At 68.0% G+C, this 57,671-nt stretch carries 35 protein-coding genes and 3 pseudogenes (1 of these 38 running past the window's edge); 25 read left to right on the plus strand and 13 right to left on the minus strand.

The genetic code is table 11. The features are described 5' to 3' along the window. The coding region (locus DFP89_RS20360; RefSeq protein ID WP_181870352.1) for a hypothetical protein at window positions 1-463 on the plus strand (463 nt) is incomplete at its 5' end. 82 nt (window positions 464-545) lie between these two features. Here the strand turns inward: DFP89_RS20360 and DFP89_RS14560 are convergent. The 4 genes and pseudogenes from DFP89_RS14560 to DFP89_RS14575 form a co-directional block, all read right to left on the minus strand. Then, window positions 546-2,129 carry a Mob protein gene (locus DFP89_RS14560; RefSeq protein WP_114350126.1) on the minus strand — a complete coding sequence of 528 codons (1,584 nt, stop codon included), beginning with the start codon at window positions 2,127-2,129 and terminating at the stop codon, window positions 546-548. A gap of 301 nt (window positions 2,130-2,430) precedes the next feature. Further along, entirely contained in the window at window positions 2,431-3,231 is an 801-nt protein-coding gene (locus DFP89_RS20550; RefSeq protein ID WP_114350127.1) for a tyrosine-type recombinase/integrase, read from the minus strand. Beyond that, window positions 3,207-3,614, minus strand: a complete 408-nt coding sequence (locus DFP89_RS21190) for a transposase (RefSeq protein WP_220269843.1) — start codon at window positions 3,612-3,614, stop codon at window positions 3,207-3,209. The genes DFP89_RS20550 and DFP89_RS21190 overlap by 25 nt, the downstream gene beginning before the upstream one ends. Before the next feature lie 325 nt (window positions 3,615-3,939). Next, a pseudogene (locus DFP89_RS14575) lies at window positions 3,940-4,443 on the minus strand (transposase); the annotation flags it as partial. A gap of 88 nt (window positions 4,444-4,531) precedes the next feature. Here DFP89_RS14575 and DFP89_RS14580 point away from each other — a divergent pair. The 3 genes and pseudogenes from DFP89_RS14580 to DFP89_RS14590 form a co-directional block, all read left to right on the plus strand. Then, window positions 4,532-4,756 (plus strand): annotated as a pseudogene (locus DFP89_RS14580) (transposase); the annotation flags it as partial. Between the two features lie 112 nt (window positions 4,757-4,868). Beyond that, complete coding sequence (locus DFP89_RS14585) at window positions 4,869-5,903, plus strand: IS110 family RNA-guided transposase (protein ID WP_114350129.1); 1,035 nt, start codon at window positions 4,869-4,871, stop codon at window positions 5,901-5,903. 527 nt (window positions 5,904-6,430) lie between these two features. Then, window positions 6,431-7,303: a helix-turn-helix domain-containing protein gene (locus tag DFP89_RS14590; protein WP_114350130.1), complete on the plus strand. Its 873-nt coding sequence runs from the start codon at window positions 6,431-6,433 to the stop codon at window positions 7,301-7,303. Between the two features lie 30 nt (window positions 7,304-7,333). Here DFP89_RS14590 and DFP89_RS20370 read toward each other — a convergent pair whose 3' ends face one another. The 4 genes from DFP89_RS20370 to DFP89_RS14610 all read right to left on the minus strand — a co-directional run bounded on the left by DFP89_RS20370 (window position 7,334) and on the right by DFP89_RS14610 (window position 10,620). After that, window positions 7,334-9,172, minus strand: coding sequence for an LPD7 domain-containing protein (locus DFP89_RS20370; protein WP_181870353.1), 1,839 nt, complete (start codon window positions 9,170-9,172; stop codon window positions 7,334-7,336). Continuing rightward, a complete protein-coding gene (locus DFP89_RS20375; RefSeq protein WP_181870354.1) occupies window positions 9,172-9,552 on the minus strand; it encodes a plasmid mobilization protein in 381 nt (126 codons plus the stop codon). Before DFP89_RS20375 ends, DFP89_RS20370 begins: the two co-directional genes overlap by 1 nt. A 284-nt stretch (window positions 9,553-9,836) precedes the next feature. Next, window positions 9,837-10,106 (minus strand): hypothetical protein, encoded by a 270-nt coding sequence (locus DFP89_RS14605; RefSeq protein ID WP_080621558.1) that lies wholly within the window; start codon window positions 10,104-10,106, stop codon window positions 9,837-9,839. 70 nt (window positions 10,107-10,176) lie between these two features. Next, window positions 10,177-10,620, minus strand: a complete 444-nt coding sequence (locus DFP89_RS14610; RefSeq protein ID WP_114350134.1) for a SphA family protein — start codon at window positions 10,618-10,620, stop codon at window positions 10,177-10,179. Between the two features lie 512 nt (window positions 10,621-11,132). On the opposite strand from DFP89_RS14610, the pseudogene DFP89_RS20560 reads away from it, so the two are divergent. The 4 genes and pseudogenes from DFP89_RS20560 to DFP89_RS14630 all read left to right on the plus strand — a co-directional run. Beyond that, a pseudogene (locus DFP89_RS20560) lies at window positions 11,133-11,276 on the plus strand (type IV secretion system protein); the annotation flags it as partial. 189 nt (window positions 11,277-11,465) lie between these two features. Then, window positions 11,466-13,460, plus strand: a complete 1,995-nt coding sequence (locus tag DFP89_RS14620; RefSeq protein ID WP_220269844.1) for an AAA family ATPase — start codon at window positions 11,466-11,468, stop codon at window positions 13,458-13,460. 31 nt (window positions 13,461-13,491) lie between these two features. Then, window positions 13,492-14,493, plus strand: coding sequence for a helix-turn-helix transcriptional regulator (locus DFP89_RS14625; RefSeq protein WP_181870356.1), 1,002 nt, complete (start codon window positions 13,492-13,494; stop codon window positions 14,491-14,493). A gap of 9 nt (window positions 14,494-14,502) precedes the next feature. After that, the gene (locus tag DFP89_RS14630; RefSeq protein WP_114350138.1) at window positions 14,503-14,700 is read left to right on the plus strand and encodes a hypothetical protein; all 198 of its coding nucleotides are present in this window, start codon (window positions 14,503-14,505) and stop codon (window positions 14,698-14,700) included. Window positions 14,701-14,705: 5 nt separating this feature from the next. Here DFP89_RS14630 and DFP89_RS14635 read toward each other — a convergent pair whose 3' ends face one another. The 5 genes from DFP89_RS14635 to DFP89_RS14655 are packed head-to-tail and all read right to left on the minus strand — an operon-like array spanning window position 14,706 to window position 26,059. After that, window positions 14,706-17,852, minus strand: coding sequence for a UvrD-helicase domain-containing protein (locus DFP89_RS14635; protein ID WP_114350139.1), 3,147 nt, complete (start codon window positions 17,850-17,852; stop codon window positions 14,706-14,708). Next, window positions 17,849-20,506 carry a PD-(D/E)XK nuclease family protein gene (locus DFP89_RS14640; protein ID WP_114350140.1) on the minus strand — a complete coding sequence of 886 codons (2,658 nt, stop codon included), beginning with the start codon at window positions 20,504-20,506 and terminating at the stop codon, window positions 17,849-17,851. Before DFP89_RS14640 ends, DFP89_RS14635 begins: the two co-directional genes overlap by 4 nt. After that, window positions 20,503-23,061, minus strand: a complete 2,559-nt coding sequence (locus DFP89_RS14645; protein ID WP_220269845.1) for a helicase-related protein — start codon at window positions 23,059-23,061, stop codon at window positions 20,503-20,505. The genes DFP89_RS14640 and DFP89_RS14645 overlap by 4 nt, the downstream gene beginning before the upstream one ends. A 2-nt stretch (window positions 23,062-23,063) precedes the next feature. After that, on the minus strand, window positions 23,064-24,842 hold the full coding sequence (locus DFP89_RS14650) for a phospholipase D-like domain-containing protein (protein ID WP_220269846.1): 1,779 nt from the start codon (window positions 24,840-24,842) through the stop codon (window positions 23,064-23,066). Then, entirely contained in the window at window positions 24,842-26,059 is a 1,218-nt protein-coding gene (locus DFP89_RS14655; protein ID WP_114350141.1) for a hypothetical protein, read from the minus strand. Before DFP89_RS14655 ends, DFP89_RS14650 begins: the two co-directional genes overlap by 1 nt. A 302-nt stretch (window positions 26,060-26,361) precedes the next feature. Here DFP89_RS14655 and DFP89_RS20830 point away from each other — a divergent pair, with 302 nt between their 5' ends. From DFP89_RS20830 to DFP89_RS14745, 17 genes are all read left to right on the plus strand, one after another. Further along, window positions 26,362-27,039: a thermonuclease family protein gene (locus DFP89_RS20830; RefSeq protein WP_147273317.1), complete on the plus strand. Its 678-nt coding sequence runs from the start codon at window positions 26,362-26,364 to the stop codon at window positions 27,037-27,039. A gap of 315 nt (window positions 27,040-27,354) precedes the next feature. Beyond that, entirely contained in the window at window positions 27,355-29,313 is a 1,959-nt protein-coding gene (locus DFP89_RS14670) for a hypothetical protein (protein WP_147273318.1), read from the plus strand. 14 nt (window positions 29,314-29,327) lie between these two features. Beyond that, entirely contained in the window at window positions 29,328-30,545 is a 1,218-nt protein-coding gene (locus DFP89_RS20570; protein WP_245948769.1) for an AAA family ATPase, read from the plus strand. 10 nt (window positions 30,546-30,555) lie between these two features. Next, a complete protein-coding gene (locus DFP89_RS14680; RefSeq protein ID WP_181870357.1) occupies window positions 30,556-31,581 on the plus strand; it encodes a DUF58 domain-containing protein in 1,026 nt (341 codons plus the stop codon). Continuing rightward, a complete protein-coding gene (locus DFP89_RS14685) occupies window positions 31,578-33,191 on the plus strand; it encodes a hypothetical protein (protein WP_114350144.1) in 1,614 nt (537 codons plus the stop codon). The genes DFP89_RS14680 and DFP89_RS14685 overlap by 4 nt, the downstream gene beginning before the upstream one ends. After that, window positions 33,188-35,740, plus strand: a complete 2,553-nt coding sequence (locus tag DFP89_RS14690; RefSeq protein ID WP_114350145.1) for a VWA domain-containing protein — start codon at window positions 33,188-33,190, stop codon at window positions 35,738-35,740. Before DFP89_RS14685 ends, DFP89_RS14690 begins: the two co-directional genes overlap by 4 nt. Continuing rightward, entirely contained in the window at window positions 35,737-36,522 is a 786-nt protein-coding gene (locus DFP89_RS14695) for a hypothetical protein (RefSeq protein WP_114350146.1), read from the plus strand. Before DFP89_RS14690 ends, DFP89_RS14695 begins: the two co-directional genes overlap by 4 nt. Before the next feature lie 19 nt (window positions 36,523-36,541). Beyond that, a complete protein-coding gene (locus DFP89_RS14700; RefSeq protein WP_114350147.1) occupies window positions 36,542-37,597 on the plus strand; it encodes an AAA family ATPase in 1,056 nt (351 codons plus the stop codon). After that, a complete protein-coding gene (locus DFP89_RS14705) occupies window positions 37,594-39,147 on the plus strand; it encodes a hypothetical protein (protein ID WP_114350148.1) in 1,554 nt (517 codons plus the stop codon). Before DFP89_RS14700 ends, DFP89_RS14705 begins: the two co-directional genes overlap by 4 nt. After that, window positions 39,131-41,221, plus strand: coding sequence for a hypothetical protein (locus tag DFP89_RS14710; protein WP_114350149.1), 2,091 nt, complete (start codon window positions 39,131-39,133; stop codon window positions 41,219-41,221). The genes DFP89_RS14705 and DFP89_RS14710 overlap by 17 nt, the downstream gene beginning before the upstream one ends. Then, complete coding sequence (locus tag DFP89_RS14715; RefSeq protein ID WP_114350150.1) at window positions 41,221-41,682, plus strand: hypothetical protein; 462 nt, start codon at window positions 41,221-41,223, stop codon at window positions 41,680-41,682. Before DFP89_RS14710 ends, DFP89_RS14715 begins: the two co-directional genes overlap by 1 nt. After that, complete coding sequence (locus DFP89_RS14720; RefSeq protein WP_114350151.1) at window positions 41,679-42,785, plus strand: hypothetical protein; 1,107 nt, start codon at window positions 41,679-41,681, stop codon at window positions 42,783-42,785. Before DFP89_RS14715 ends, DFP89_RS14720 begins: the two co-directional genes overlap by 4 nt. Next, complete coding sequence (locus DFP89_RS14725) at window positions 42,782-50,998, plus strand: peptidoglycan-binding domain-containing protein (RefSeq protein WP_114350152.1); 8,217 nt, start codon at window positions 42,782-42,784, stop codon at window positions 50,996-50,998. The genes DFP89_RS14720 and DFP89_RS14725 overlap by 4 nt, the downstream gene beginning before the upstream one ends. Next, complete coding sequence (locus DFP89_RS14730; protein WP_114350153.1) at window positions 50,995-52,674, plus strand: hypothetical protein; 1,680 nt, start codon at window positions 50,995-50,997, stop codon at window positions 52,672-52,674. Before DFP89_RS14725 ends, DFP89_RS14730 begins: the two co-directional genes overlap by 4 nt. Window positions 52,675-52,710: 36 nt before the next feature. Then, on the plus strand, window positions 52,711-55,146 hold the full coding sequence (locus tag DFP89_RS14735; protein ID WP_245948771.1) for a tellurite resistance TerB family protein: 2,436 nt from the start codon (window positions 52,711-52,713) through the stop codon (window positions 55,144-55,146). Further along, window positions 55,146-56,450, plus strand: a complete 1,305-nt coding sequence (locus DFP89_RS14740; protein WP_114350154.1) for an ATP-binding protein — start codon at window positions 55,146-55,148, stop codon at window positions 56,448-56,450. The genes DFP89_RS14735 and DFP89_RS14740 overlap by 1 nt, the downstream gene beginning before the upstream one ends. 12 nt (window positions 56,451-56,462) lie before the next feature. Further along, window positions 56,463-57,671: the 5' portion of a DEAD/DEAH box helicase gene (locus DFP89_RS14745; protein WP_114350155.1), read on the plus strand. Its footprint extends 954 nt past the window's final position; 1,209 of the gene's 2,163 nt are visible here — the first part of the coding sequence; its start codon is at window positions 56,463-56,465; its stop codon lies off the right edge, out of view.

Below are 57,671 nucleotides of genomic sequence, written 5' to 3' on the forward strand. Positions count from 1 at the left end.
TTACGGCAGCGGCAGCGGTGCGGTCGACACCCGTGGCCTTGGCCCGGGCCTTGCCTGCTATACCCCCGAGGCGCTGGACCGCTGCGCCGTGCTGATCTTCGAGCCCAAGGACGGTGGCCATGTCCTGGCCGGCGCTTACGGCGTCATCGAACAACCCGCCGCCACCAGCGCGGAAGCCGCCGTCACGACATTCCTCGGCGATGCCGCAACCGCCTTCGACGGCCTCACCACCATCGCCGATTACGACCGCGAGGACATCCGCCAGGCCCGCAAAGCCCCGATCATTGGCGGTCGCGGCGTCCCGACCTTCGCCGCAGGCGCAGGCCAGCCCCTGACCGCCAACCCGCCCTATGACCCCCTGAAAAACACCACCGGCATCGAGCCCATCCGCCGGGAAATCGCGCTTTACGCCGTCGAAGGTGCCGAAGGCAGGACGCCCGTGGTGTATGTCATGGGAGAGTGAGGGGGCTTACTCACCACAGAATCAAAGACGCAGACACTCAACTGTCGGGCAGAACTGCGCTGCACAGCGAGCCGATCATGCCCTAGAGTCCCGGTGACTGGCTATCGTTATCGGCCCCGCGTCCAAAGCGCATTGCGTCAATGCCCTGTTGGACGCGGTTGATCACGTTGATGAACCGTCCCACGAGTTTCTGTATCGGGCTGCGCTGCTCAGGGGCGATGTTGCGCATACCGTGCAAGAATGCGGGCATGCGCTGGAAATTCAGCTTTCCGCCGTCGACCGTGGTCTCGCCGGATTCGACGGCGGTGAGCACCTCATCCATGGCTTCGACGGCGTCGTCGAACTCTTTACGCTGGTTCTTGAGGGCAATCGCCGTCTGGACCAGTTCATGTTCCTTTTTCTTCAAGGCAGCAGCTTGGCCCGCAAGCTGCTGCTCTTTCTCGTGCTGCGCTGCCGCTATCTCAGACCTTTCCCGTTCCACATCCTGCCGTGCCACCTTTACCTTTTTCCGGATCATATCTTCTCTGCGGGCGAGTTCCGTCTGATCGGCGATCAGACGCTCCTCTCGCGCCTGCAGGGATTCTTGCCTGATCTTCTGCTGGTGGTGGATCTGCGACAACTCGGCCTGTTGTCTTTCCAGGCCTTTACGTTGCTCCAACAACTGCTCCTTTGTCCGCTCGGACTCGGCAAGGGTCTCGGCGATGTGCTTTGCCTGGGCCTTATCGGCGGCATAGGCCTTGGTCGATTTTCGCGCGAGGTGTGGCCCGACGCGCAGCAGGCTGCAATACTTTCCGACGGCTTCGTAATAGCGATCCTGAAAGGCTTTCATCTCGTCGTTGAACGCGCGCTGGACGCCGGATTTTCCCCGCAGCTGGCGAGCAGCTTTGATGTGCTCGGTGTTTGCGGTTTCCCATTGCGAGATGCGGTCGGTATTTTCAGCGTCGATCGGCAGGCAGGACTCTTCCCATGCGACAACGGCTTCTGCATGGCGCGCATCGCGCTTGGCCTGGGTCTGGCGGTTTTTGCTGGGGCGTTCTTTTCTCGGTTTCAAGGGACGCGGGATCAGTTCCGGTTTTGGCAGCGGGGCGATGACATCGCTGTCGTTGCAATCGCGCCAGCGGGCGGCTGCGCATTTGCCGACATGAAGTTTGTTGGCGTCCAGCTTTGGATCGGGCGTGTTGATGGCGAGAATGTGGATATGCACATGGCTTTCGTCCAGATGCAGGACAACCGTCCAGTCGATGCCGTCTGGCATACGGGCCGTGAAATCCCTGACGATACGTGCGGCCCAATCGGCAATCTGATATTTGTTGTCCGGATCAGCCCTCATTTCCTGCGGCGTCATCGGATGCGAATGGATCTCGGTATAGAGGGTGGCTGCATCGGCACGCAGTCTGCGCGTATAGGTCTTTCCGTTCGCGCTTGTCACGGTTTCGCGGATCCCGGCGAGAAGGGCGGCGCGTTTTTCCCGCAGATCGGCCAGGGAGATCGAGCCAGCATACATCAGCTGTATTGCTTCTTGCGGGTTCTCGACATGCTGTGAAAAGTGCCCCTCCCGCGCGGCTTCACCCAGAACCTGTTCGGCGCTGTTGAACTGGTCCGGGGCGCCTTTGACGGCTTTGGGTTGCTCTGCGTAGGTCTCGATATGGACGAACTGAAAGGCCATGATTGGGGTCCCTGGTTTGGATCATGGCCATCCAGCTATCGCGCATCCGCGAAAAAACCTAAGGCCCTAACGGCCTCGAATTACGGAAATATGTCGGCGCCATTCCGGCGGGTGCCGAATGCGGGCGGCAGATCGCTGCAAATGGCGGTCCGTCAGGTGCTGCGAACGGCGGGATCAGAGGGCCGCATCGCAGCAGGAAGAAGAGGATCGCACGCGGAAGTTTGGAGGGGTAATTCAGCGCCTTCGGCCTACCCATAGTGACAGACTATAGGTAGCTAAAGCTACCTCGGTGGTCTGCCCCTTACGCCGGGGAGGCGCTCCGTCGCCCAAGGGGCAACTGCGCGGACGGGCAAGGCCCATCCTTGCGGGTCTTGCGGGCCACGGCCCGCACAGCTTCAACGGCCCGAACATCTGCCGCGAGATCACGCACGGGCAGCGGGGGCAGTTGACGAAGGGCTGCCAGCTTGGCGGCCAGCGGGGTCGTCTCGCTATAGCGCTCGGCGGTGATCGAGTCGCCCGCATGGCCCAGAATGTCCTTGCGCACCTGTTCGCGCAAGCCCTCGATCCGGCCCAGCTGCGTCGCGACATAGTGCCGGAAGCTGTGCAGCACCTTGCCCTCGGGATTGCCCGAGATCTGGCGCTGGATCAGCAGCCGGAAGCGGTAGTCCAGCGGGTCGCCGAACTTGGTGCCGGACTTTGGCCGCTGATCGGGGAACAGATCGCCACGCGGTCCCTTCAGCGCGAGGCGGGCGTGCTCCATCAGCCCGAGCGCGACCAGTTGCGGATGCAGCGGCAGGGTGCGCTCCGACACCAGGTTCTTCAGACCCCGGTTCGGGTTCGGCCGGAAATGAATCACCGGGATGCCGTCGATGACCTCGAGATCCCCGGCCTTCAGGCCCGCAATCTCGGCCCGGCGCGCGCCGGTCAAGGCCGCAATCATCGGCACCCAGAACAGCCCGTCGCGGATCAGGTTCGGGCCCGGCTCCTGCCAATGGCGTTTGCTTTTCCAGCGGTTTCGATCGCGGGCAGATGCCCGAGGCTGGCGATTTGATAGCCCGTATTCGGCCAGCACTTCCTTCAGTTCGGTGCCGTCCGTGGGCATCTTGCGCCCCTTCTCGATGCCGTCAAAGCCGATCTGGCGGCAATCGGACAGGCAATCGGCCAGCGTGATATGCGCGCCGATGCTTTGGTCGTCGTCATTGGACCAGGCGATGGGGTTGGTGCCGCTTTCTTCAGGATGTCACGCTCCGCACGAAGACGCGCGACCTCTTTCTTCAGGGCTGCAATCTCGGCCAGATCGGCCCGCATCTGCCCATTGCCGAGAAACGCTGCAGCAGGAGCCGTCGTCAGCTCGCGCATCCAGCGGCGCAACACGCTCTCCGCCAGATCAAGATCACGGGCCGCTTGCGCCACCGCGACGGCCCGCTCGGTCACCAGCCTGACAGCCTCGATCTTGAACTCACGCGTAAACTTCCGTCTCGTCATTTGCGGTCTCCAGCTCCTTGGAAACGATCTTATCTTCGTGTCCTCGAAACAGGCAGCAGACCAGTGAAAGTGCCTCTCGCTAGCGAACCGCCGCCCTGCGCCCCCCCGCATACGTTCAGGGCCGGGGAGGAACCAGAGGAGGGGGCGGTCGTCAATGACCGGCGTGCGCGCCAGCGGCAGTGCCGTAATCAAATCGGTGCATGAAGTTCTGGAAGATGGCGTCTGTCTTTTGTGACAGCGCATCGTCGTCATACTTGGAAGCCGGCAGTCCCGTCCGGTCATCGTAAAGCAGATCGTAGATCTCTTGGCGAAGCCCGTCACGGGTATCCTCCTCGGCCAGGTCGCGGGTGGACCACGCGTCCCAATCGACCTTCACCTTGCGCCAGGCGCGGCTCACCACATCCTTGCTCACCGCCCCCTCGAACAGTCCGAAGAGCGCCCGCTTGACGCGCCGGGTATTGGTGCCGGCCAGGTAGACCGCCGCGATCAGGGCCTCGGCCTTCTTTGTCAGCCGCCTGTAGCGGGGCAGTGCCTTCGAGCGCCATTCGGTGATCTTGCCGGCCTCGTTCTCGATCCGGGCACGAGGAACCCGCACCGTCTCAGTGCCGAATGTGCCGGTCAGCTGCCGATCGCGATGCCCGTGGCGGTAGCCCTTGGCCCGCTCGTTGCCGCGGCCGTAACGAAGCCGTCCAAGAAAGTCGGCCAGTTCCTCTTCGAACATGGCCTCAATGGTGGCACGGACATTTGCCCGAAGGCGATCCTCGATCGGATCATACGCCCCTGCGTCGGGCAGTAGCGAAAAGGATGAGCTGTCGGAATTCTGCTTCATGGCGTGATCTCCCTGGCGGTTGCCGCCGCCGGTTGGGTGGGTGTCAGTTCACCCGGAGATTACGCCGCCGTCCAATTTCCACCACTTCCGAGACACGACCAAAGACAGGGGGATAAAGGTCTGCATCCCCGGTCGAAAGTCCCGCAGGAAGGCCGTCAAATACGACAAGCGGCGCTACAAACGGCGCAACCGCATCGAGATCATGTTCGGCCGTCTGAAGGATTGGCGGCGCGTCGCCACCCGATACGACCGCTGCCCGGAAACCTTCTTCTCCGCGATCATGCTCGCCGCAACCGTCTTGTTCTGGCTGTGAAATTCAATGAGATGCCGTAACGGGGCCTGCGCCACGATCTGCCCGTTACCGTTGCCAAACCCAGGGCAAGCTGGCGCCATTCCCGTATCGGACTCATCGGGAGGACTTCGGGATGAAGCTGTTTGTCGGACTGGACGTATCGCTGGAGAAGACCGCGATTTGCGTGATCAGCGAGCATGGGAAGATCGTGAGGGAGGCGCAGGCGGCAAGCGAACCGGAAGCGCTGACGCGGTGGATAAAGGAGTTGGACGAGACCATCGCCGCCGTCGGCCTTGAGGCTGGCCCCCTGTCGCAATGGCTGTATCGCGGGCTGACCGAGGCGGGTCTCGACGTCGTGCTGATGGAAACCCGGCAGGTGAAAGGCGCTCTGAAGGCCATGCCGATCAAGACCGATCGGCGGGATGCTGAGGGGATAGCACGCCTCCTGCACCTCGGCTGGTTCCGGCCGGTCCACTGTAAATCCGTTTCGGCACAGGAGGTTCGTGCTGTGCTGGGCGCCCGCAAGGCGGTTCAGCAGGGCATGATCGCCTTGGAGATGTCGCTGCGAGGGCTCCTGCGAAACTTCGGCCTGAAGGTCGGTGCGATCTCCCGCGGCCGGTTCGAGGCCCGTATCCGGGAACTCGCGACGGGCAATCCCATGCTCGTGGCCGCCACTGAGCCTTTGCTTCGGGCGCGTGCCGCCTTGCGACAGGAACTGGCCGGCCTAGAAAGGCGGGTCCGTCAACTCGCGCAAGACGACCCTGTCTGTCATCGGTTGATGTCAATGCCAGGGATCGGCGCGGTCGTGGCACTGACATTCCGCTCGGCGGTGGATGACCCCGCCCGGTTCACTTCCTCGAAGAAGGTCGGGCCATGGGTCGGCCTGACACCCTCGCGCAATCAGTCCGGTGAGCGGGACGTGTCGGGCGGGATCACCAAGGCGGGCGACGTGAACCTGCGCCGGGCCTTGTGCCAGGCAGCGACCGTTATGATGCACCGCGGGCGGGCGACTTGGCTGAGGGCATGGGCGGCACAGGTTGCTCGTCGTCGGGGCCGGAGGCGTGCGATGGTTGCGCTGGCGCGGCGGATCGGCGTGATCCTGCATCGGATGTGGCGTGATGGCACCGTATTCTGGATTGAGCCATCGGTCACCTCCCATGCGGCGTAAACCTCTGAAGCTTTATCTGTTGCCTGCCTGACCGCAGGCCTTCGAGGTCCCCCAGGGACGCGGTTCCGACGATGTCGTGGTCTAGACTGTTGCCGGCCGACAAGCTCGAGCACGCCAATGAGATGGGCACGTCGGAATTGCATCGAACCAGCATCATGTTGGCAGCCACGCGCTGACCACGGACCGAAGCATGCACCCGGGGTGATCACAACCAAAGGCCGCATCCGCAGAATGGCGACGAAAGTCATCTTGCTATCGCCGCCCTTAGGCGTCCGGGACCGTCTGTCGAAAACTCCTTGACCCAGACAGCCCCGTTACCGAAGTCTGGACCCTAGGCATTGTATCGATCCCTATGGAGGCCAACGAACGGCGGCCACCACAGGTTTCTGCGGCAACTATGCCGCACTGCCGCGAGTCCGCTCCCCGCCCTTCTCGACATTTCTTGTCTGGTGCCCCTACTCGATCTATCGCAGATGATGTCAAGTATCCTTTCTTTTTTATCCTAAGGAATAGCAACGATCCTTGACATGAAACTTCTCCGCGCGACGCGCCGTGCCCGCAGCCTGACGCAGGCCGATGTCGCCTCCATGGCGCAGATCAGCCTTCCGACGCTGCGGGCGCTCGAGCGGGGAGAAGGGGGTGTCCACGCCCTTGTCGCGGTGATGGCGGTGCTGGGCTTGCGCTGGGGCTGGGCGCCCGATCGCACGCAAGCGGCGGCGATGCTTGCCGCGCGGCGGCGCGCTAAGGGCCTGAGCCAGGCGGAGCTTGCCGTCCGCATCGGGGTCAGCCGGCCGACGGTCATCGCGCTCGAGCGGGATCTGGGCGCGACCGTCGCGACCGTTGTGAAAGCGGCGAAGCTGCTTGGGATGGGGTCGGTGGTGCGCGGTCCCGCCTTCCGTCGGGGCGGGCTGGTGCCGGCCACGAACGCGCCAGCGCAGGATCTGGTCATGACGCCGCCGGAGCTTGCGGCGGCGGTCATCGGGCATTTCGCCGACCGGATGACGGGCAGCGTTCTTGATCCGGCGCGGGGGCAGGGGGCGTTCCACGATGGCTTCCCGGCCCATCTCGATCGGCACTGGTGCGAGATCGGCGAGGGCCGGGACTTCTTCGACTGGCAGCAGCCGGTGGATTGGGTGATGACCAACCCGCCCTGGTCGCGGCTGCGGGAGTTCACCCGCCATGCGATGCGCATCGCGCCAAACATCGTCTGGCTTGCGCCGCTGACGAACCTGACCACCAAGGCACGGCTGCGCGATCTCGACAAGGCGGGGTTCGGCATCGCCGAGCTGGTGCGGATCGATACGCCGCAGGGCTGGCCGCAGAGCGGGTTCCAACTGGTCGCGGCACATCTGCGCCGGGGTCACGCCGGCAGTTGGACGGTGTCGCGGCAGGGGGCATAGCCGGACAGCACGCCAGAACGCCCCCGGCGCTCATGGCCCTGACATGCTGGCCTCCAGGTCATCCGGGTCGGGATGATCCTCGGCCTCGACATCGCGGAAGAGGCCAGACAGGCCTTCATCGGCATCGGCATCGGCATCGGCATCGGCATCGGCATCGGCATCGGCATCGGCATCGGCATCGGCATCGGCATCGGCATCGGCATCGGCATCGTGTCTGCCGGATAACATGGCCAACGTCCTCAACAGGAGCGTGTCGTGGTCCATGGGTTCCTCGAACCACGGGGTTGCCGGATTGCCCTTTCTGCCGGGTACGGCATCGCGAGCATCCGGAGTTTGTGCGCATTCCGGAGCTTCAGGTGAACAGGCGCTCCCCTCCGGAATCTCCGCTAGATCCCGCGCCGCGCGCAGCTGCGCGAGTTCATCCTGCACGATCTTGTCCATCCCTGCATCCCGGCCGGCAATCTCGAGACCCTCCGCGAAGGCCACGCGTGTCACCTCGCGCAGGAAGGCCGCGTCGCCCCGTGCCGAGATGCCGGACCACCGCTTCAGCCGCGCCTGGGCGATGATCAGGCGAATGGTGTCGTGACTGCGGCTGCGGGCCTTCAGCCGATCCTCAAGATCCTCGATCGAGGATCCGTCCTGCAGCCACATCCGGCCCGTGCGATAATCGACGAAGCGCAGCTTGGCGATCAGGTCCTCGGGCAGGCGGGTCTCGTCGAAACTCGGACGCCGGGCCTTGGCGCGGATGCCAGTCGGACTGTCCGGCGCGGGCGGCGCCCAGGCGCAGGTCAGGCCTTCGATGTCATCTGGCGCTTCGGGCTCGGGCTCCGGAGCCTGCTCCGGCCAGCCAAGCCGGTCGCGATGATGCGCGGCGCGGAGTGCCCGCAGCCGCGCGAGCGCATCGGCCGCGCCGCGCATGTCGCGCCGCTCGGGCGCCAACCCGCCGGCAGTCCAGCCGCAGTCGTCCAGCCAGGCCGGCGAGGTGAAGCGCTGGTCGAAGAGATCGCCGCGCAGCCGGATCGCCCTGGCGTATCGGGCGGGGGCGTCCGGCGGTTCGCTGCGGTCGCGGGACAGCAGGCATTCGACCGAGATGTAATCACGGCCTTTGCGCTTGATGCGGTGGCCTTGTCCCTCCAGCCAGGTCAGCACATCGTCGCGGCTGGCGATGCCGCCCAGATCGATCTCGGTGCCGATCTCGATGGCCAGCTCCTGGCGGATGTCGAATGTCGGGTTGCCCTCGATATCACGCGCCGGGGTGCTGATCACCGAGCCGGGCAGCTTCAGGTCGCGGTGGCGTTCGGGGGCCTGCGGATCGGCCCAGCCATGGCGGTGGTTCCAGCTGTCGCGGAAGGCCTCCCACATGGCAATGCCGATCTTTTCCGGCGGCTTGGGGTTGATCGCCCTGAGCCGGCCCCGGCTGTCCATCACCGCGCGGGCAAACAGGAAGTTCAGCTCCAGCCGCCGCTTGTCGGTATGCGCGACCCAGAGCACCTCGGGGCGACGGTCCTCGGGGATGCCGGCAAAGGCCAGGTCCTCGAAATCGCGCATCAGCGCCTCGGTCATGCCGCGCAGGGCCGGATCGCCCTGGGTCCAGGCCGCGATGTCGATGTCGCCCGTGTCGAAGGCGATCACACCCGAGGCATAACGGTGCTGGAAGGGCAGGGCGGCGCAGGTCTGGCTGACCAGCCAGGCCTCTCTCGACAGAGGGATCGGAAGGGTAGCGCGCGGCGTCGGGACCTTGGGGCCGCCGGCGGCCCGGGGCTTCAGCACCACCTTGCCGAGCAGATAGGCGATGGCGCGGCGGGCATCGGGGTCGGCCTCCTGGCCCTTGCCGGCGGCGCCGGTGTGCTTGAGGAACTTGATCAGCATCAGCGCGCCTCCAGCCGGGCTGGTGCGGCGAAGATCCGGCGCAGGTCAGCGCGGAACTCCGCCACCGCAGCGGCCAGGCGGGCGGCATCGGCATCGCCGCGCCGGCTGTTGGCATGGCGGGCGAGCTGGTTGAGATTGTTGCCGATGCGGGCCAGCTGCGCGTTGGTCTCCTGGGCAGCCGCCTGGTCCGCGCCCGAGACAAGAGGCGCCCCCTCGATCAGCGCGCGGATCAGCGCGCCCTTGGACAGGCCTGCGGCCTTTGCCCTTTGGGTCAGAATGGCGCGGGTCGCAGGCGGCAGGCGCACGCCGAACTTCGGGCTGGTGCCCTGGCCCTTGGGGGCATTCCTGCGCCTGGTAGCGTTGGCATCGGTTTGGGTCATGGAAGGTCTCCTTCCGCCCCGAGCATCGCCAATCGCCTGTAAATACCAAGACATAGTTGCTGTGCGAGATCGGCCAAATCGGCAGCGCAGCCAGCGCCGGGACCCCCGGATCAGCCTTTCCGTGCCGTGGCGCGGACCAGAGGGTTCGAAGGGAGAGCATCTCCCTCGCAAGGGTTCGGAGGGCCGCAAACATCGTTTGTGGGCACACCGAGGAGCCTTGCTAAGGGGAGAGGGTGAGTCGTGAATCAGAGCCAGGAAACTTGAAGCGCCAGATTCCGCGGGAATCACTTTCGATGGGCAGGGCGGGGCGCCGGTTGCGGCCAGCCGGACTTTTCCGTTGGTGACGCAACTGTCGTCGCTGGCCATGTTGTTCCATTTGCCTTGCCGCCCGCCTTGAGCATGGCCTGGAACATCAGGTCGAAGTTGACGGCCGGCATGCCCCAGATGACGGCCTCGGCGGCGCGGCGGTGGATCACCTCGGATTGCAGGTCCGCAGGCGAACCATCCTGGGCCTGCGCCGTGCCGATACAAAGAAACCCGAAGAGGGCGAACAATGCAGCTCTCATCTTCCTTTTCCCTTGAGTGCTTTCGTCGAGCCTTGCTGATCCATCGCGTGCTCTGCGCTCAGAACGAACCCGAAACCGACAGATAGACGGCATTGCCTTTGGGGCGGTTCTTGACCCCGAACTCGGGCGCCCAGCTCAGCGCGATATTGATGGGCCGTTCCTTGGGCCCGGCCTCGTAGGTGATGATGGGGCCGATGGCATAGGACCGGCCCTTGAAGCCGTCGAGACGATCGGCAAGGCCGCCTTCGTCGTCCTCGAGCTGATAAAGGACAGACCCGAAAATGCCTGCGGAGAAGCGCTCATTGAAGTGCTTGAACACCAAGGCGTCTAAATGGGTCATCGTGCCGCTGTGGTAATCGGTGTCTGGGTTCTCGGTGTTGAAGTCGATCCCGGCATTGACCGAGAAATCCAGGCCCCGGGCAGGATCGAAATAGGTGTAGGACACGTTGGGCGAGAAGGTCCAGTAGTTCATCCCGGTGTTGTCGACGGTGCCGACCTGCAAGGTTCATGCTTCGCGACCTACTACCGGGAGTTCCTCCTTTTCAAGCGCGATCCTCTGGCGGGTCGAATGTATCGCGCCCTACTTGAAGAGGATCCGTTCGAGATATCGACGTGGCTGCATCAGAGACAACATGTTTCAGCGGTTAATATCGCTGCCGAGCTGGATGGCGTAGATGCGTCGGACGTACTTGATTTGGATGAATTCTTCGACGCGGAGATAGCCAGAAAAATATCAGCCGCTATGTGGAAGAGGGCAAGCTGATTCAAGCTCACTTTGATGAGAAGGGGAAACTCAAGGCAAAAACGCAATCAGTGGCGGTTCGCCTGGATCTTCCGTCCATCTTCGGGTGGCAAGAAGAGGTGCTAAGCTCGGCACCGGTCCTGAAGATGATCTTCGCCATAGACTATCCCGAAAGAGTAACCGCTGCCAAGTCGCGGCTTGCAGCGAGAAAGATGCGCGAACAGCGGGCGGTTGACGAACGGGCGCGACGGAGCTTCAGGAGGCAGTAGGCCACCTGGATGCCGGGCTTCGTGCTGATACCGTTCGGCCTATTCGGCAAGACCGCCTTCATGGCCGAGCGCGTGCTGGGCAACGTCATCTCGTCGGGGATCAAAGTTCTCGTGCTAGGGGCTGTCCTACCGCGAGGCCCCCGCTTGGTCACCAGCATGGCGGGCCCTGTTTTGAACTCGCGTCTGAACTTCCGGCCACTATCTGCAATTTCCAGTGACCGTGTCTTCGTGCCCACAAAACCGGCGGAATCTTATTCCCCATCCCTGCACCCCACCAGACCCGTCCTGATCCGACGCATAGCCACCTTATACATTGCCTCATTGCAAGAGGTGACCATGCACGAGATCAACTATCCCGACCTGTTCTGGCCCGCGCTCGACCGGCTGATCGCCGGCACTGCGGCCACGTCCCGCATGGCGCGTGAAGTGTCGCGTTTTCTGAACCGTGAGGATGACATCGCCTGGCCTTTCGAGACCGAAAAGTCCGAGCCGCCGACAGCCGCCGCATGGCGCAAGTTGTGCCGCAAGGCCCGGGTCATGGCCCGGCGCAAGTCTGACGCACCTGCGCCCTTCGTTGCCCGGCTGCGCGCTTTTGCCCGCCGCGCCGGGCTGGACGAAACCGAGACCAGCCTGCTGGAGCTTGGCGTCCGGCTGGCACAATCCAGCCAGTCGCAGGGCTTGGCCGAACTGATGGTGGATGAGCTGGAATGGCCGCGCGATAGGGCGCTGGCGCTGATGGGCGGGTTGGAGCGGCAGGCGATCCGCGCTGCGCTGGGTCCACGATCGCGCCTGTTCCGCTCCGGGCTTCTGGACCTTGAGCCGGATTTCCTGGGCGGGAATCGCCGGCTTGGTTTCGAGATCAGCAACCTGCTCCGCCGCGTCGTCAGCGCCGAAGGCGACATGGTCGACCTGCTGGTGCCGACCGGCCGCGCGCCCGATACCTGTTGGTCCGATTTCGACCACATCGCGTCCGCGCGCGACTTTGCCCGCGACATCCTGCGCGGGGCGCTGGCCGGGCGGGCCAAGGGGGTGAACATCCTGCTCTATGGCCCGCCCGGCACCGGCAAGACCCAGCTTTGCCACCTGCTTGCCGCTGAGCTGGGGGCCGCGCTGCGTATGGTCCTGACCGAGGACGAGGATGGTGACGAACCCTCGCGCCGCGAGCGCCTGAACCACTTGCGGCTGGCGCAGACCCTGTTCCGCGACGCCGGCGACACGCTGATCCTGTTCGACGAGATCGAGGATCTGATGCCCGCCTACAATCCGTTCTCGCGCAGCGAGGGCTCGAAGGTGCATCAGAACGTCCTGTTCGAGGAAAATCCGGTGCCGATCCTGTGGACGACCAATGACATCAGCGGCATCCCGGCCTCGATCCGGCGGCGCATCGGCTATTCCATCGAGATGCGACCGCCTGCCGCCCCGGTCCGTAGCCGGGTGATGGCGCGATTGGCGGCGGGGCAGGGGCTCGACCTGCCGGCCGGGCAGTTGGACCGGCTGGCGCGGCAGAACCCGGTCGCCCCGGCGGTGCTGGCCACAGCGCTGCGCAGCGCCGCGCTGGCCGGGGGCGGCATGCCTGCGCTTGAACAGGCGCTCAGTACCTCGCGCCGGCTGGTCGAAGGGCGGCCGCCGCGGCCGCAGGCCGTCGGCGGCGATTTCGACGCGGCGCTGAGCGCGGCCGATGTCGACCTCGCGGCGCTGACCCGGCGGCTGCGCGGCAGCGACCGGCGGGTGTCGCTGTGCCTCTCGGGCCTGCCGGGAACCGGGAAATCGGCCTTTGCGCGGCATCTCGCGGCCGAGATGGGGCTGGAGATGATCGAGAAGCGGGCCTCGGATCTGCTGTCGATGTGGGTCGGCGGCTCCGAGCAGAACATCGCCGCCGCCTTTGCCGAGGCGCGCGACACCCGCAGCTTCCTGATCTTCGACGAGGCGGATTCGCTGCTGGGCGACCGGACGGGGGCGCGGCATTCCTGGGAAATCAGCCAGGTCAATGAGATGCTGACCTGGATGGAGAGCCACCCGCTGCCCGTTGCCTGCACCACCAACCTGGTCGAGCGGCTGGATCCGGCCAGCCTGCGCCGTTTCAGCCTGAAGATCCAGTTCGGCCCGCTGGACGCGGCGCAGGCGCGGCGGGCTTTCGGGCAGTTCTTCGCGCTTGATGCGCCGGCCGGGCTTGACCATCTGCAAGGGCTGGTGCCGGGCGATTTCGCCTGCGTGGCCGGCCGGCGGGACTGGCTGGAGGATCCCTCGCCCGAGGGTCTGTTGCGCGAGTTGCGCCGCGAACTGGCCGCGCGGGGCGAGCCGATGCGGCAGATCGGCTTTGTCACGCATTGACAATGGCTTGCCGCGGGCGAAACCTGCGGGCATGACTGATGCCCGCTACGCCCAATACGAAAGCCTGCTGCGCCTTTTGATCATGCTGGAAGGGCGCAGCGACGGTATCGGCATCGCCGATATCGAGCAGGTCGCGGGCATCCAGCGCCGCGCGGCCGAACGGATGCGCGACGTTCTGCTGCGCGCGCTGCCGCAGCTGGAAGAGGTCCGCGAAGGCGCCTCGAAACGCTGGCGGCTCGAGGCACCGGTGCTGAACCGCAGTCTGGCCCCGACGCTGGAGGATCTGGCGGCGCTGAACCGGGCGGTCGCGGTGTTGCGAGCCAGCGGCGATGCCGGGACAGCCGATTGCCTCTCGACGCTGTCCGACCGGCTGCGTGCGGCGCTGGAACGTAGGGCGCGGCCAAGCTTCGAGATCGACCTCGAGGCGCTCTTGGAAGCGGATGGTGTCGTCCACCGCCCCGGACCGCGCGAGGCTCTGGACGCCGAGGTCGTCGGTCGGTTGCGCGAGGCGATCCTGTGCGGCTGCTGGGTCGAGCTGGACCTGCAAACCGCCGATTCCGGCAGGATGTCCTGGCGCAACCGGGTCGGCCCGATCGCCTTCCTGCTGGGCGAAGGGCGGCAATATCTGGTCGGCTTCAGCGACTATCGCCAGCAGGTGCAACTGTTCCGGCTCGCGCGGCTGCGCGGGGTGCGCGTGCTTTCGGAGGCCTACGAACGGCCCGAGGGGTTCGATCTGTCGCGCTGGCTGGCGCGCTCTTTCGGCACCTGGCGCGACGAGCCGCATCAGATCGAATGGCGCTTTGCCTCGCATGTCGCGGCCGAGGTGCGGCAGTTCCGCTTTCATCCCGATCAGCGGCTGACGGACGAGGCTGACGGCAGTGTGACGGTGCGTTTCACTGCCTGCGGGCTGGACGAGATGTGCTGGCACCTGTTCCGCTGGGGCGATACGGTGCGGGTGGTTGCCCCCAAGGCGCTGCGCGAGCGTTACGAGGACATGCTGGCTGCGGCCGGGGCCGCGCTGGACGACAGCTAGGGAGCGATCATGGACAGAAGCTTTGTCGAACTGAGCGATGCGCAATGGGAGCAGATTCGTGCCCATATCGCCCGTGTTGCTGGCAGCCAGCGCGATGCGGGCGAGGGGCCGGTCAACGACATCTCGCTGAGTTTCATGTGGATGCCCGCCGGCCGCATCGTCGAATTGAATGTCGGCGGTGCAACCCTCGAGATCGAGGCAATCTGATGCGGTCAGGCCGCTGAGGCAAGGGTGATCGTGCCCGTCTCGACCCATAGAATCGCGACCTGGTCCGCGTGGCTTGCCTCAGCATAAGCGGCAAGCTGTGGCCAATAGAGCGCAAAGCGGGCATTTGGGTCTGGAGCAGGGCCGCTCTTGTAATCCACGATCATTCGAGCCGCCGGACCTACGGCCAGCAGGTCGACGGTGCCATTCATGCCGGCGCCTGCATCATCACGCAGATGCAGCGGCAATTCGGTGTGCAGCCGATCGAAGCCCAGGCCGTGCAGCCAGTCGCGCAGCGCCTCGGCCTGGGCGGTCACGGCGGCGACCTCGTCCGGCGTCAGCCCAGTGGCGGCAGCGACGGCATCCTGATTGCCCGGCGCGACCAGAGCGGCGCGCATCGCTAGATGCAGCGCCGTGCCGCGATCCGCTGCGCTGGCGAAACCGCTGCCAACCGCCACACGCGGCAGGCCGGTGACGTGGCGCAAGGGAGCATGAGGCGCGGCGGCCGTGATCAGCGCCGAGGGCAACTGCCGCCATGCCCGCCCTGTCATGACCGGCGCTGCGGCTGGCGTGCCCCAACGCCACCAGCCCGGCCAGTCGCCAAGAGTGATTGCTCCAAACCCGTCGAGCGCCGTGTCGGGGCATAGGACCACATGTGCGGGCAGTGTTTCGTCGCCCAGGGTCAGCGAGGTGGCGGTCATCGCCATCCCGGCATCGCGCTGGACTAGCGCGGCGTAGGTGGCCGGGGGCTCGGAGCCGTCCAGCTTGGCAAAGACATATTCCGGCCAGGCCAGCGTCAGCCGGTCGCGGGCGCGGGTGGTAGCGACATAGATCAGCCGGTGCGCGTCCTTTTCGAAGCTGTCGCGGTCGGCCTCGATCATCGCCTTCTGCTTTTCTGGCACCGGAGTCTCGGGCAGTAGGTGCAGCCCGGCGCGGGTCAGCACCTCGGCCAGGTCGTCGAAATCGGGAAAGGCCGCGCGCATGGTGCCGGGCCGGTTGCGGATGTCGCCGTCCAGCCCGGTGACGATGGTCCAGTTCCACTCTCGCCCTTTCGAAGCGTGCCAGGTGACGATCTCGACCCCTTCAGCCCCGGGCCCGGGATCGGGATGGCGGTCGAAGTCGCGGCTGCCGGATTCCTGCGTCAGCCAGCCGCGGAACACCGGCGCCGTTTCGCCATGAAACCCTGCCGCAACCTTCATGTCGCGATGCGCGTCGAGAAACGCAGAGACCTCGGATTCAAGCCGCAACAGGTCGGCGCGGGACTGGGCGGGCTCCGGTTGGCCCTCGGCCCAATCGCGCAGGGCGGCGGTCTGGATCACCCGATCTATGACCAGATCCAGCGGCGCGGCGCGCGCCAGATCGCGCAAAGCCGCCAGGGCCGCCAGCAGCGGATGCCGCGCCAGTTCGCCGGCCAGCAGCAGCCTCAGCGCCTGTTCCAGCGGCTGCGCCGGCGGGCCCAGCGTCAGCAGCGCCAGCCCGGAATGCAGATCGCCCGGATCGAAGGCGAAACAAGTCGCATTCAGCGCCGCCTGCACCACCGCCGATTGCAGCCAGCCACCCTCGGCGATCCGCACCGGCACACCCAGCTGCCGCAGGGCTGTCGCGTGGCGCGCCGCCTGCGCATGCGAGCGGCAGAGCACCGCCACATCGGCCGGCCGCATCGCCCGCACCTGCCCGGAGTGACGGTCGACGATCTGCGCCCCCTCGGCCAGCACGTCGCGGATATGGGTTGCGACATGCTGCCAGGGCTTGGCCTTGCCGCCGCGCGCCTTCGGACCGCTTTGCAGGCGCAGAACCTCGACAGCCGGGGTCTGGCCGGTTTCGCTGCGTTGCGGGGTCAAGGCGGTATAGCCCGGCCCGAAAGCCTTGCGGCCAAGCGCGTTGACGAAACCCATGATGCGGGGGTCGCTGCGCCAGTTGCGGTCCAGCGCCTCGACCCGGTCCGGGTGCTGATCGACCAGCGCCTCGGTCAGCCGGGGGTCGGCGCCCTGGAAGCCCATGATAGACTGCTTGATGTCGCCGACCAGCGCGACCCGGGGCGCGCGCTGTGCCAGCCGCCAAAGCAGTGCGAATTGCACCGGATTGGTGTCCTGGAACTCGTCCACGATCACGCAGTCGATTTCGGCCAGCACGGCATCCAGCACCTCGGGGCGGGTGCGCAGCAAGCGTTCGGCATCGACGATCATGTCGGCAAAGTCGATCACCCCCGCCGCGCGCTTGGCCGCCGCGAATTCGGCCATGATCTCCTGTGCTCCCCGGATCAGGGCCGAGGCATGGTCGCAGATATCGGCCAGCGGGCCAGGATGGCGCAGCAGGCCCTCGGCGGCATCCATCACCACCTGGGCGGCGCTGTCATAGCCTGCGGGCGTCGCGGCACCGCGTTTGGATTGCCGCAATCCGCGCAGCTGCTGCCACAACGGCCAGTCCCATGCCAGCGCATCCGAGTTCAGCGCACGGCGCAGGTTCCGCAGGTCGCGGGCGAAGTCCTTGGTAGCCGAGGCGTTGAAATCCAGATCGGTGCAGCCCGAGGGGAAGGCGCGCAGCATCGCCTGCACCGCGTCGCGCAGCTTGGTCCCAAGCGGGGCGCCGTCGCGGTCCACCTTGCCGTAAAGGCTGCGGGTCGCACGGGCCAGCTCATCGGCAAAGCCTGGGGACGTGCCCCGGTCGCCCAGGCTGCGCAGCAGGTCGATCACGCCGAACAGCCGGGCGCGGAACGCATCCTCGGCCGAGGTCTTGCTGTTGAAGTCGAAACGGTAGCCAAAGCGCGGCAGGTCGCCACGGACCTGATCCAGCACCCGGCAGCGCGCGATGCATTGCCGGATCATCACGTCGCGCTCCGGGTCCGACAGGTGGCGCGGACTGACCGAGCTGCCGGCGGCAAAGGCGTGTTGGCCCAGCAGCCGCAGCCCCAGCCCGTGGATGGTCGAGACATAGGCGCGCTCGACCGCCATGGCGGCCTCGACCTTGCCGGCGGCCATCAGGGTGAAGCGGATGCGGTCGCGCAATTCGCCGGCCGCCGCCTCGGTGAAGGTCACAGCCAGGATGCGTTCGGGACGCACCAGCCCCCGTTCGACCCAGTCGGCAAGGTCGTTCTTGATGCGATAGGTCTTGCCCGAGCCGGCGCCGGCAGGAAGGATCTCCAGGCTCTGGTTCATTCCTCGTCCTCGTCAACGGGGTCGCCGATTCCGATGGTGAAGGCCGCGATCAGCGGGCTCGCATCCAGCGCATAGGGGGTGAATTTGCAGGTCTTGCTGAAGAAATCGGCGTCCTCGTCGCCGTTCAGCCGAATGCGCCCGGCCCCCACGTCGGCCAGCCGCTCCTTGAGCATCTCCAGCGCGTTGACCGAGATGTCGGCGGTGATCGGGGTCACGCCCTCGGCTGCGATCTCGATGCCGTGGCACAGGATGCCGGAATCGTTGAGCAGGTGATAGGCGACGCCGATACGGCCGTTCGCGCCGGCAAAGGGGCCGGGCGGCGCGTCCGGAGGCCGCGGTGCGGGATTGCGCAGCATGGCGCGATAAAGCTCGGTCTGCAAATCCCAGCCGGCTTGCATGCGGTCCTGCCGCTGGCCGGTGCGGGATTTCTTGTGATCGACGATCAGCAGGTCGCCGCCCGGCAGACGCAGCACGCTGTCGGCGAAGCCGCGCAGCGCGATGCCGTGCCATTCGCCGCGCAGGCCGACCTCGTTGGCGACGACCTCGGCCTGCATGGCGCGCAGCGCGGCGGCCCAGTTGCAGGCGGCAAGGATCGCTTCGCGCGTCAGGCTGTCCCGCTCGACCGCCCAAAGCGCGCCTTGGGCAAAGGGCGCCTTGCGACGGATGGCCTCGGCGATGATGGCGGGAGTGCGCTCGGCGATCTCGCTGTCGGATGGCATGGGCTCGCCGGGACGGAACAGGTGTTCCAGCACATCATGGGCCAGCGTGCCGGCGGTCATGATGTCCCATTCCTGTGGCAGCCACTCCACCGGCCCGGCGCCGGCCTGCTCCAGAAGCCAGGCCAGCGGGCTGACCAGCAGCGTTTCCAGCCGGCTGGGCGATTGCGGTGCGGCAGTCCCGTCCTCGGTTTGGCGCAGCATCAGCAGGTCGCTGCCCAACTGCACCATCCCCTCGGCCGGCAGGGTGGGCAGGAGCGTTGCCGGTGCCGCCGCCTCGGTGGCGCAGAGGTGATGAACGGCGGGGTCGTGGCGCAGGTAGCGGATCAGGCTCTCGGGCTCGGTGACCGGCTGGCCGGGGGCGGCGGGATCGGCGATGCAGCGCGCGATCAGCGCCAGCGCCGGGCCGGGCATCAGTGCCGACCCGTCCAGCCCCTGCCGCGGGCAGAACAGCACCAGCCGCTGCGAGGGCAAGGCGATCTGGCGCCGGAACAGCGCGAGATCGCGCGCCAGCCGCTCCGAGCGTCCCTCCAGCCGCAAGCCGGTAGCCCGGGCGATAACCTCGCGTTCCGAATCCATGAACATCGCGGAATTGGCGGGTGGGCGCGGATAGCGGCCGTCGCTGACGCCCAGCACCATCAGGATACGGGCGGGGCGCCAGGGCGGCTCGCCCTCGCGGATGACACTGACGCCCTCGATGATCCGCAGGGGCGCGGGCGGTTCGGGCGGGCGCGGAGCGGCCAGCGCAGTCAGCAGCGCCCAGTCGGGCGCCGTGGCGCTGCGGAGGAAAGGACGCAGCAGGTTCAGCCGCGTTTGCAGGCCCTGGCGCAGCTCGCTGTCCGGCAGCAGCGCGGCAAAGCGGTCGAGCCGACGGCGCAATTCCTCGCCATCGGTGGGGCGTGGACGGGCGATCAGCCCGGTGATCTCGGTCAGCGGCCCCTCGGCGGCAGCGGCCCAGCGGGGTTGCGCGCGCCCGTCCAGCGCCTCGCGGGCCAGCGCCGTGCCGGTTTCGGCCGGCCAAGGCATGCCGGGCAGCGCATAGAGGCTGGCCATGGCCATCGCCGGCGCCGGGGTTTGCAGCGCCGAGAGCAGATGCGTCAGCGCCTCGCCCGCCAGATCCCGTTCCGGCGCGGGTTGCGGCAGGCCCGACAGCGGCACGCCGGTGCGGGAAAAGGCGCGGGCGAGATGGCGGTGATAAGCGGAATCCTCGGGGAGCAGCAAAGCGATGTCCTGCGGGCGTGTGCCTTGGAAGATCAGCTTCTGCACTATGGCGGCGCAGGCTTCGGTCTCTTCGACAAGGTCGCGCAGACCCCAGACGGTCAGGCTGTCGTCCTGCAGCACGGGCGGCGCGGCGCTTAGCAGGTGGCGCTGGACCTGGGCCAATGTGCAGCCCGGCGGCGCGCCATCCGTCAGCGGGGCCTGTTCGGCTTGCCACGCCTGCAAGGCTGCAGCCGGGGCCAGCCCGAAACGCGCGACCAACGCTGCCCGCAATGCTCGGATAGCGGCCGGGGCATCGTCGGGCAGCGGCAGGTCCAGCAGCGGCAGCGACTCCAGCGGAATGCCCTCGCCGGCGATGGCGCGGCGGATGGTATCCAGACCTTCGGGCAGGGCACCGTCCAGCGCGCGCCAGAGGTCGAGAAGCGCCGCAAGATGCCGCGCGGCGCGGCTGTCGGGCATCTGCGACGGGTCGATGCCATCCGGCCGCATCTCGGGCGCGGCCAGGATCAGGCCGGTCAGTTCGGCACATATGTTGGCCGCCGTCTCGGCCGGAGCCAGCGCAAAGCTCTCGGCCCAAGGCGCGTCGGTCTGCGCGGCAAGCGCCGGCAGCAGTTCGAAGGGGCAGGGGCGCGGCAGCAGCAGCGCCTCACGCAGGAGGCCCGGGGTCAGCGCCCGGATCGCGCCGGTGACGGGATGCGCAGTCAGCAGCTGCGCGATCATGCGCCGGTCTTTCCTTCAAGGCCGGGTGGCGCGAAATTCGGTGTCGCGCGCTGGATGCGGTCGATCAGCGCCTGCTTGTCGGGCGAGGGCGCCGGGCCACCGGCCACATGCGGCAGCACGTCGCCGTGCAGCTGCGCGCGCAATTCCAGCCAGCGCGCTTTCAGCACCTGCCAGTTGTGATCGTCATAAGTGCCGCTGACCACGACCGGGTGGATGCGGATGCGCGGCGGGTCATCGGCACACCCGCCTTGCTGCCAGAGGCGCAGATCCCTGAGCCAGCGGCTGTTCTTGCGGTCGACGCGGCCGATCTGCTGCTCGACGATGCCGGGGTTCCATTCGGCATGCAGCAGGACGACGGTGCGGCAGGCCTCGTGCAGGTTCAGCCCCTCACGACCGACGCGGGATTGCGCCAGCAGAACCATCGGCCAGCTTGCCGGACGGTTGAAGGCGGCCTGCAGCAGCCGGCGCGTCTGCGGCGCGGTGCTGCCCGACATCATGCGGGCGAAATTGCCCTCGCGCCCCGAGTAATCCGCAAGATGCGCGGTCAGACGGTGCAGCGTTTCGGCGCTTTCGTCCTCATCTTCGCCGGCAAGCTCCGACAGCAGGGCGCGGAACATCGCCAGCATCTCGGTGCCGGTCCATGGCGTGACCGGATTGGGCCTGCGGGTGTCCAGGGCTTCCAGCAGAGCCGCGATGTCGCCGTGCAGTTCGCCCTCGCCGTGTTGCAGGAAGCGCACCAGCAGGGCGGCAGTGGCGTCGTCCTGCGCCAAAGCCTCGATCTCGCGGTGCAGGCGGGCCAGTTCGGTGCTGCGGGCGCTGGACCATTCACGGTAACGCTCGGCCAGCATCAGGTTGACTTCGTCGATGCCACCCTCGGGTGCCATAAGGTCGGGGTCGCGCGAGGCGGCGCGCACGGCCGGGATGCTCTCCTTTCGGACCGCGCTGGCCGGCCAGTGCTGCCCGTCACGCAGCCTGCGCAGCATCTCACGGGCATCCAGAAGCCGGGTCAGCGTTTCCATCGGCTTGACGAACCGGCCGAAGACCAGCACCTTTTCGCCCTTGGCCGCGTAATCCTCGATCAACCGCGCGGCGGCGAGGATGGCGGGATGGCTGTAGAGATCGGCCGGCTCGCGGGTGAAGGCATCAAGCCAGACTGAATGCGGACCCTGCGCCTCGACAGCATCCGCGGGGGTTTCGGCCTCGTCATCCGTGGTCATGCCGAAGCCATAGCCCTGGGCGACCGACAGCCGCGCCCGCTTGATGTGCGGATCGTCCTGCGGCAACAGCGACAGCGCCTCGGCCGCGCAGAAGCGGCGCAGCCAGTCGCGGGTAAAGCCCCGGCTGTCCGGGGTCACCGCCAGGTCCCGGACGTTGCGGTAATCGCCGTGGCAGTCCTGGAAGGCGCGGAATTCCGGATCGTGCCGCTTGTCCCGGCGCAGGACATAGGGGCGCAAACCGTCGCGAAAGCGCGCGGCTGAGGCCTCAAAGCCCGAGGTCAGCGGGTCGTTCAGCTCTTCGATCTGCAAGCGCTGCGCCGTGCCGACATAGCCGTTGATCCAGTCCAGCAATTCGCCAAGCGCCGCCACGTCCTCGCCATCGTCCCGGCCGCTGATCCGGCCCAGCGTGTCGATCCATTGCTGCGAGTCGAGCTCGACCGGCGTGGCGGTCATGCCCAGACGGAACGGGTCCGGCCCTTCCCAGCTGACCGGGCCAAGAATGCGCGAGAGGCTGGAATCGGTGCCGCGCGCCTTATGTGCCTCATCCACCACGACAAGGTCGAATTGGCCAAGGCCATAGCCGATCAGCGGCAGGATCTTTTGCCGATACTCGTCTGACGGCAGCCATTTCTGATCCCCCGCCAGATCGTGCGGCAGGTCGTGTTGCAGGATGGTCGTGGCGATACTGCGGGCGGCGCGGCGACTGGCATAGACATGCCCGACCTCGCCCTGCTGGAAGCTGTCCCGCATGAAATTCCGCCGCCGTCCGGCGACGAGGCGCGCCACATTCGGCAGGAGCTCGCGGCGCCAGCCTCCGGCTGGTCCCTCGGCTCGGCTCGGAAAGCGCATCGTGGCAAAGCTGTGCGAGATCATCAGGATCGGTTCTGCCGCCCAGCCCTGCACCGGCAACTCGCGCTGCTGGCGGCGATCTAGAAGCCACTCGCGATGGCTGCGCTTGCGCCTGTCGCTGCCCTCGGCGTCGTTCTCCTCGACGAAACCGTTGATGAACCCTTCATAGCTGCGCAGCGGCAGCAGGGTCCGGTCGTCGGGATCGAAGCGGCGCAGCTCGGCCTGCCACTGTGCGCCCAGCCCGGCGGGCAGGACGATGGCGCTGCGGCCGCCGGCGCGGCGCACGGCTTCGATCAGCGCGACGGCGATGCGGGTCTTGCCCATGCCGACCTCGTCCGCCAGCAGCGCGGCGCGCTGACCCGAGCGGATGCGGCGGGCCAGTTCGACAAGCGTCGCGCGCTGTCCTTCGTCGAGCAGTCCTTCGCCGAGCGGATCCGACGCTGCGCGGGCATGGCTTTCCAGCGTCGCGGCGACTTTTGACCAATCCATCATCATGCGGCCTCGTCGATCCAAAGGGAGGGGCAGTCGTCCAGGTTCCACGCGGCCGCCACAGCGGCGAGGGCCGCGTCCAGCAGGGCGAGGTCGGCGCCGTCGGGGCACAGCCTCGGGTCGGCCAGCACCGGCAGCGGATTGGCCCCGGCACTCCGGAAAAAGCCGAGCATCGCCTGTTCCTGGGCGGCGATGGCGCAGAGGTTCTGGCGTAATTCGCGGCACCAGCGCTGCCAGTCGCGGGGGTCGATGCCGGCCTGGGTTTCGCCCAGGCGCACCAGAAGGCCCATCATGCGGCGGATGGCATAGGTCGCGGGCGGCGCGCCGGGCGCATCCGCCGCCTCGGCCATGGCCTCGCCGCCTTCTGGCCCATCCTCGGGCCGATCGCGGTCGGGCGGCTCGGGGAAACTGCCAAGGCCGGCCAGCACATCCTCGACCGTCATCTCGGGCGGCGGCGGGATGACCAGCACGCCCTCGGCGATGACCGGAAGCCGCCAGCCGCCCTGGGCAAGCGTGATGACGGACGGGGCCGGTGCCGGCCAAGGGCAGGGGGTGGCAAGAGGCGCGCCGTCGGGACCCAGCACCGCCACCGCCAGATCGCCGGGGGCCGACAGCATCCCCCGATGCCAGATCAGCCAGGACACCGGCGGCGGCGCGTCGGGTTCCTCGGGCCGGGTGAAATCCTCGCCGGCCTGCAGCGCGGAGGGGGCGACCGTGTCGTCGAACTGGATCGGCAACAGGCGGCGAATACCCTTGCGGCCACGCCAGTCCAGGCCTTCGGGCAGGTCGACAATCACCCCGGCCTCGAGATTGCCGCCGGCATTGGCGGCGGTCTCGAAACCTGGGCGGCTGAGATTGCCCGAGCCCAGATAGATCCGCCCGGACGCCTGCCTGTCGCCGCGGGCCAGCAGCGCGAATTTCGCGTGCAGCCGGGCATCGGGGCCATGCAGATCGGACATCGCGCGGCGCATCGTCCAGCCTGCATTCTCCAGCACCTGCGCGCGGGGCGCCAGGCCCTGGCAGGATTGCGGGTTCAGGAACAGGTCAAGCCTGGCATCCTGGCGCAGCAGCTTCCCTTGCAGCAGCGCCATGCGCAGCCGCTCGGGGACGCCGCCGTCCTCGCCCTCGGCCTCGAAATAGCCCGAGCCCAGGATCAGCCGGTCCGCCTTGCTCGCCGAGCCCAGGCGCTCGACGACCTGAACATTCAGCGCCTGCGCCCGGCTGTCGATGAAACGGGGCGTCCGCCTTGTCGCCGGCAGCTCGGCAATGGCGGCGCGCAACCGGGCATCCGGGCGTTCCCCGTCATAGTCCCGCTCGATCAGACTGCAATCGGCGCGCGCACGCAGCCAGTCGAACATCACCCAAGCGGCGCGCAGATCGGCCACGTCCTGGGGATCCGCTGCGGTGCAGTCGACGTCCACCGACCAGAACAGGTCGATGCTGTCGGTCAGCGGATCCTGCGTCCAGTTCCCGGTGCTGACGGCCAGGCGGATGACATAGCCGTCACCGCCCTGCCCGCGAAAGCCCAGCAGCGCCACCTTGGCATGCAGCAGGCTGTAGCCCTGTTTCCGCATCCACATCCATGCCAGGCCGGGAATGTCGGAAACGGCATTCACCGTCGGATGGATGAAGGCGGCCAGCACCGGGCGCGCCATTTCTCCGGTGAAACTGCGCCGGATCTGGCCCAGAACCTGCGGCGTCGCGGTGAAGCCGCAGACCAGGCCGAAATCGCCGAAGCAGCCCTCGGGCGGCATGAACAGGGTGTAGAGCGTCGTGTGCATCAGGCGGTCTCCTGCGCCATGGCATCGCGGCATCCGGGATTGACCTGCCCTTGCAGCTCGGCGGCGAGGCAGTGCAGGTTGTAAAGCCGGAACAATTGCGGGGCGAAGGCCGAGTCGTTGACGGGCTGGATTCCAGCATCCGCATCATCGCTCGCGACGGGATCGCCCGCTGCAGGGCCGAGGGCCAGATGATCGCTGCGCCAGATAACGACCGTGCCGTCACGCTCGGCCAGGACCTGCAGCAGGCGGTCGGGCGAAAGCGCCAGGATCTGGGTTAGAAACGCGCGGCTGACAGGCTCGGCTGCCGCGTCGATCCGTGGCCCGAACGCCTCTGCGATGCGGCGCAGATTCTCAAGCTCTGTCCCGGCCTCCCGCGCGGCGTCCTGCGGCGAAAGGCGCGCGGGCCGGCTTGCGTCGCGTCTTTGCAGCAGGACCTGCTCGATGCGGTCCAGCACCTTCAGCGCGGCGTCGCGAAGGTCGATAAAGGCAGCGCCGGCACGCAGGTCGATCCAATGCGCGGGGTCGATCCCCGGCAATGGGTCGGGACTGCCAAGCTGCGCGGTGCTGGGGCCAGTGCCGAGGGCGACCAGATTTCGGCGGCGCGTGGCGCCTGGATCATCCCCATCCAGCAGGCGCGCGCGGATCAGCTTGCGGACCTCTTCGGGGACCGGTGCGACGGGTGAAAGCCGTGTGCCCAGATCCGCGAGGCCATGCGGCCGGCCGCCATGCGCCCAGCCTGCCAGCAAGGCGCGGCACGCCTGCATCACCGGCAGGGCCAGCATCTGCCGGCCGGCATCATGGATGCGAAAGGCGCCGTAGCGGCTGCCCCGGACGAAGCCCAGGGCGACCAGCGGCTGAACCATCGCCATGCGGATCGGCTGCACGACATAGGTGCCGCGCCGGGTCAGGTTCTGAAAGCTCCAGTCGCTCAGGCCGTGCATCTTGCGGGCGCCACGAACCCGGCGGTCGGCCGGCCCGTCCTTGGCCGCGCGCATCATCAGCGCCTCGACCGCATTGCCGACCGGCAGGGCCGGCCGCCCCAGCTCTTCGGCGATCGAGACCGCCAGCACCGACCAGAGCAGCGGCATCGGAAACCACATGCCGCCCAGCCCGGGCACGGCCCTGTCGTTGAAATGCCGCACCGCTGCGGCAAGGCCCAGATTCTGCTGCCGGCGCTGCGAAATCACCGTATCCGGCGCCAGTATTCCCCAAGGCATCAATTGCTCCTGTCCGACCACTCCGGTCCTGTATGAAAGACCGTCACGTCAAATCAGGACGCATGTTTTAGGCGGCGCGCGGGAAAGTCCATAAGGAAGGGAAATATTTCGCTAAATTTGGTGAAAGCGCCGCCGGTCGTGATCGGTCGGGCCTGCGGGCGGCCCGGCGCGCGGGCGTGAAATCCCCGCGTTGCTGGCGGTCCGTTAAGTTTGTTAACAAATTGTTCGTATTTTTGCCCAGAGCGATCTTTCGCCCCCGGCCCGCCTCCGGTTACTGTCTGAAAAGTAACCGAGGCTTAACCATGAGATCGTTTCCCGCACTTCTCGCAGCTTTTCTGGGAATTGCTTCGCCCGCCATCCCGACAGATGGGCAAGAGCGCCCCATCCGGGGCTTGGCCTCGGTGATCGACGGCGATACGGTCGAGATCCACGACATCCGCATCCGGCTTCACGGCATCGACGCTCCGGAAAGCGGGCAGTCCTGCATCGACCCGCAGGGCAAGCCATGGCGCTGCGGCCAGCAGGCGGCACTGGCGTTGTCGAACCGGATCGGCCGCGGCACGGTGGACTGCGTGCCGACCGACATCGACCACTATGGGCGGACCGTGGCAGAGTGTTTCATGGGGCGCGAGAACCTGAACCGCTGGATGGTGCATGACGGATGGGCGGTGGCCTATGTCCGCTATTCTGACGATTATTCACATGACGAGGATCTGGCCCGGGCCGCTCGGCGAGGCATATGGTCCGCCGAGTTCGAGATGCCGTGGGACTGGCGGCAGGCCCGCCGTGACGCCGGCAGCGCCTTGCCGCCGCCCATCCAGCGCCTGCTGCTGAGCGCGCGGTCCTATTCCTGCGATCCGCGCAAGACCTGCAAGGCGATCAACAGCTGCGACGAGGCGGTCTGGTATCTGCAGAACTGCGGCTGGGGCGGAAAGCTGGATCGGGACGGGGACGGAGTGCCATGCGAAAGCATCTGCTGACCGCGCCGCACGGCGTCACGCATGGCACCAGCCCGGTCCCCCGTTCGGCGCCGGCAACAGCCGACGGCATCATCGGCGACGACCAAGGCGCCAACAATCCACGGAAATCAGCGAGATTTCTGCTATCACTCGCAGATCGGGCCGATTAGACAAGGGAAGTGGCCTGCTGTCGCCCCGGTGGTCCTCACATGCTGCAATTCGGATGCAACGACATTGTTATCGGTGATACGGAACAGGCTTCTCCAGCGATCGTCAAACTTCCGGCTCTTGTCCGACTTCGTATTGTCGGCGGTATCGGCGTCCCTTGCGGCCGCGATGGCGACGGTCGTCTGGGCGAACGGTGCCGGCGGGATAGTGATCCCCATGCTGATCGGGGTGGCGGCGGGCGTGATCTGCCTGGTCTCGGCTTTTCGGGCTGGCGCCGCGAAGCGGATCGTCGCGGCCTATGCCCAGGGGCGGCTGGACACGGAGAGCTTTCTCGAACGCCTCGACCCATGCGCCCGAGCCGCATTGTCCTTTCGAATGGCGGTGATCTGCCTGGGGCCGGCGGTCATGGCTTGCGTCATTGCGGCAGCCTTTCCGGGCCGGGTCGTCGCGGCACCGATCGCCGCGGCGCTCCTGGCCGTAGTCTTGCTGAGGTTTTGCGGTGCGGCTGGCTATCGGACGGGAGGCGGGTGGTTTTTTGACGCGCTCATACCGGACGAGGTGGTTCTGGACATGACAGGCTCGGCCGACGCATGGGCGCGGTTTCGCGCCGGCTGGACCTTGGATGGGCGGGTGGCGGTGCTGCGCCAGGCCGCGGCATTGCGCTCGGACCTGCCGCAAGAGGTTCGCCAGATCGTATTGGCGCAATACAGCCCGCACGCCATCTTCGTTCCGGTCCGGCTGGTGCCGAAATCCGTCGGCTCCGAGCTTCGCCTGATGCTTGCCGGCGGGCGCGTCGGCGGCGCGGCCATGGCGCTGGCGGCAATCCTCGCCTTGATGGCGGTGCTGCTGTTGCCGCGCGATCTTTTGCGAATCCCGGCGCTTAATGAACTGGAGCTGCCGGCCTTGCAGTCCCCGCCCGACGAGTCACCGCAAGATCCTGACACGCCGGCTGGCGGTCGGGACCAGAGTGGCAATGAGGCCGGGCCAGGCCCGTCGGGTGCATCCGGCGAGCGGGGTGCCGGTGCCGGCGGTTCCTCTGCTGGACAGCAGGGGGGCGACCCGACATCCGGCGAAAGTGCCGCTGGCAAAGGACAAAGCGGGCAGGCACCGGCGAGTGCGGATCGGCAGGACCAGCCGGGAGCCCAGGCCGGCGAGGATGCGGCACAGCAAGGCGGGAATGCCGCGTCGGATGCGGCCGGCGGCGCCGATGGCGAACAGCCAGGCGCCGATGACGCCGGGTCGGGCCAGCAGCCCGGCGCAGGCCCGGCCTCTGGCGAGGGTGGAGCCCCAAGCGAAGCCTTGGACGGCAGCGGCCCGGGGCAGAAAGCTGCGGATCAGCAGGGCCAGGCGGGCGAGGGCGGCGCCCAGGCCGGCAAGGATGCGGCTGAGCAAGGTCAGCAAGGTGCTGAGGCTGCATCCGATGCCGCCGGCCGTGGCAAGCCCGGCGCAGGCGAGGCGGGTCAGGACCCCGGCGACGGCCAGGCCGCTGACGCAGGCGGGGGCGATGCAGCATCCCGGCAAGCCGGCGGCGCGAAGGCTGCGCCGGCTGACAGCGCCGCGGGCGAAGGCGGCCGGCCGGAACCGAGCCGCTCTGGCGATTCGTCGCCGACGCAGGGCACCCAGGCCGGCAGCGACCCGGGCGCGACCGAGCGTGCTGGCGCCGGGCCCGAGGATACATCTGCTGCGGATGCGACTGTGCCGGCCGCGCCCGGCCAGGCGGGCGCGTCTTCGGATGCTGTGCCGGCCGATGAAGTCGCCGGCGACGCTTCGGGCGCTATGCGCGAGCATGTCGATCAGTTGCCCGAGGGCGGCCGGATCACTTGGACCAAAGAGCCCGAAGGCGAAGCGGATCGGGAATTGCGGATTTCGCCGCCGCTTGACGATGACACGGCCGGGACACCGGTCGAGGCTCCGGAGCTGCGCGAGGCTGCGCAGCCACCCCAGGCCGATGTGGCGCTGGACCTGAAGGCGGGCGGTCCGGCCGCGCTCTTTGCCGAGAAGGGCGCGGTGCCCGAGGCGGTCGAAGCGCGGCTGTTGCCGGATGAGTCCGCTCCGCCCCCATCGCAGGCGATGCCGGGCGAGGCGCGGCAGATCCTGCCCGCCTGGATCGACGAATTGATGAAATGACAGGAGCGATGCCCATGGACCAGATCATTGACCCCTCGTCGCTTGAGGCCGGCCATATCGCCTATCTCCGCGGCATCCCAGCCGCGGTCGAGGCATTGGACATGCATGGCATGGCTGATGTGGTGAACGCGCTTGTGGTGGCGCTGCTGACCGAAGGGCATGTCCTGCTGGAGGGCAACCCCGGCCTTGGCAAGACGGCGCTGGTGCGCGCGCTGTCTTCGGCCCTGGGGCTGGGGAGACAGGCGGTCGGTCGGGTTCAGTTTACCCCGGATCTGATGCCCGCCGACATCACCGGCACGCAAATGCCCGCCGACGACGGTTCGGGCAGGCTGGCCTTCAGCCCCGGTCCGGTGTTCTGCAGCCTGCTGCTTGCGGATGAGATCAACCGTGCCACGCCCAAGACGCAATCCGCGATGCTGGAAGCGATGGCTGAATACCAGGTGACCGTGCTGGGCAAGACCTATCCGCTGCGGCATTGGCGCGAAGCCGGCCGCCAGAGCTATCGCACGCCGTTCATGGTCATGGCCACGCAGAACCCCATCGATCAGGAGGGCACCTACGCCCTGCCCGAAGCGCAGTCCGATCGGTTCATGTTCAAGATCAACCTGTCCATGCCCGGGGCCGAGGTCATGGGCAGGATCATCGCCAAGGCGCTGAAGCCTCTGGATGCAGCGCAGCAACGGCAGGGAACGGCGGAGGATCCGGTTCAGGTCGCCGCAGCCGGCGCCCGGCTGCACGAAATCGCGCAATCCGTGCTTTCGGTCGGCCTTTCGCCCCTGGTGCTGGATCACATCAACAACCTGGTGCAGGCCAGCAACCGGCATTTCGACCAGTTGCGCGGCATTGGCCCGGCGCGGGTGTCCGGGCTGCGCGAACTGGTCGAGCGCCGCGTGACCTATCCGCTGGGACCGCGGGCGGGCATGGCCTTGGCGCGGGCCGCCGTGGGATGGGCCGCCGCGGTGCTGGTCGAGCCGGCGCAGGCGGGCCATGCCACCACGGCGCAGACGCCGCGCGCACTGGCCGAGATCCTCGTGCCTGTCCTGCGGCATCGCATCAGGATCTCGCATGACTATGCGGCCATGGCGACGCCGCATGCCGAGGCGGCGGCCCTGGACGATTTCATCCGCGAGCTTGCGGTCGCCTGCGCCCCCGACGGTCCTCCCGCCGCGGGCCGCTATGTCGAGGATTTCGCGAATTTCCTCGATCGGGCCCGCAAGGACATCCGGCTTTAGGTCAAGGGCGATGTCGGTCACCGATCCCCCGATCTCGCTGGCCGCGCTTGGCCGCGCCGTGCTGCGGATGCGACAGACCGTGCCCGCCGCGGGCCTGGGCGTGCATGTCAGGCGGCGCCAGGGCCACAGCCTCGAGTTCCGGGAATATCGTCCCTATCAGCGCGGAGACGATATCCGCACGGTCGATTGGCGCGCCTCGTCGCGCCTGCCGCGCCGGTCTGACCTGCTGGTGCGCAGCTTCGAGGCGGAACAGCAGCTGACCCTTGTGATCGTCCTGGACAACCGTCCCGACATGCGGCTGCCCGAGGCGATGCCGAAGCTGCTTTACGCGCTATGGGCGGTGCGGGCGCTTGCGACCTTGGCCCTTGGTCAGGGGGACGAGGTGGTGCTGGCCCGGCTGTTTTCCGGCGCGGCGCCGGCGATCGCCCGTTTGCGCGGTGGCAGCGGGCAGATCCAGGCGCGCCATTGGGCCGATGCAATCTGGCAGGACGGGGATGCCCGATCTGCAGATTCCCGGGCCGCAGATGCCCGATCTGCAGATGCCCGGGCCAGCGTTGCGGCGCAACCCGATTTCGCGGATCTCGCCGGGGTGGTCCGACGGTTGCGGCCGGCGGGGGCGGTCGTGGTGATCTCGGACATGCTCTTCGACGATCCCGAGCACCGCTTCATGCAGTTTGCCCGCGCGGCACAGAGGCAGAGGCGGTCGCTTTCGGTGCTGCAGCTGGACAGCCTGCAGCATGAGACCGCCCTTTTGCGCCGGGAGCGGGAATTCAGGCTGATCCGCCCCGGACATGCCATTGACGCGGGAACGCAGCAGTTTGACGAAAGCGTGCTGGCGGCAGCAGCGGATGCGGTTGCGGGACATCTGGCCATGTCGCGTCATGCGATCCATGCTGGCGGGCTGGACTGGCCGCTCGAGCCGGTGACATGGCCCGAACCCGATCTTCCGGGCGCCGAGATGCTGAAATCGTATTTCTCCCGGACCTTTCCCCGCCTGTCCATGCTGGCGGGCCTGTCTCTGGGAGGCATCGCGTGATCTGGGCGGCTGCAATCATCGCGCTTGCGGGGCTGGCGATCCTTGGCTGGCACATGCAAAGGCCGAGGCCGCGCAGCATGTCGGTTTCCTTCGCGCGGTTTGTCCCGCAATTGCCGATGGCGCCGTCGCGGGCGCGCTTCGCCTTGACCTGGCCCGGCGATGGCTGGGCGCTGGCCTGTCTGCTTGTGGCGGCGGCGCTGGCCATCTGGGCGCTGCTGGATGGTCGGCGCGAATACCAGTCATCCCGGCCCCGGCATCTGGGGCTGCGGGTGGTGCTGGACCTGTCGGCCTCGATGGGGGTCCAGGATGCCGGCGCGACGCGGCTGGCGCAGGCGCTCGCCCGGCTGGACAAGGCGCGGCGCCAGGTTGCCGGAGCTGGCCCGAAATCGGACTGTCTGGAACTGGTAGCCGTTGGGGCCGAGCCCGGAGCCGTGCAGGCCCTGCCGCTTGCCGGCGACTTGCCGGCGACGCTTGCAGGTGGCCTGCGCCACGAGGGCGCCGAGGTCGGCAGCCTTGTCGCCGCCGCCATGCTGCCGCAGGTGGATTGCGTGCTGACGCATGTGCTGGTGCTGACCGACATGCCTCCGGTCGCCATGACGGCGGGCGAGGGCGTGGACGTGATCTGGGATCAGGTCGGCGCCCCCGTCGGCAATGCCGGGATCCGGCAGTTGCAGGTGATGCAATCGGCCTTCGGCCAGACGACCTCCGAGATCCGCGTCGAGGGCGTGGTGTCCGGCCAGGATCTTCCAGGCGCGCTTGTTCTTGACGCTCCGTCGGGCCAGCAGCAATTGTCGATCCATCCGATGCCGGAAGCCGAGGGGCGATGGTTCGCAACGGCGGCCTATGCCGGCCCGGGGGAATATGCGGCGCGGCTTGCGGCCGCCGATGGTTATGACGGCGACGACAAGGTCGTGACCCAGCTGCAACGACCGGCGAGCCTCGCGGTCGATTGGCGCCTTTCCGACCTGGCCCGTCCCGCGGGCCTGGCCGAGGGCGGCCCCGGCGATCTGCTGGTCGCCGAGGGCGATGGACTGCCCGCGGATGCCTTGGCGCGGCCCGTGCTGCTGACCTATCCCGGCTTCAGCCTCGGTAACCAACCAGGCCATATCGGCCCGTTCATCGAGGATGCGGCGCTACTTTCCATGGTCAGTTTCGACGCGCTCGAGGCAGCGATGCCTTCCGCCTGGCCTGGCCCGCTTCCGCCCGGCTTTGCGCCGGTCCTGGTCGATGATGCGGGCGGTGTGCTGGTCGCGCGCCGTGAACAGCCGAAAGGCCTGATCGTGCCAGCGCCGGTCCCGATCCTGCCCGATCCTGCCCGTAACCTGTCGCTGACGCTGTTCTTTTCGGCATTGGCGGATCTGGCGATGCCCGAAGCACAGGAGCAGGCGCTGGAATGGCGTGACGGCCAGGGTCGCATCGTCGCCAATGCCTGGCGCGAAAGCATGACCGGGCGCCCGCTGGGCCCGCCCGCCGATCTGCATCGCCTGGCGCAGCTATCGCGGGTCAGCACCGGCGCTCCGTTCTGGCCCTGGCTCGTCCTGGCTTCGCTGCTGGCGCTCTTGGCGGAAAGGCTTCTGCGGCTGGCCCGTCGATCCGAGGCCGTGTCATGATCTGTCGCTTGATCGACGGCATCACCCTTGGCGCCTGGCAGCTTGCTTGCCCTGCCGCACCCGCCGCGCCCTGGGCTTATGCGGCCGCAATCGCCGGCATCGCGGCAACCCTGCTTTTGGCGCTGCGGGCGCGGAAACGGCCCCTGCCGCTACGCATCCTGACCGCGGCGCTGTTCGCCCTTGGCTTCATCCTGCTGGCGGTCGCCACCGAACGCCCGGAGTTGCGGCGCTCTCTCGACCAGGCCCAGGGCGGCAAGATCGTCGTCCTGCTGGACCAGTCGGAAAGCTTCTGGCGCGAACCGGCCCGGGCGCGCGGCGCATTGAACCTGGCAGCCGACCGGATCGAGGCGTTTCTTGCCTCGATGTCGGACGGTCAGGCGGCCGGGTGGCGCGGAGAATTGCGCGGCTTTGGCAGGGCCAGCGGCGGGCTTGGCGGCGAAAGCACGGCGGCCCATCTGGCCGACACGTTGCTGAGCTACCGGGTGGACCGGGCCGAAGACGCCAGCAACCTGCGGGCCGGGCTGCTGGACGGCCTTGCCGCCTTGCTGGGCGGCGACGGGCAGGGCAGGGTCATCCTGCTGAGCGACGGGCTGGCCAGCGAGGCTCCGGATGACGCGCTATGGGCCGAATTCCGGGCCCTGGGGGTTCCGGTGGACGTCATAGCGGCGGGCGCATCGACGCCTGCGTCCGGGCTGGTGGCGGCCAACCTTGGCCCGGAGCACCGCATCGGACAGGAGGCGGTGCTGCGCGGCACGACTCTGGGCGCTGGCAGGCTGGTGGTCATGCAGAAGGAGCGCAGCGATACGCTGGAAGTGGCAGGCGGCGACACGCTTCGGCCCTTGCGGCTGACCACCGTTTTCGATCGGCGGGGTTTGCAGGGGCTGCAAATTGGCTTCGACACGGCAAGCGTGCGGCAGCAGCGCAATCTTTTCACCCTGGTCCGCGGTCCGGCGCGCCTGTTGATCTATGGTCCGGCGCCTTGGGCGGATGCGCTGCCCGAAGCGCGCTGGCGGGTCGAACGGGCCAGCCCTGCCACGCCGCTGCCGCCCGCCGACTATGATCTGGTGGTGATCGACGGGCTCGAGCCGCAGGACTTTCCGCCCGGCCATGTCGACGAACTGCTGGCGGCGGCGGACGGGACCGGACTGATGATCGTCAACGGCGGGTTGCGGGGCAGCGTGACGGACGAGCAGGTGATCTCTGCCTGGAACCGTTCGGTCCTCGGCCCCATCCTGCCGGTCGATTCCGATCCGCGCCTGTTCGTGCAAGAGCCGCCGCCGCGCGACATCGTCGTCATGGTGGACGTGTCCGGCTCGATGGGCGGGCGCCGCCTCGGATCGGCACAAAGCGCGATTCGCGCCATCCTGGCGCAATTGCGGCCGCAGGACAGCATCGCGATATTGCCGTTTTCCAGTGATGCGCACAGGCCATTCCAGAAAAGCGCGGCCACGCAAAAGACGCTGGAGGCCGCCCGCCGATATACCGACGGGCTTTCTGCCGGCGGCGGCACGGCGCCAGAGACGACCTTGCAATCCTCGGCCCGCTTCGTGTCGAACTATTGCGCCTTCTTCTTCATTTCGGACGCCGAGTTCGAGCCGCCGAAATCCGCGCCGCAATGCTTCACCACCGCGATCTCGGTGTCGGATTCGCGGTTTCCGATGGATGTCAGCGCCTGGGGCGAAGAGATTCTGCTGGGTGAGGACGGAAGCGCCGACAATATCCCGTTCCGCTATTTCCAGCCCGAGGAGCGCAAGGAATATTACCGGGACGGCCTGTTCACCCCGCTGTCCGTCGGCGGGGACGGACTTCCCGATCCCGGGCTGGGCGTGAACGGGATGGCCATCACCTATCCGCGCAGCGATGCGCGGGTCGAGTGGCTGCACGCCCTTCCGCCGCCCGATCCGCTGTTTGCCTGGCGCCGGGATGCCCGTCGGCCGGGCGTCGTCGCGGGGGTTTTCCTTGGGCCCATGGACGCGCAATGGGGGCAGTCTGCCCTGCCGGCGACCGAGGCCATGCTGGAGCGCCTGCTGGGCTGGCCCGACCAGGACCGTTACCTGGTGCAACTGCTTGACGAAGGCGACCGCTATATGCTGCGCGTGACCCCGACCAGCGCGGCGGGCGTGATCCATCAGGGCGCCCTGTCGGCCAGCCTGACCTGGTCGAATGGCACGTCGAACGGCATCTCCCTGCAGTTCGATCGGCGGCAGGGGGCCTTTGTCGGCGGCGTCCCGGCACCTGCGGCCGGCGGGTTTCAACGCGCGCTGCTGGTCCTGCAGGAGGGGGCGAACATCCAGCGCATCCCGGTGGATTTCCCGCCCGCCACCGCCCTTTCCGGGCAGCGGGCGGAACGCCTCGATTTCGGCGTGAATGCTGAAATCCTACGCGCAGCCGAGCAGAAAACCGGCGGAATTTCGCTTGCGGAGCAGCAAATTTCCGCTTACCCCTCAAGGAGTATTCACGAGGTCGTTATTCTTGCCCATGCGTTCCTGTCTCTCGCTTTTGCCTTTGTTGCCGCGGGCGTCTGGTCCCGAAACCTGAGTTCGCGATGAGATCCGTTCTTCCGCGCGTCTTCCACCCCAACCGGCTTTTCGACGGAAATCTGGCGGCCGAGGGCCTGCGCGGGTTTCGCGCGCCCGAGATGGCCGTGCTGGCGCAGGCGCTGCAACGCGGGGTTCTGGCCAATCTTCGCGCATTGCTTGCCAGTCAGGCGCCGGTGGCCTTGACGGCGCAGGATGTCGAAGCACTGGTCCGGCCGCCTCCGGCCAGGCGGCGGTGGCGGCTGCGGCGTGCGGGGAAACAGCCGCCTGTTTCCGTGATGCAGCCTGGACCAGAGGCGGTTCGGTTGCTGTTGCGCAAGCCACAATCCTTGGCGTCGGTTGCCGTGCCGGGGCCTGACTTCGGTCCCGAGATCCTGTTGCGGGTGGTGCTGCGCCAGGGCTTCGCCGATCCGGTCTTCCTGCACGAACTCGGAGAGGTCTGCCGGACCTTTCTGTGCCAGCATGTGCTGTTCCATCCCGGCCCGCCACCGCATCCGGATTTTTCGCCGGCGGGGCTGGGCCTGCTGATCGTCTCGCAGCCCGGGCACCTGTTCGCCCCCGATGCCGGCCATGCCTTGCTGAGGGCGGCGGTGGCCGAATTGGCCGGGCCCTGCCGGCCTTGGGACCAATGGTTGCTGCGCCTGATGGGCAAGGCCCCCGGATGGGCGGCGCCGCCGGATCTGGCCGGCCTGCCCTGGGTCGTCTGGACCCCCGAGGCCGGGTTCGACGCGGCCGCGGCCGTCGCGGCCGGGCTGCCCGCCTATTGGCCCAGCATCCTCGACCTTGCCCCCTGATCAAGCCGGAGCCTTCCTCATGTTCACCCCAGCAGCCGTCACGGCGATCTATAAAAGCAACCGGGCGATGCTGGACCGGGTGCTCGACCTGGAAAAGGCGCTGATCGGCCGTTTCTACGGCATGGAAGAAGCCGTCCGCTGCATGATGCTGTCCGCCATGACGGGCGAGGCCATGGTGATGATCGGCCCGCCCGGCACGGCCAAGTCACGCTTGATCCGCGCATTCTGCAGCCTGATCGGCGTGCTGGACCACGACCCGCGCGAACAGGACACGGCAACCCTTGCCGGCGCCACCCGGAAGGACGAGCGCTATTTCGAATACCTGCTGACGCAATTCACCGAGCCGTCCGAGCTTTTCGGCTATTTCGATCTGTCCAAGCTGATGGACCCGAAAGACCCGCGACTGGAGCGCAACGTCATCGGACAGATGCAGCGCGCCGAGGTGGTTTTTCTGGACGAGGTGTTCAACGCCTCCTCCGCGATCCTCAACGCCTTGCTGACCTTCATGAACGAACGCAAGTTCCATGACAGGGGCGTGGTCTATCCGACGCCGCTGAAGATGCTGTTCGGCGCGACCAACCATGCGCCGCGGGAAGAGGGGCTGGGCGCGGTCTATGACCGCTTTCTGCTGCGCTGCCGGATGGAGAATGCTCCGGCCGGGCACGACGCCCTCTCGAGGCTCCTTTCGGCCGCCTGGACGGAAACGCACAGCCACGCCGATGCCGGGCAAGGCCATTTCAAGGACCTGCCCGGCACTCTGCAAACCTATCGGGACATGATCGAGACCATGACGACCGAGGGCAAGCTGGTGGTCGATCCCTTGGGCAAGGCCCTGCCGCAGCTTGCCGCCATGGTCGCGATGGTCCGGTCCAGGGAATTGTCCGAGATGTCGAACCGGCGCCTGGTCAAGTTCTCGGCCATCGTCCTAGCCGAGGCGCTTTTGCGCAGTGCGCAGGCGAAAGCGGCCGAGGCCGAGGTGCTGCCGCGCGATCTGGGCGTCATCCTGACCTATGGGCTGGACCAGGGTGATCCGGGTGCGCTGTCCAAGATGCGGCAGGAACTCTTGCTTGCATGAGTGAACCGCGGCTGATCATCTCCTGCGAATCCGGCCCGCTCGGCACGGGAGCCATGCGCTTGCGCGATGCTTTCGCCCAAAGGCATGTCCCCTTGTCCGGGGCGTTGGCCAGCATGCTGGAGCGGTTTCTTGCGTCGCGGCAACCGCTGCTGGACCCGTTCTGGGGACGGGCCTTTGGCTGCATGGCGAAGTCGTTGGGAATTTCCGGTGCCGTCGGCGGCCAGTCCTTGATGTTGAACGCGAGGCTGCGCTTTCCGCTGATCGTGGCCGAGCCGGTCCTGCGCCATGCGGCAAGGCGCGCCGGGCTTTTGCCGCTGGCCGGCCATGGCGTCGAACCGGTCGAGCCCGAGGCGTTCCAAAAGGCGCAAGCCTCGTTGGAACTGGCGACCCAGGCCGCGCTGGCCGACCCCGAGGTGATGGGGAGGCCCTTCTGGGTGCATGCCGCGCTGGACCTGCTGCAGGAAGCGCACCGGCTGGCGACAGCCAGGGCGCGGACAAGCGCCGCTGCGGCGTCTGGGGAATGCGATCCGGCGCTGGCGGCGCTGATCTTTCTGCATCCGCCCCGTTTCGATCTGGCGCGCCAGCATGAGCGGCCGCGCCGCAGGGCCAGGCAGGTGTCGGCCCATCGCCGGGCTGGTATACGACCGAAAGAGGGCGGCGTGGCCGGTATCCACCAGTCCCGCAGCCTCGAGGATCTGCCGGACGGCCTGTTCAGCGAGATGATCCAGCCCCGGATGCTGCTGGCCAACAAGCTGCTGCACGAAGGCCTGCTGGTGCGGCATCGCCCGCCGCGCCGCGATCCTCGTCGCGACCTGCTGGCGGTTGCGCTGCAGGGGGCGGACCGCGATGACGGCATGGGCCTGCTGGTCAAGGCCGCCTGGGCGGATGCCGCGATCCGGCTGCGGGTGGCGCTTTCGCAGATGGGGCTGGCGAATTCCGATTTGGTCTGGTCGCAGCAGGGCTGCGACGCCACGGTGCTGGACTGCCAGCTTTCCGAACCGGGGCTGGGCAAGCTGCCGCCGCTGCTGATCGATGGGCGGGTGCGGGCGGACATGCTGATGCGCTCGCGCCTGTTGCCGGGCTTTGCGGTCCTGCCCGGGCGCACAGCCTCGCCGGCGCCCGGGACGGACCCCGCCAGCGCAGAAGCCGCCGCCGTGCTGCGCCTGTGGCGGGCGGGGCTTGCACCCCTGGCTGCGGCGCGCCGGCGCGATCCTGCGGGCTTGGCTGCCGATTACGGGCGGCGCATGGTGCTGCTCTGCCGGCCGGCACCGTGGCAAACGGATTGGAGCGAGCTGCGCGCGGAAATGTCCGCGACTCTCGGTCGCGCCTTGGGCGGCAGGGCACATATGGCCTGCCTGATATGGCGCGGCGGCGCCGGGGAACAGGCGCCCGAGCTGTCGGGCTTTGCCGATGGCGGCAAGGAATTGCACCTGACTCTGCCGCAGCCGTCGGATGAACCGGGCGCCGAGGCGCTGGCCGAGTTCATGGGGACACTTGTGCTGTGGATGATGGACGTGACGCTGGAGGCCCTTGATGTCGCTGAAGCGTGATACATTGGTCCTGCCGCGCCTGCGGGCGCAGGCCGTCGAGCCGTTCCTGCTGGCGCTTGCGCCGCATCTTGCGCTTGCCGCGCAGATGGATCTGCGGCTGCGGCTGGATCCGGGCGGCAGCTTGCTTGCGCTCTTGCCGAAACGGATCGACCTGGCGCCGGGCGACGCGGCCCCGTTGCTCGGCCGCCTGGCACAGGCGTTCGAAGCCGCTGGACGGCTGGCGTCTGAGCTGGAGCGCCTGCCGACGCAAGGCCGCGATCTGCAAGGCGAGCCGTCCCTGACCGAAGGCATCCTGGCCTTCCTGTGGTCGCGTGTCACCGGGACCGCGGCGGATCAGCAGGACGACGCCGCGCCCGGCGCCATCCGCGCCGTTGTCGAGTCGGATGAAGACGCCCGTGCCGCCGTATTGAGCGCCATTGCCCGCCGTTCGCGGGACGTGCGTTTCATGACGGACGGTGCCGCGGCCACGGTCCTGGAGTTTGACGACGACCCCGCCCGCGGCGCCACCCTTGTTGGATTGCGCGCCGGCGGCCTGCCTGCGGGCGTGACCTTGCTGCGCCATCATGGGCTTGCCGCCATGTCGCTGTGGCTGCCCGAAGGCCGGGCCTTCGCGGTGCAGGACCGGGTGGCCGTCTCGGAACTGCTGAACGGCCTGGCGGATGCCGGGCTGTTGCAGCGTGACGACGAGCTGCATTTCGTGCCGGGCTTCAATGACGAATGCCGCGTCCTGGTGCTTTCCGGGGAAGCGTCTGCGGAAATGACCCCCGTCGAGGCGCTGGCAAGGACGATCACCGGCGCCGATCTGCCCGACGAAACCGGCCCTGCGCTGCGGATGCAGGTGCTGCACCTGCGCCCCGATGCCGAGGCGCAGCAGGATCTGAACCGTCGGCTGAATGACCGCAGTTTCCCGCTGGGCTACCGGATCAGCCTGGACGTGATCCGCGACCTTTCTCGCAGCGAGGAGGATGTCGAGAAGCTTCGTGCGGAAATCGACGAGCGCGAGGCGCGGATCGCGCTGATCCAGGCCCTCGGGCGCCCGCAGCTGCGCCTGCTGCGGTTCAGCGACGCGCAATTGCCTGCGCTGGTGGATGGGCTGCGCCGCATGCCGCGCGCGCTGCGCGAGAATGCCGGGCTGCGATATGCCGCCAGCCATGCCGCGGATCGGGCGGAGCCGGCGCATTTCGTGCTTTACGATCCCGACTTGGTGCAGTTCGAAGGGGTGCTGCCCGAATTCTACTGGCGGGCCGTGTCGGGCGACACTCCGATCACATTCTGGCTTGACCCGCATGCCGAAGAGGCGCTCGCCTCGGATCCGGACGAGCCGATGGTGTTCGTGCCGCATGGCCAGCGGATCCTGCCCTATATCGACAGTTTCGGCAGTTCGGTTTCGGGCACATTGCGGCTGGTGCTGGGCAATCTGTTCGCCGATGCCTCGGCGGTTCTGGACGACAGCCAGGCGCAGCCGGCTTTCGTGTTCAGCCATCTGGCCGGTGGCCGCGATGAAATCGGGGTCGAGCTGCTGGACCTGGCGCGGTTCGCGCCGCTGAAGCTCAGCCTGCGCTGGATCAACGAGCATATCCTTGCCAGCTCTCCGCGCGTGGCCGATCCGGAGGAGCTGCGCGAACTGGCCGAAACGCTTTATGCCGGCCAGCTTGCCCGCGACCTGCGCAAGACCATGTCGGGCGAGGTGGAGGGGCTGCGCCTGGAATGGCAGCAGGCCCAGGTCGAGCTGATCCATTGCCTCGATCGCCTGTCCGATGCGGTGGCGGATGAGGTCAGGGGTCTGCAGGCGCAACTAGACACGGCGCGGCGCTTCATCGACATGGCGCAGGGCAGGCTGGCGCAGGTCACCGGCTCGCTCAACGGTCTGGGCACGGCGCTGGGCGGGCTGGACCAGGAGATGGTCGCGATAGCCGAGGAACTGCCGGACATGGCCGCGGCCCGCCTGGCGTTCTTCCAGCAGTATGGCGCCGAGATGGCCGCGGGCGACCGCATCATGCGCGATGCCGAGACCGAGATCGCCGCGATGAACGATCGCATCGGCGCATTGCGCGACAGGCTGGAGCTGGACTGATGCAGGATCCCTCGCATCGGCTGGCCACCCTGTTGCAGGCTGCGCATGTGTCGCTTGAAGGCGTCGATGACACGCTGGCCCGGTCCGACAGGTTGCGCGGCTGGGCCGAGGCGCTTCGCGCGCGGCTGAGCGACCGGCAGGGGCTGGATTTCGCAAGGCGACGCTGGGCCGCGACCCTGTCCGGGATGCAGCAAGCGCGCCAGGGCTTCCAGACTGCGGTGCTGCGCCGCAAGGCGCGCCTGCGGCGGCGGATCCTGGGCCTGCATCTGCTGCGCTTCTGGCGCCGGGTCCGCTGGTGGCTGCTGTTGCTGCTGGTCGTGGCCGGTCTGATCCTGCTGCTGGTGCATTACTGGCCCTGGATCAGCCTTCAGCTGTCCAATATGCGGGGGCCCGTGCTGCAGCCTTCTGTCACGCCCGATTTCATCGGTCCGCGCCCTCCGGCGAGCGGAGCCGGGCCATGACCGCCGTCCCGTCGGAACCGCAGGACAGGCGGCCGGGCCGCTCGACAGTGCTGGATATCGGCCGGGAACCGCCCCTGCGCCGGCGGCCATGGATGCGGCGGCGGATGGCGGTCGCGGCTGTCCTTGGAGGTCTCGTCCTGCTGGGCTGGATCGTGGCCACGGAATGGTTGCGGCCTGCCGGCATCGGATATCTGCTTTATGCAGCGCATGACCGGATCTGGTTGCCGCTATGGTCCTGGCTGTGGCTGCGGTCGGGGTATTGGTCCTTGCTGTGGTTCGGTCCTGTCGCGGTGATGCTGTTGCTGGCGCTGACCGAGTTCCTGGGTTTCGGCACGCCGCTGCGACGCCTGCAGGTGGCGGCCCTGCGCTATGGGCTGCGCCACAACTGGACACGCGCGCTGATCGGATTTCAGCAGATCCTGCGCTGGAAGCGCGGGCATGAGGGGCTGCTGGTCGCGGTGATCGACAGCGAATTGCGGCAGGCCGAGGCCCAGGCCAAGGCGGCCATCGAGGCGGGGCGGGCGGCGGATGTGACGATGCTGTGCCGCATGACCATCGGCCTTGCCTATCTGCGCGCCAATGCGCCGCCGGCCCGGACACGCTGCGCCGAGCAGCATTTGCTGGCCGCGCTGCTGGAGCCTGACAAGGCGGCCGCTCTGCGATCCGATCTGCGCCGGATCTGGGGCGATGAGACCGCAGGCAAGGTCGAGGCCATGACGATGATCCCGGACGAGGCCATTCCCGATGCCGCAAGCGGTTTGTCGGCGCCGGGCCGCGCACCGGCCGACCTGGCGCTGTCGACCTTGGGTGTCGTGCGTCGCGCGGTCCTGTCGCAGCCCGACGCGGCCTCGGCCTGGTTCACGCAATGGGCGCTGCAACGCTATCACCCGGACCTCCCGCGCGAGGACCTGGCCCAGGCCGAGGGCATGATCGACTTCGAGTTCTGGGCAGCGGTCTGCGAGCGCGCACAGCTCGCCCGCGCCCGCCCCGTCTGGCTTGCCGGGCTCTTGCCGGGCGTGGACATGGATCGGCCGCTGGGAGAGGTGGCCGCCATCGCGAGGGCCCGACAGCCTCTGGTGATCGGCAGGATGAACAGCGAATGAGCAGCGATATGCGCGATATGCGCGCCACCGCACGGCAAGCGGCGATCGAGGACGCGCGACGCCGCTTCGCCGACCCGCGCCCGCGGCAGCGCCTGGACGGTGCATTGCTGGTGATCGGCGCGGCGCTGATCGCCGTGGCCGCAGCGGGAAGCTATGCCGCGGCCTCGTGGATCGTGGCCTCGGGGCGGCTGGATCCGCCGCTGGTGACCGAGGTTCAGGACCGGCGGATCCTGACGGATTACCGCGACAACGCTTCGCCCATGCGCGACATGGTTGCCGTGGGCGATGATCTTCTGGTCGGCCGGAAGGACGGTTCGGTCGACCGTTTCGACATGGCGGGGCGGACCTTCGCCGCGGAAAGCCTGCCGCGCTCGGCCCGGTTCAGCGGTGATCTGGCCCTGCTCTCCGCCGACTGCCCGGCCGCCGGTTGTCCGGAAGGGGCCAGCGTCTATGCCGTCACCGCACAGGGCGGCCTGGCCGAGCGGCGGGACGGCACCTGGCAGGTGTGGCTGGGCGACGGCGCCTTTCGCGCGGCCGATGGCACGCCCGTCGAACAGGCGGATGTCGCGGGCTGGGCGGTTTCGGATGATGGCCGGTTCGTGCTGGTCAATGCGGCAAGCAAGGGGCTTGGCCTGTTCGACCAGCGCAGCGGCGTCTGGCGCCGCCGTGCGGCCATTGCCGATGCCGGCCAGGGCCCGCTGTTCCATGCCGGTGCGTTCTGGCTGGGTGCCCGGGACGGGCTGCACCGGCTGCCGCCGGATCAGCCCGGTTTCGATGCGGCCAGCACGCTGGTTGCCGACACCGAGGGCGAGATCCTGGCACTGGCGGACAGTGTCTCGGACGGGCTGCTGGCGTTGCGACGCTCGGCCTGTGCCGACGGGCAGGGCGGTTGCCTTTCCCTGCTGGGCATCGACGCCGAGGGCGGGGTCGCCGTGCTGCATGCGGAACTGCAGGTCGACCCGAATCTGAACGACAGCGGCCTGCGCCATGTCGCGCTTCAGGGCGAGGATCTGGTGACGCTCGGGACGGCGGGGGTGCATGTCTATGCGTCGGCGGCGCGCCGCTGGACTACCTTGGCCGCGCAGGAACCGACCGCCCATTTCGCCGAGACCGACGGCCGCCGGCTGCTTGTCGGCCTGCCGGACAGCTTCCTTGTCATCAGCGACGGCGAGGTGGCTCGCCGCACCACGCTGGAGGCGCCGCTGCGGCAGATCCTGCCGGGCGCGGGCGCCGAGGTCCTCGGGCTGGACGACCGCGGCCGGGTGCTCAAGCTGGATGGCGAAACGGCGCAGGTGCTGGCCCAGGCGGATCCCGGCGCGCCGCCCGATGCGCGCTTCACGCGCGCGGCGGCGGTTGGATCCCTGTTCGTCGCGCTGGGTCCGGATGGCATTCTGGTGCATGACAGCGCCGCGCGCCGCTACAGCTTCACCCCCGCCGCCGCCCTGCCGCCGCTGCCGGTATCGGATGCGCTGCTTGTGCCCGGGCAGGGGCGTCTGTGGATCGTTTCGCAACGCTCCGGCGACGTGCGCTCCCTGAAGATCGCGGGTGATTTTCCGGCCAAGCAGCTTTCGGTCGAAAGTCATGGCAGCGCGGCCAGGGCCGTCGCGCGGGCGCGGGCGGACGGGGCGGGGCTGACGCTTGTCGCCGCCGATGGCACACTGCTGCAACTGGCATCGCCCGAGGCGCAAATCGTCCCACAGGTCGGGCCCGGCTTGCCCGAAGGCCTGCGACCGGTCTCGATGGCGGCATCCGGCGCGGCCTATTTCTTCGCGTCGAAGGATCGGCTCTGGCTTTACAATCAGGACCAGCGGGGCTGGCTTGGGCCGATGGCGGCGCCGGAGGGGGGCGCGGGCCTGGCCGATATTGCCATCGCCGGCGACCGGCTGCTGGGGCTGGATCGAAACGGAACCGTCTATTCCTCGGCCGAGGACGGCTGGCGGCAGGTCTATGGCGGTCCGGTCCGGGCGCGGTTCGGCGCGGCCGCGGTGCAGGATGTCATGGCGTCGGGGCGGCGGCTTTTCCTCGCCTCGGATTCGGTCGTGCAAAGCTATACGCCGGGCGAACGGCGCTTTGGCGCCAGCTGGACGGCGCCGGGCCGGGATGCCGAGATCCTGGACGTCGCGAATGATGTCCCGCTGTGGAAGAACAGCGGCGGCATTCATGCCGGCGACAAGCCGATCTTCGTCGGCGATCGGTTCATCGACGGCTGGTTGGGCGCGCATGGCGCCGTGGCCATGGCCGAACGCAATGGCCGGCGCTATGTCTCGTCCGGCCAGTCTTGTCTCTACATGGGCGTGGCTGCCCCTCGAGGCGATGTCAGGGATGTCGTGCCGCTCGACCGGGGGCGCCTGCTGGTGCGCACCGCGACCGAGGCCGGGATCTATCAGCCCGACCTGCATCGCTGGTTGCGGGTCGAGGGTCTGGGCGCAGGGGGGGACGGCCGATTGCTGAATCTGGGCGGGCATCTGGTCCGGCTGGCGCCGAACGGCATTTTCTCGGTGCCGGTCGCCGCGATCCAGGACGTGCCGTCCTGCGCCGCCGCACCTGTCGGCATCGACTGGCAGGTCAGTCTGACGGGTCGTCAGGCCAGCCAGGTCGACGGCGCACCGGAGGCTCTGGTTCTGATGGGGGACGGCAGCCTGCGGCGCTGGGCAGGCGGTCAGGTTGCCGAGGTGGCGCCTGCGGCGGGCGATGGTCCCGCCATGTCCGGACCCGCCAAGGTCTATGCGGCGGCGGGTGGCGGGCTGCATGTCCTGATGCCCGATGCCTTGTGGCGCTATGACCTGTCCGCGCGGACCTGGAGCAGGCAGGCGTTTGCCGGTGCACCGCGCGAGGTGACCCAGTTCGACCTTGCCCCCGGCAGCAACCCGGCGCTGATTTCGCTTTGGGATGGCGATGGCGCCCTGTGGCAGGGACAATCCGCGGCAGGCGATACCATCGCTTTCGCGCGCGCCGCGCGTCCCGTCTTGCCCGTGATCCCGATCGCGCCCGCCGAGATCCGGGACATGGCACGCTTCGGAAGCAGCATCGCGGTTCTCTCGGACCGACGCCTGTTGATCTATGAGTCGGGTAGCGAGGCACCACGGGCGGACATCGCGCTGCCGGCCCCGGATGTCGGATGGCAGCTGGCCTCGGACAGCAGCGGGGATCTGATCCTAATGGACGGCGCGATCACCGCCCCGGTTGCCATTCATCGCCTTGATGGCTCGGTCGCTGGGAAGGCAGGGCTGGCCGTGCTTTCAGCCCGCTATCTGCCGGGAACGGACCGGACATACAGCTATTCCTCCACGGCCCTGGAAACCGAACTTTTCCGGATCGATCAGGATCTGAATGCCTGGCGCTGCAGCCTGGTGCGCGGCCAGGCCACGCCGGATTGCCAGCTGCTGGCCGGCCCGCCGATGCGGATCGAGGCGTCGGATGTGCGCGGTTTTCTGCGGGCCGCCAATCTCATGCTGACGCGCGACGCGCTGTGGCTGCTGGACGAGGCCAAACGCCCGCTTGGTCGGGTGCAGGGGCCGGCGCCCGGCACCGAGACCGTGCTTTTCAGCAGCGGCGGTGTGCCGATGCTGTGGGAAGGGCCGGGCCGCGCCTTGTGGCGGATCGAAGGAAGCAAGGCGATCCGCGTGCTGGACAATGTAGACTTCCTGCATCGCACCGACAGGAGTTATGCCGCGCTGGTCGGAGACGAGGTGAAGGGCATTGCCGATGGCCAGCTGCTCCAGCCGCTGAAACCGGATTCTTCTCGCGACGATCCGGCGATGCATGCCCATTACACGCTGCGCGGCCATGTCGTGCTGAGCAAGGCCGGTGTCGCATCGGCCGAGCAGGGTGGCCTGCGTTCGGACCCGCTGATCCGCTTTGCGGCCGATCTGGTGACCGTGCTGCCCGTGCCCGGTGACGGCCAGGACCCGCAGCGCTGGTTGCAGGAAATCCGGGGCGGACGGCTGAACCTGATCTGGGCGGACCGCTGCGAAGTGCCGGCTCCGCGGCCTGCGCCCCTGCCGGCCGACTTCATCGGCCCCCCGGCGCCGGTCGTGCAACTGCCGCCGGTCATCAGGCCCTGCGTCAAGGCCCAGGACCTTCCGGGCCGCCTGGACGCGGGCGAGCATGTGATCGCCTTGTCGGAGGCGCAGGCGGGCGGGCTGTCCGTCCTGACCAACCGGCGCAGCCTGCTGTTCAGCCCCGCTGGCGCCCTGGCCGAGGCGGTGACGGCGACGCCGCTGGTCAACGATTCGCAAGGGCAGGACGAGTTGCGCGGGGCTCTGGCGCAGATCGACGGCCGGTCCTATCTGAATCCGCCGCGCATTTCGGTGGCCGAGATGACGGGGCTGCGCAATCGGATCAGCCTGTCGCCGCTGACGCCAGCAGTGCTGGAGGCTTTCGACGAGGGCTGGATTGGGTGGCAGCGCCCAGGCAGGCGGGTGCGTCTTGCGACATCGTCTGAGCCGATCGAGATGGCGCCCGACGAAGCGATCCGCGACGGTCGCTTCTTGCCGGCCCATCCGGCACGCGGCCTGGCCTTGGCGGGCGGGCGGATCGCCTGGTTGAATGCCTTTGGCCTGTGGCACCAGAGCGCGGAGGGCCTGCGCCGCGTCTCGGACCAGGGCATGGCGCTGCCGCAGGCGGCCTATCAGGGCGTGTTCCTCGACAGCGCGCGCGGGCTGGTTGCGGCGGATGGCACCGTGACTGCAGCGGCGGGGCCGCGGACCTTGCGCATCGATGCGCTGGAGTTCACCATCGACCCCCGGCAACAGCAGGTTGCGGCGACCATCGCCGTGGCGGGCGGGAAGGCACCGGCGCTTGCCGCACGCGGTTTTCTGCATGACCAGCGCCAATCCGCGGCCCAAGTGAACGGAGCGGTGACCTATCTGACCCCCGTCGGGCTGATCCCGCAGGCCCAGCTGGCTGGCGCCCAGTCGCTTCCCATGGGCGCCCAGCGGCTTGAGGCCGAACATGGCCGCCTGCTGCTGCGCACGGGCGCTGGATGGCTGCAGCAGGACGGTCAGGGCCAGTGGCAGGGCGCTTCCGAGCCTTTCAGGGACGGTCGCCTTGCGTCCGAGAATGGCCGTATCTGGGACAGGAAGGACGGTTTGGTCGTATTGCGCCCTGCCCGGCCTGGGGAAGATTGGCGGCTGGCGCGGCAGGGGCTGGATTTCGACATCGACCAGTTGCAGGCCTTTGCGGCGACGCCGCAATTGGCGGTGGCGATCACCCGAGCGGGCACCCATGTCGCGCCTGCGCTTGCCGATCTGGCGGGCGTGGCCGCTCCGGTCGGTCCTGCGCCGGGTGCGGGCGAACTCGATACCATCCGGTCCGCCCCAGCGCAGCGCGTGCTGTTTCATCGGGATGCGACTGGGTATCGGATCTGGGACCAGCAGCAGTCGCAATGGCGGCTGCCAAAGGCTGACGAACGCCACTGGGAGACGCGCGCGCTGGCCTCGGTCGAGGATATCAGCGCCGGCTATCGTGGCAAAGCCTGGTTCGAGATTGCGGTCGATGTCATCGGGCAGCAGTCCCCGGCCAGGCTGCCCTTCACCTGGAATGCGGGCGAGGTCATGCCATTCGACGAGGTGACCGCGATCCATGGCGATCCGGGGGATCCCGCCCTGCTGGTGGGGACGCGACTTGGCCTGCGTCGGCTGACATCGCAAGCGGATGGCTATGCCAATCAGCGCCTGATCGTGCCAGGCGACCGCGCGACGGGGCTTGCCGTGCGTGCGGTCGGCCGTCCCGCCGCGTCTCCCGACCGGATCGTCGCCGAATTCGCTTCGGGCTGCGCGGCGTTCACGGCGATCACGGCAACGCCCACCGCCTGCAACGATGCGTCGGGTCTTGCCACAAAATTCGTCGCCCGGACCGGATATTGGCGCTGGAGCAAATCCGACGGGGCCGTGCAGGGGGATTATCTGCTGGAAGGCGGCGCGCAGCTGCCGCTGCGGCCACCGCTGCAGGGCCGGCTGCCGCATGACAACCTTGCCGATGGCATGACCTGCGGGTCGCTGCGCGCCGAGCTGTGGCGGGATGCCGAGGTGCTGCGTCTGGCCGGAAAGCAGGTCCAGGTCGCCGGCGCGCAGGAACTGTTCTGTCAGCCGGCATCGGTTCCGCTGGACGGGACCGCGCGACTGGAGGCCGGCCTTTACGTGCTGACCTCGGCGGGCGTGCTGCGCGCGGATGCGGCGACAATGGCTGCGGTCGGACCGATCCAGGCGGCTGCCATCCGGGATCGTGCCTCGGGCCGCGTGGTGCTCGAGACCGGCCGGCTGCGCTATGGCATCAATGGGGACGAGGTCACGGTGCATCGCCTCGACCTGGCCGGGCAGTGGCGTCCGACTGGCTGGGCGGCGGGGCGCCTGCTGCTCGACCAGCCGCGTTTCCTGGCCTGGCATGACAGGGGCCTGCAGCTGGTAACCGATGCGGGCGTCTTCGACGCGCCGCCGGGCCATCTCGATCCGGCGCGGCTGGTCGTCATGTCCGGTGCCGATGACGATGCGCTTGCAACCTGTGCCGCCAGCCGCGTCGAGATCCTGGACGGCCGCGCGCATGGCTTGCCGGCCGAGGCCGGGCGTCCCTTGCGCCTATCCTGCAGGGACGGGTCCTGGTTGCAGGGCGCGGCCGATAACAGCAAGGACCTGGGTGCGTTTGCCGCGACAGCCGGTGCCGCCCGCGCGAGGATCCTGGTCGATGCGCCGCCGTTGTGGCGGGTTGAGCAAGACCTGGATGCGCAGGGCGATGTGCAGGCGACACGCATCACATTCCAAGGCGAACCCGCGCGCCTGGCGGCGGGCCGTTTCGATTTCGACGCCTTCCGCGCCATTGCGGCCCCGTTTTCCGGGCTGACCGAGCTTCTGACCGAAACGGGCTGGTGGCGGGCGCCGGCGGGTGTGCCGCGCCTTTCGGAAACCCGTCGGGTGCAATCGGGGCAGCTTGCCTTTCGCGATGTCCGGGCCATGACCCGCGACCGATCGCAGCGCAGCGATGCGCTTGGCCTGTGCCTCGCGTTGCCCGGGGGCAAGGCGTTGTGGTGGGACGGCGCCGCCGGGGTCGAGGCGACGGCCCATTGCCGCGAGGTTCGGGGCAGGGATCCGCTGTGGCGCTGGTGGAGGCAGGAGGACGCAGCTCTGGCAACAGCGCAAGCGGCCGGAGGCCGCCCGCTTGAACGCCGCATCGTCAGTGGCCGGTTCGAGGATCTCATTGTCCGAGGCGCACCGCTGCGGGATCCGCAAGGCCGGCTGCTGGCGGCCGGTGGCCTGGGTGTTCTGGTGCTGGATTCCGAAACCGCGCAGCCCGTTGCGATCCATTCCGCTTCCGATGACGTCTTGCTGACGCGGGCGCTCGACGGTCGCGTCGTGCAGCTTGGCCGGCAGGGCGCGCATTATGTCGAGGATGCTCCTGCACCGGCGCCTGCGGACGGGCTGGCTTGCCCGGCCCTTGCCGGTCTGGCCGCGGCCTTGCCGGAGGGTTATCGTATCGCGCGTGGCGACATGCTGCCGGATAACCGCGTCTCGGCGATGGTCGAGGGCGGTGAGGCATCGCGCCAGGTGCTCTTGCAATGCGAGGACCCGGCTCCGGGTCGGGCATGGACAGCGGTGGTCGACATCAGCAGCCATCCGCGTGCGCTGGCGGCGGGGCCGGCGCAGGCCGGTATGCTGGCGGTCGCCATGACCGGGACGCAGATCAGCCTGGATGACGGGCGGAACTCTGCGGCCGCCGATTTTCCTGTCGCCCGGCTGCAGGGCATGGTGCCGCGGCCGGATGGCGGGGAAATCTTCCTGCTGGGTGACGATCGGTTGCTGTCGATCTCGGTCTCTGCTGCCATCGGCGCATTGCATGGCGGCGTTGCCGCTGTGCCGCCAGCCCGATCGGTTCCTGCCTCCCCACCGGCTGCCGCCCCTTCGCCGGCTCTCACCCCTTCGGCTGCCGATCCGCCTTTGGTCTCGCAGCGGCCGACCGTTGCGCGAAGGTCGCCGACAAGGGATACCGCCCCTGGCCGGCCCATGCCATCGGCAATCTCCGCGCAATTCGAGCCGAAATATGATCCGGTTGCGCTGCAGCTGGCATTGCGGCGCGAGCTGGGGGTCGATCTGGGCGCGGACGGGGTGATCGGACCCGCGTCCCGTCGTGCCATCGCCGCTTGGCAGTCGCGGATCGGCAGCAAACCCACGGGCTTTCTCAGCGTGGCGCAGTGGTATCGCCTGAAAGGAGAGGGGGAATGATGTCGGGTCAGACAGCGTTCCGCGTCGGGATCGAACCGCGCGGCGCCGCCGTCCTTCGCACCGGCGATGGCGCGCATCCCGAGGGCTATCATGCGGCCGGCCGCTTCTGGGCGTTCCGGCTGCCGCCCGAGGTCTTGGCCGGCGGCGTGACCTGCGATCCGGCCTCCGGCCAGTTCGTCTGCACGAACGAAGACGCCGCGGCCGCGGGTCTTGCGCAGCTGCGCGGTTTTTGGCTGGCCGCGCGGGGGGTGCTGCTGCCGGATCTGACGGCCGGTGCGCCACGCTCCATGGCAGGACTGGAGCCTCGGCGCATCCTCCAGCCCTTGACGCAAGAGACTGGCCGCGCCGCGCAGGTCGAGGACTATCGCCGGGCCGTGCATTCCGGTGCCGGCGCGCGCACGGTTCCCGACGCCATTGCGCTGATGCAGCGTCAGTTGCAGATCATGACGGTGCCGTCCCGCAGCGAGGTCCGGCTCTGGTGCGTCTCGCCGGGCCGCTGGATGCTGCAAATGGAGGAAACCGGCCCGCTGGAGCGGCTGCTGGACGCTGTGTCCGCCGTGCCGTCCGACAAGAAGGGCGCCTATCCCATCGCCATCGGCAGCAAGTCCGAAAAGCTGCAATCGGACAGTCTCGCGGCGCGGTTTGTCGCGCTGGTGCGGGCCGTGCAGCTTGCCCGCCTCTGGGCGGGCTGCTGGGCCGGCGCGCTGCCCCGGCTGGATGTCGAGGCCGCCCATTCCGGGCTGGACGGGCAGGCGGTGCGCTTGACCATCGGTCCGGAAAGCTGGGGCCTGCCCCTGGAGCGATTGGCGCATCGGCTGGCGCAGGCGCTTGATAAGGAGGCGCCAGAGCCGGTCTGGACCCGGCTTGGCGATGGCGGGCTTTCACCGCAACTGGTGCCGCTGACCCGCCCCGAGGGCTTGTCGTGGCGTGACCACGCTGCCCCGCAGCCGGTCGCATGGCGGGCAAGCGACACGCAAGACCTGCCGCGCTGGACCTATGCCGGAACCGACCATGGCGGTATGCTGGCGCAACTGCCTTTCGCCTTGTCGCCCGCAAGCCCATTTTTACCGGATCAGAGACAAGCCTTTCTTGACTGGTTGAGGGGCGAGCGCAGGGCTCCGGGTCTTCGGCCCGAATTCGCCCTGAGCTATCTGCAGGGACTGGAGCACCGGCTGCTGACCGACCTCGCCCCGCAAGAAGAGCGCGAGGCGCTTGTCGGGGAAATCCGCGCGCTTGCCGATCTGGTCGATGCGCCGTTGCAGGCCCGGGCCCGCCATCTGCTCGATTGGCTGGGCGCCACCGGTCGGCGCGGGCTGGCGGCGCTGGTTGACGAGGGACCGCTGAGCATTCTGGTCGCCACTGCGCGGAAGCTGGCCGATGGCGATGTGCTGGGGCAGGACGATCTTTGTGCCCTTGCGACGGTCTGCCTGGGCGAGGAGGAGGCCCGCGATGAACGCTTCCGGGCCGGGCTGCGCAAGATTGCGCCCAAGGGGCTGCGGTTCGCCCCGCCCAGGGTCGAACTGGTGGCGCGTTATGAATCCCTGGGCGGTGGGCTGGACGAGCCGCGCCGCCATTTCCTGCACGAGGGTCAACCGCTGGCGGACCTGCGCGTCTCGGCCCGACTGCGGCAGGTTTTCGCCCGCGCCCAGGCTTTTGCCGCGATGGCCGAGGAGTGACGCCATGACCCTGCTGCCAGCCAAGAAGAGACGCCCATGCTGAGAGTGCTTCGCGCCATTGTCCTGTATCTCGTGTTCATGTTCCTGACCGTCCTGGTCGTGGCCTGGGCGATGCCGGACGCGCCGGTGCTGCTGCAGCTGGCGCTGTTTTTCGGAGTTCCCGCCTGGTTGGTCCGCCGCAGCACGCGCAGGCGGGCTGCGCCAGAGACCGCCGGTGCGCCCGCCGCGCCTGCGGCCGATGCGGCACCGCCCGTGCCGCAAAGGGATCCCGAAACGCTGGAGGAATTCGAAGAGGCTCGGGCGCGGGAACCTGCCCTGCGATGGGTCGGTGGGGCGCGGGCCGATGGCAAGGCGCCTCGGCCTTCGACGGCCGAACCGCGGCCAGCAAGCCAGGCCGCCGCGCCTTGGGGTTCGGCAGGACAGCCGGCGAAAGGGGGGTGGGTGCCTTCGGGTGGCCAGGTAGTCGTCGCGGGACGGACGATCGGCGGCATGATCTATGCCGGGGCGCCCTTTGGGCAGGCAGGGCAGTCGCGGGCGTGGATCGATCCTGCGCTGCCGGCCGGCGCCAGCGGACGCGACAAGGCCGGCGAGGATCTGCCCTATTGGCCGGCTTATGCCGCCCTCCCGCCGCGCAGCCGGGCAACCTATCTGGACTGGCTGGCAGGCGGGCGGGCGAGTGCCGACTATGATGTCGGCTATATGTTCCTTTATTTTTATGGACTCGAGCGGCGCTTCCTGTGCGACGACCCCACCGAGGATGAGCGCCACGTCATCCGGGCCGAGGTTGCCCGGCTCATGGCGCTTTACCCTGACAGCGGCTCCGCCCGGCGCTATCTGGGGGAATTCCTGCAACTGGCCTGCTGCATGATGGATGACGCCGGCACGACCCCGCCCGAGGTCGAGGGCGGCTGGGAGCTGCCTCTTGCGCTGCGCTTTGCCTTGGGTCGGCGGGTCGCTGCGGGCGAGCCGCTGGATGCCCAATGGCTGCTGGCGTGGTTGAAGTCCCATCCCGAAGGAAACCTGCGCACTCCGGCGCGTCGATGCGCGGCCGAGTTCGACGTCCTGTTCCGGATCCTGTTCGACAGGCGCTTCCCGCAGGGACTGCAGGTGCGGGTGCCGCGCAAGGCGCTCAGCGTGACCTATCGCGCTGCCTCGGGCGAATTCGACTTCGAGTTCGCTCCGAAGATCGCGGGTCGCGCGGTTCCCGACATCACCGGCCTGCACAAGCCGATCGAGATCGCGCAGGAAATCGCAGAAGAGGCCTGCGAGGCCTTGGACAAGTTCAGCCGTTATCTGGGCCGCAATCCCGAGGGACGCGGGTCGTTGGAGGCCCAGGCCCTGCTGCCCATCGAGCTGGCGTCGGCCTTTCCCTCCGGTCAGCTCGACGCGCTGCGGGACTGGGCGCGCCGGATCGTCGCAGGCGATGGTCTGGTCCCTGTCAGCGCCTTGATGACTCGTCTCGAAGGGCAGGTCGGACCAAAGCTTGCGCGCCGGCAACTGACCGATGCGGCGGATGTGCTGGCGCGGATCGGCTTCGGCCTGGCCCCGGATCCGCGTTTTGCCCTGCGCGCGCCGCGGCTTGATGAGCCGGTTGTGCTGTTCGAATTGCCGCAGCCGGTGGCCCGGCTTGAGGATGTGGGCGAAGAGTTCCGGAGTGGGCTGTTGCAGATCGCGCTGGGCTGCGTCGTCGCACAAGCGGACGGACAGGTCTCGCCCGACGAAGAGCGGGCGCTGCGGGCACAGCTTGACGAGATCGCGGGCCTGACCGAGGTCGAGCGCATCATGCTGAAGGCCAATCTGGACTGGTTCCTGGCGGTGCCGCCGGACATGGTGCAGTTGCGCGGCCGCATGAAGGAGGTCGGCACGGGACAGGAGGAAAACCTGCGCCGCGCCGTCGTCTCGGTCACCCATGCCGATGGCGCCGTCGCCGCGGCCGAAGTGGCGGGCGTCGAGCGGATCTATCGCGCCCTGGGCCTGGACCCGGCGCATGTCTATTCCGACCTCCATGCCGGCGGCGCCCCGGACGAGCCGGTGCGCGTCCGCGACGCCGACCCCTCACCCGACGCCGAGGCGATCCCGCCCGCGCGCCGCAGTAGCGGCCTTGACCCCGAACGGATTGCGGCCATCCGCGCCGATACCGCCCGCGCCTCGGCAGTGCTGGGCCAGATCTTTGCCGCCGAGCCGGAAGCGCCCGAGCCGTCGGCAACGGATGCGCCGCAAGCCTTGCCGGGGCTGGACCTGCGTCTTACCGCCCTGCTTGGCGACCTGATCGGATCGGAACGCTGGTCCGAGGCAGCGTTCTCGGACTTGGTCCAGCGTCACGGGCTGATGCCGGCCGGGGCGCTGGAGGCGCTGAACGAATGGGCATGGAATTGCTATGACGAGGCGCTGATCGAGGAATATGACGGCTATGAAGTTTCGACCACGCTGATCGAGCGGATCAAGGCGGAACTGACAGGGAAGGAAATGTGATGTCCAAGCTGAAACCGCGTGAACGCGATGCCATTGTCCAGGCCCTGCGCGCCGGGGTGGTGCCGCGGCTGGGCCTGCGGCATATCCAGGTCGGCCGCGCCCGCGAGATCGAAGAGATCCTGCGCGACATGGACCGGATCGCCGGCGGCGGCGCGTCGATCCGCTTCATCATCGGCGATTACGGCTCGGGCAAGACGTTCTTCATGAATCTCGCGCGGCTGGTTGCCTTGGAAAAGGGCATGGTCGTCATGTTTGCCGACCTGGCCCCGGATCGGCGGCTGCATGCGACCGCAGGCCAGGCGCGCAACCTTTATGCGGAAATGGCGCGCAATCTGGCCACGCGGACGAAGCCCGATGGCGGGGCGCTGGCCAGCGTCGTCGAACGCTTCGTTTCGCAAGCCCATCAGGAGGCGGACGACCGCGACCTGTCCACCACCGCGGTCATCCGCGAAAAGCTGGCCCATTTCGAGGAGCTGACCGGCGGGTTCGACTTTGCGCAGGTGATCCGCCGCTACTGGGAGGGCCATGAGGCGGGCGACGAGGACCTGAAATCCGCGGCGCTGCGCTGGCTGCGCGGCGAATTTGCCACGCGCACCGATGCACGCAAGGCCTTGGGCGTGCGCGGCATCGTCGATGACGCCAGCGTCTACGACCATCTCAAGCTGATGTCGGAATTCGTGCTGGCTGCCGGTTACAACGGCCTGCTTGTCGGCTGGGACGAGATGGTGAACCTGTTCAAGCTGAATTCGGCGCAGGCGCGGAATGCGAATTATGAGCAGGTGTTGCGCATCCTGAACGACGTGCTTCAGGGCAGTGCCCGCCATCTGGGCTTCCTGATGGGCGGGACGCCGGAGTTCCTGATGAACACCCGCCGCGGGCTTTACAGTTACGAAGCCCTGCAGTCGCGCCTCGCCGCCAACAGCTTCGCGCGCGAGGGGCTGGTCGATCTGTCGGGCCCGGTCATCCGCCTGACGAACCTGACGCAGGAAGATCTGTTCGTTCTGCTGTGCAATGTCCGCGCGGTCATGCAGGGCGATGGCGAGACCTTGCCCGACGAGGCGCTGGAGGCCTTCATGGCGCATTGCCAGGAACGTATCGGCGAGGCCTATTTCCGCACGCCACGCAACACGGTCACGGCTTTCGTCAATATGCTGGCGGTTCTGGAGCAGAACCCCGGGCTGGTCTGGACGGATCTGATCGCGCAACTGGAATTGCGCGAGGACACGGGGGAGGACATGGCCGATGTCGATGAAAGCACGGGCGGCACATCCCCCGAGGACGACCTTGCCAGCTTCCGGCTCTAGGCGCGGCGCGGCATGACGCCGGCCTTCTACCGCCTGTCCCGCCCGCTGCAAAAGTGGATCAGGGCGCAGGGTTGGACCGGGTTGCGTCCGTTGCAGGCCGAGGCCATCGGCGCGATCATGGACGGGACGGCGGATCTGGTGGTGACGGCCTCGACCGCCGGCGGCAAGACCGAGGCCGCGTTCCTGCCGCTGATCTCGCAGGTGCTGGACGACCCGCAGGCGGGTGCCGGTTTCGACCTGCTGTATCTTGGCCCGCTGAAGGCGCTGATAACCGATCAGGCCCGACGCCTGGACGGCATGTGCCACGAAACCGGCCTGCCCGTGGTTCCCTGGCATGGCGACATCGCGGGCGGCATCAAGACGAGGGCGTTGAAGAATCCGCGCGGCATCCTGCTGATCACCCCGGAATCGCTCGAGGCGCTGTTCATCCGGCGTGGCAATGAAATCCCCGGACTGTTCGGCGCATTGCGGGCGGTGGTGATCGACGAGCTACACAGCGTGCTGGACAGCGAGCGCGGGGTGCAGATGCGGTCGCTGCTGAACCGGACCGAAAGCCGGCTGGGCCGCCCCTTGCGTCGGATCGGCCTGTCGGCCACGCTGGGCGACATCGGCCTGGCCTGCGCCTATCTGCGCCCGGACGATCCGGACGCTGTCGGGCATATTGCCGCTACCGGCGGCGGGTCGGAATTGCGTGTGCAGCTTCGCGGCTATGTCGCGGGCGGCCCCGATCCTGATGAGCCGGCGGCTGCCGATCTGGTCGCCGGACACCTGTTCCAAAAGCTTCGCGGCAGCAGCAACCTAGTGTTTGCCGGCAGCCGCGAACGGGTCGAGATCTATGCCGACAAGCTGCGCCAGCTGTGCGACGCGGCGGGATTGCCGCAGGAATTTCATGCCCATCACGCCAGCCTGTCGCGCGAGCACCGCGATTTCGTCGAGCGGCGGCTCAAGGACGGGCGACTGCCGGCCACGGCGATCTGCACCTCGACGCTGGAACTGGGGATCGACATCGGTGACGTGACCTGCGTGGCCCAGATCGGCGCACCATTCAGCGTCGCCTCGCTGAGGCAGCGCCTTGGCCGATCCGGACGTCGCGCCGGTCAGCCGGCCACCCTGCGGCAATATGTGATCGAGGCATGGCCGCGCCCGGACGCCAACCTGGCGGATCGGCTGCGGCTTGATCTGGTGCGTGCCGTCGCGATGATCGACCTGCTGATCGAAGGA

Origin of the sequence: Paracoccus lutimaris, from assembly GCF_003337565.1 — a bacterium.
GTDB classification, from domain to species: domain Bacteria; phylum Pseudomonadota; class Alphaproteobacteria; order Rhodobacterales; family Rhodobacteraceae; genus Paracoccus; species Paracoccus lutimaris.

Excerpts from the sequence above, each read along its gene's own strand:
- DFP89_RS14560 (WP_114350126.1), bottom strand. The coding sequence starts at position 2,129 with ATGGCCTTTCAGTTCGTCCATATCGAGACCTACGCAGAGCAACCCAAA.
- DFP89_RS20550 (WP_114350127.1), bottom strand. The coding sequence starts at position 3,231 with ATGCCCACGGACGGCACCGAACTGAAGGAAGTGCTGGCCGAATACGGG.
- DFP89_RS21190 (WP_220269843.1), bottom strand. The coding sequence starts at position 3,614 with ATGACGAGACGGAAGTTTACGCGTGAGTTCAAGATCGAGGCTGTCAGG.
- DFP89_RS14585 (WP_114350129.1), top strand. The coding sequence starts at position 4,869 with ATGAAGCTGTTTGTCGGACTGGACGTATCGCTGGAGAAGACCGCGATT.
- DFP89_RS14590 (WP_114350130.1), top strand. The coding sequence starts at position 6,431 with ATGAAACTTCTCCGCGCGACGCGCCGTGCCCGCAGCCTGACGCAGGCC.
- DFP89_RS20370 (WP_181870353.1), bottom strand. The coding sequence starts at position 9,172 with ATGCTGATCAAGTTCCTCAAGCACACCGGCGCCGCCGGCAAGGGCCAG.
- DFP89_RS20375 (WP_181870354.1), bottom strand. The coding sequence starts at position 9,552 with ATGACCCAAACCGATGCCAACGCTACCAGGCGCAGGAATGCCCCCAAG.
- DFP89_RS14620 (WP_220269844.1), top strand. The coding sequence starts at position 11,466 with ATGCACGAGATCAACTATCCCGACCTGTTCTGGCCCGCGCTCGACCGG.
- DFP89_RS14625 (WP_181870356.1), top strand. The coding sequence starts at position 13,492 with ATGACTGATGCCCGCTACGCCCAATACGAAAGCCTGCTGCGCCTTTTG.
- DFP89_RS14630 (WP_114350138.1), top strand. The coding sequence starts at position 14,503 with ATGGACAGAAGCTTTGTCGAACTGAGCGATGCGCAATGGGAGCAGATT.
- DFP89_RS14635 (WP_114350139.1), bottom strand. The coding sequence starts at position 17,852 with ATGAACCAGAGCCTGGAGATCCTTCCTGCCGGCGCCGGCTCGGGCAAG.
- DFP89_RS14640 (WP_114350140.1), bottom strand. The coding sequence starts at position 20,506 with ATGATCGCGCAGCTGCTGACTGCGCATCCCGTCACCGGCGCGATCCGG.
- DFP89_RS14645 (WP_220269845.1), bottom strand. The coding sequence starts at position 23,061 with ATGGATTGGTCAAAAGTCGCCGCGACGCTGGAAAGCCATGCCCGCGCA.
- DFP89_RS14650 (WP_220269846.1), bottom strand. The coding sequence starts at position 24,842 with ATGCACACGACGCTCTACACCCTGTTCATGCCGCCCGAGGGCTGCTTC.
- DFP89_RS14655 (WP_114350141.1), bottom strand. The coding sequence starts at position 26,059 with ATGCCTTGGGGAATACTGGCGCCGGATACGGTGATTTCGCAGCGCCGG.
- DFP89_RS20830 (WP_147273317.1), top strand. The coding sequence starts at position 26,362 with ATGAGATCGTTTCCCGCACTTCTCGCAGCTTTTCTGGGAATTGCTTCG.
- DFP89_RS14670 (WP_147273318.1), top strand. The coding sequence starts at position 27,355 with ATGGCGACGGTCGTCTGGGCGAACGGTGCCGGCGGGATAGTGATCCCC.
- DFP89_RS20570 (WP_245948769.1), top strand. The coding sequence starts at position 29,328 with ATGGACCAGATCATTGACCCCTCGTCGCTTGAGGCCGGCCATATCGCC.
- DFP89_RS14680 (WP_181870357.1), top strand. The coding sequence starts at position 30,556 with ATGTCGGTCACCGATCCCCCGATCTCGCTGGCCGCGCTTGGCCGCGCC.
- DFP89_RS14690 (WP_114350145.1), top strand. The coding sequence starts at position 33,188 with ATGATCTGTCGCTTGATCGACGGCATCACCCTTGGCGCCTGGCAGCTT.
- DFP89_RS14695 (WP_114350146.1), top strand. The coding sequence starts at position 35,737 with ATGAGATCCGTTCTTCCGCGCGTCTTCCACCCCAACCGGCTTTTCGAC.
- DFP89_RS14700 (WP_114350147.1), top strand. The coding sequence starts at position 36,542 with ATGTTCACCCCAGCAGCCGTCACGGCGATCTATAAAAGCAACCGGGCG.
- DFP89_RS14705 (WP_114350148.1), top strand. The coding sequence starts at position 37,594 with ATGAGTGAACCGCGGCTGATCATCTCCTGCGAATCCGGCCCGCTCGGC.
- DFP89_RS14710 (WP_114350149.1), top strand. The coding sequence starts at position 39,131 with ATGTCGCTGAAGCGTGATACATTGGTCCTGCCGCGCCTGCGGGCGCAG.
- DFP89_RS14715 (WP_114350150.1), top strand. The coding sequence starts at position 41,221 with ATGCAGGATCCCTCGCATCGGCTGGCCACCCTGTTGCAGGCTGCGCAT.
- DFP89_RS14720 (WP_114350151.1), top strand. The coding sequence starts at position 41,679 with ATGACCGCCGTCCCGTCGGAACCGCAGGACAGGCGGCCGGGCCGCTCG.
- DFP89_RS14725 (WP_114350152.1), top strand. The coding sequence starts at position 42,782 with ATGAGCAGCGATATGCGCGATATGCGCGCCACCGCACGGCAAGCGGCG.
- DFP89_RS14730 (WP_114350153.1), top strand. The coding sequence starts at position 50,995 with ATGATGTCGGGTCAGACAGCGTTCCGCGTCGGGATCGAACCGCGCGGC.
- DFP89_RS14735 (WP_245948771.1), top strand. The coding sequence starts at position 52,711 with ATGCTGAGAGTGCTTCGCGCCATTGTCCTGTATCTCGTGTTCATGTTC.
- DFP89_RS14740 (WP_114350154.1), top strand. The coding sequence starts at position 55,146 with ATGTCCAAGCTGAAACCGCGTGAACGCGATGCCATTGTCCAGGCCCTG.